Genomic DNA, 55,294 nt, shown 5'->3' on the forward strand with positions numbered 1-55,294 from the left:
CAAGGGCAAATATGTGCCCGGTAGCGAGCCGCCGATGCTGGATGCCATCGCCACAGCTTTTGATGACAATTCCTTCGCCCCGCCGCCCGGCCAGAACCTGCCGCGCGTTTATGACGGCATCTTTCGCGCTGCCCTTTCCTACGGCATGACCAAGGATATGACCGCGCTGATCATCAAGCTGCTCGCCAGCAATGTCGATTTCCAGGCGCAGCTGCGACCGACGGATACGCTCGAGGCCTTCTTCTCCGTCGCCGACAGTGCCGGCCAGGCGACTGCGGATTCCGAACTTCTCTACGTCAACGCCCGTTTCGGCGATACGCAGACGCGCTTCTATCGCTTCCAGGATCCTGAGGACGGCACGGTCGATTATTTCGACGAGAACGGCAAGAGCATCCGCCAGTTCCTGCTGCGCAACCCGGTCCCGAACGGCATCTTCAAATCCGGCTTCGGCATGCGCCGGCACCCGATCCTCGGTTTTGCCCGCATGCATACCGGCGTCGATTGGGCGGCACCCCGCGGCACAGCAATCATCGCTGCTGGTAACGGCACGGTCGAGAAGGCCGGGTGGGATTCCGGCGGCTATGGCAACCAGACGATCATTCGCCATGCGAACGGTTATGAATCCTCCTACAATCACCAAAGCGCCATCGCCAAAGGCGTCGTGCCCGGCGCCAAGATCCGCCAGGGCCAGGTGATCGGCTGGGTTGGCACGACGGGCGAATCCACCGGCCCGCATCTGCATTACGAGCTGATCGTCAACGGCACCAAGGTCGACCCCCTGCGCATTCGCCTGCCAGGCGGCAAATCCTTGCAGGGCGAGGCACTGGCAAAGTTCGAGGATGAGCGCAAGCGCATCGATACGCTGTTGAACAACCAGACACCGGATCAGGTGGCGAGCAAGTAATCGCCGCCGCAGCCGGCAGGCTGATGAACTGCCGGGGCGTCTCGACCCACAAAAAATGGCGGCCAAGGCCGCCATTTCTCATTCCTCTGAAAGCTCAGGCTATGCCGCTTCGCTGACCGTCTGCCGTGACCGGAACTGCAGCCGGTCCGACCCGTTTGTCACCTTCACCGTCGATCCATCCGGCACCTGGCCGGACAGAATCTGCTCGGCCAGGGGATCCTGCACGAATTTCTGGATCACCCGCTTCAGCGGCCTTGCGCCGTAGACCGGATCATACCCCTTGTTCGCCAGCCAGTGGCGGGCGTCCTCATCGAGATCGATGACGATCTTGCGCTCCGACAACAGGGCCACCAGCCGCTTCAGCTGGATATCGACAATCGCGCCCATTTCCTCACGCTTCAGGCGATGGAAGAGGATGATCTCGTCGATACGGTTCAGAAATTCCGGCCGGAAATGCCCGCGCACGACCTCCATCACCTGTTCGCGAACCGTGTCGCTGTCGTCACCATCCTTGAGCTGCGTCAGATATTCGGCGCCGAGGTTCGAGGTCATGATGATCATCGTGTTGCGGAAATCGACCGTCCGCCCCTGGCCGTCGGTCAGACGTCCGTCGTCCAGCACCTGCAGCAGGATGTTGAAGACGTCGGGATGCGCCTTCTCGATTTCATCGAACAGCACGACCTGATAAGGCCTGCGGCGCACCGCTTCCGTCAGCGCTCCACCTTCGTCATAACCGACATAGCCGGGAGGGGCGCCGATCAGCCGGGCAACGGAGTGTTTCTCCATATATTCCGACATATCCATGCGCACCATCGCCGTTTCGTCGTCGAACAGGAAGCGGGCGAGCGCTTTGGTGAGCTCCGTCTTGCCGACGCCGGTCGGGCCGAGGAAGATGAACGAGCCGATCGGCCGGTTCGGATCCTGCAGGCCGGCGCGGGCGCGGCGGACCGCGCGCGACACGGCCTGAACCGCATCACCCTGGCCGATCACCGATTTCCCCAGCTCGTCTTCCATCCGAAGCAGCTTGTCGCGTTCGCCCTCCAGCATCTTGTCGACGGGGATGCCGGTCCAGCGGGAAACGACATGAGCGATGTTGTCGGGGATCACCACCTCCTGAACCATCGCGCCGCGCTCACCATCCTGCTTCTCGGCTTCGACGAGCTGCTTTTCAAGGTCCGGAATGACGCCATAGGTCAGCTCGCCGGCGCGCTGAAACTCACCCTTGCGTTGGGCAATCGCGAGTTCGTTGCGGGCATCGTCGAGCTGCTTCTTGAGATCGGCGGCAAGGCCGAGCTTCTGCTTTTCCGCCTGCCAGCGGGCTGTCAGCGCATCGGCTTCCTCTTCAAGACTGGTAAGTTCGGTCTCCAGCCGCTTCAGCCGATCGGCGGAAGCGACGTCGGTTTCCTTCTTCAGCGCCTCGCGCTCGATCTTCAGCTGGATGATGCGGCGGTCGAGCTCGTCGAGCTCCTCCGGCTTGGAATCCACCTGCATGCGCAGCCGCGCCGCCGCCTCATCCATCAGATCGATCGCCTTGTCGGGCAGGAAGCGGTCGGTGATATAGCGGTTGGACAGCGTCGCGGCGGCGACAAGTGCTGCATCGGCGATGCGCACCTTGTGATGCTGCTCGTATTTTTCCTTCAGGCCGCGCAGGATCGAGATCGTGTCTTCGACCGTCGGCTCGTCGACGACGACGGGCTGGAAGCGGCGGGCAAGCGCTGGATCCTTCTCGACATGTTTGCGATATTCGTCGAGCGTGGTCGCGCCGACGCAGTGCAGCTCGCCGCGGGCTAGCGCAGGCTTCAGCAGGTTGGAGGCATCCATCGCCCCGTCCGCCTTGCCAGCGCCGACCAGCGTGTGCATCTCGTCGATGAACAGGATGATCTCACCGTTCTCCGCCTGCACTTCGTTGAGCACGGCCTTCAGCCGCTCTTCGAATTCGCCGCGATACTTCGCGCCGGCAATCAGGGCGCCCATGTCGAGCGCCATCAGCTTCTTGTCCTTCAGCGATTCCGGTACGTCGCCGTTGACGATCCGCAGCGCCAAACCTTCGACGATCGCCGTCTTACCGACGCCGGGCTCGCCGATCAGCACCGGGTTGTTCTTGGTGCGGCGGGACAGGACCTGGATGGTGCGGCGGATCTCGTCGTCGCGGCCGATGACCGGATCGAGCTTGCCCTCGCGAGCTTCGCCGGTCAGATCACGCGCGAATTTCTTCAGAGAATCGAAACCCTGCTCGGCGTTGGAAGAATCGGCCGTCCGGCCCTTGCGGATATCGTTAATGACTTGGTTCAGGCCCTGAGCCGTGACGCCGGCATTCTTCAGCGTCGCAAAGGTCGACGCCGAGGATTCGATCGCCAGCGCCTGCAGCAGGCGTTCCACCGTCACGAAGCTGTCGCCGGCCTTCTTCGCCGCCTCTTCGGCGGTCGAAAGCACCTTGGCAAGCGGCTGCGCCAGATAGATGTTGCCGTTGCCGCCTGAGATCTTTGGCATTTTGGCAAGGGCGGCGTCATTGGCAAGGCGGGCAGCCTTGGGATCGCCGCCGGCGCGCTCGATCAGCGACGCCGCCATGCCCTGATCATCGTCAAGCAGGACTTTCAGCACGTGCTCGGGCGAAAATTGCTGATGACCCTGCGCCAGCGCATAGGTCTGCGCCGATTGGATGAAACCGCGCACCCGCTCCGAATATTTCTCGATATTCATATTCCACCTCCATGGATCGTCCTGCCCTCACGAGGCGCAGACCGATGATTGAGATCGACCCCCTGAAAAGGCAGGCCGCGCTTGCCCGTCTGTCGATTTGGGCAAAGCAGTTCGAGGGGAATATGGTAGCCTGTTCCAAGAGTTTAAAGAGCCCGTAAAATGAAAAACCCCGGCACTGGGCCGGGGATTTTCAAGCAAATCCGAGCAGATGATGAACGTCCCGCCTCTTCCCGAAGGAGAGACGAAATCCCTCACTCCGATGTGGCGTCGGCCAGAACAGGCGCCTCTGCGGAAGCGCCCTCCCCTTCCGAGGCTGCATCGCCTTCTGCGCCACGACGCGGGCGACGGGGACGGTTGCCGGCGCTGCGGCGGCGAGGCTGGCGTTCGCGCGGCTGGCCGGCGGAACCTTCCTCATCCATGGCGACCTCGGCGGGAATGCCTTCGATCTCCGGCTGCGGACCGGTTCCATCGATGACCTCGGGCTGAGGTGCCGGAGCGGGAGCCGGCTGCGGCTGTGCCTGCGGCTGCCTGCTCTGCGGCGGCTGAACGATAACGACATCATCGCCGTCATTGTCGTTGTTATCAATATCGTCGCCGTCGCGATCCGCCGCGTCACGGTCATTGTATTCGCCGCGATCGTCGCGCTGGAAACGCTCCTGCATCTGCGCCTGGGCGCTGGCGATGATCCGATTGTAATGTTCGGCGTGCTGAAGATAGTTCTCGGCCATCACGCGGTCGCCGGAGCTCTGGGCGTCACGGGCAAGTTGCGCGTATTTCTCGGCAATATGCTGGGCAGTACCGCGAATTTTCACGTCGGGGCCGGAGCTGTCATAGGTCCGGGTCAGCGGATTGCCGCCCTTGCGGTTGAAATTGTTGTTATTGTTATTTCCACCGCCGCCATTGTTATTGTTGTTACCACGCCCTCGACCGCGCTTGTTTTGCTGTCCTGGCCTCATAGATCGTTCACCTGAATTCTCTGTTTGTGATGGATACATGGCACCAACCGCCATGACCGGAAAACCGGGTCAGGACCTTTGTGCCGCGAGCATACTGCGCCTCTGCGCCGACCTGCCGCTTGGTTCTCAAGTCAGTTTGACTGATTCACGCGTTGGGTCGTGTTCAACCGTTGAAACTCTCGTTTAAAAGAGCGGACCCCCGAGGCAAACCAAGTACCGAACGAATCTCGTTCATTCCTCTCTGCCCAACACGTGTCCGCAACCTATATTGCTTCCCTGGGAAATCCAAGCCTTTTCTTCGCAATAACAATAATGTCCCGTCCGATGCCGCTATTATCGCCTTTTACGCGAGCGCGAAAATGAGCGCCCTGTCGTTCTGACCATAATCTTTCACGGATTTGAGGCAGCTGAAGCCTTTCGCTTCGAAGATCGCCGTCACATCGTTTCGCTGATCGTAGCCGATTTCCAGTCCGAGAACCCCATCGGGCCTCATGAACCTTGCCGCATCCTTGGCTATGGCATGGTAGGCGTCAAGCCCATCCGGGCCGCCATCCAGAGCCGCAACCGGATCAAATTTCGTCACTTCGGGAGCGAGATCGTGAATGACATTGGAGGCAATATAGGGCGGATTTGAGACAATCGCGTGAAAGGAGCCCTGGATGTCCTCGAACCATCTCGACTGTACGGCCTGAAAGCGATCCTGCAATCCGTTTCTTTCCGCGTTTGATCTTGCCGTTCCAAGGGCATCCGCCGATATGTCGCTACCGATACCTGACGCCTCAGGACACTCGCTCAAAAGCGCAAGGCATATCGCCCCGGTCCCGGTTCCGATATCAAGAATATGGAGATGGCCGTGCACCTTTGCAAGGTCCTTGAGATAGGCAAGCACCGTATCGACCAGGATTTCCGTATCCGGGCGCGGCTCCAGCGTTTCTGCCGATAGCTGAAGCGGCAGACCGTAAAATTCCCGCTCGCCAAGAATGCGGTGCACCGGCTCATGGTCGAGCCGCCGTTCCATCGCCTTGGAAATCATCACGAGCTGGTCAGGAGAAAGTTTCTCGGCCGATCGCGTCAACAGTTCGGTCGACGACTGTTTCAAAAGGCCCGCGACCAGCAGCCGCGCATCGGTTGCCGGATCGACGATGCCTGCCTCCGTGAAGCGGCGGCGCGCTTCGGCAAGCATATCGCCGACCGTCGCGCTCATAGCTGCTCGCCGAGCTGCGCCAGCTGGCTTGCCTGATAATCGGCCATCAGCGCATCGACGACCTCCTCGATCTCACCCTCCATCATCCGGTCGAGCTTATAGAGCGTCAGATTGATGCGATGGTCCGTCACCCGCCCCTGCGGGAAATTATAGGTACGGATACGTTCCGAGCGATCGCCCGAGCCGACCTGGCTCTTGCGATCGGCGGAGCGTTCGCTGTCGGCCCGTTGCCGCTCGGCATCGTAGAGCCTGGAACGCAGCACCTGCATCGCCTTGGCGCGGTTCTGATGCTGCGATTTTTCCGAGCTGGTGACGACGATGCCGCTCGGCAGATGGGTGATGCGCACTGCCGAGTCCGTCGTATTGACGTGCTGGCCGCCGGCGCCGGAGGAGCGCATTGTGTCGATGCGGATATCTTCCGGCCGGATTTCGATGTCGATCTCCTCTGCCTCCGGCAGCACCGCCACCGTCGCGGCCGAGGTATGGATGCGCCCGCCCGCCTCGGTTTCCGGCACACGCTGCACGCGGTGTACGCCGGATTCGAATTTCAGCTTGGCAAAGACGCCGCGCCCGGTGATCGTCGCGATGATTTCCTTGTAGCCGCCGGCTTCTCCCTCGCTTGCCGAGAGCACCTCCACCTTCCAGCCCTTTTCCGAAGCGAAACGCTCATACATGCGAAAGAGATCGCCGGCGAAAAGGGCTGCTTCAGAGCCGCCGGTACCGGCGCGGATTTCCAGGATCGCGCTTTTTTCGTCCGCCGCATCCTTCGGCAGAAGGAGGATCTGCATTTCCTGCTCCAGCGCCTCGATCCGCTCCTTCACCTCGGGCAGCTCGAGTTCGGCAAGATCGCGCATCTCGCGATCCACCGATTTGTCCTCGAGCAGCGTGTCGAGGTCGGCAAGCTCGGCGACCGCCTTCTCATAGGCGCGGATCTTCGTGACGACAGGCTGCAGCTCGGAATATTCGGATGCGAGCTTGACGTAGACGTCGGCGGCCGGGCCTGCCGACATACGCGCTTCGATCTCGTCGAAACGGCGTTCCAGCTCGCGCATCTTTTCCACGGGAAGCTTCGCCACCCTTCACTCCGATTCTTCTTCGTATATGCCTAAAGGGGAATATTGTGGCTCTCGGCGAAGCGGGCAAGCACCTCGCGCATCGGCACCATGGCGGTGTTGTCGTCCAGCACTTCATCCATCGCCTTCGATAGCGCGCCGACATCGAGCCCGAGCAGCATCGCTTTCACTGGCCCGATTGAGGCCGGCGACATCGAAATCGAGCGGAAGCCTATGCCGAGCAGCGCCATTGCCGAAAGCGGCTTGCCGGCAAGTTCCCCGCAAAGCGTTACCGGCGTCTTGTTCCGGTCCGCCCCACGCACGATGTCGCGCAGGATGCGCAAGAACGGCTTGCCCAGCGGATCGAAGCGGTCCGACACACGCGCATTGCCGCGGTCGACGGCCATCGCGAACTGGAACAGGTCATTCGAACCGACCGAAACGAAATCGACCGCCTCCATCAGCTCGTCGAGCTGCCAGAGCAGCGCCGGCACCTCTAGCATCGCACCGAATTGCAGCTTGCGCGGCAGCCCGTGGCCGAAGCGCGAGAGATGCTGCACTTCCTTCTGCAGGAGCTCGCGCACCATCCTCAGCTCGGAAACCTCGGTTACCATCGGCACCATCAGCTTCAGCTCAGTGTCGGCCGACGCCTTCAACAGGGCACGCAGCTGTGTGCGCAGCAGTCCCGGCCGGTCGAGCGACAGCCGGATGGCGCGCCAGCCGAGGGCCGGGTTTTCCTCCTCGTGGCCGCGGAAATAGGGTACGACCTTGTCGCCTCCAATATCGAGCGTGCGGAAGGTGACGACGCGGCCGGCCGCCTGTTTGATCACATTGCGGTAGAACTGCTCCTGCTCGTCTGCCTTCGGCATGGTGGAGGCGATCATGAATTGCAGCTCGGTGCGGAAGAGACCGATGCCCTCTGCACCCGATTCCGACAGCTGCGGCAGATCGACCAGCAGGCCGGCATTCATCATCAGCGAGATCCGCTTGCCGTCTTTGGTGACCGGCTCGATGGCGCGCAGGGCCCGGAACTGCTCCTGCCGTCTGGCGCGGAAGCGGACCTTTTCCTCATAGGAACGGCGATGATCGGCCATCGGCCGCAGATGCACATGCCCCTCGTCGGCATCGATGATCACGGCATCGCCGTTCTCGGCGAGCGCCACGACGCCCGCCGCCTGACCGATAACAGGAATGCCCATGGCACGCGCGACGATCACCACATGGCTCGTCACCGCCCCTTCCTCCAGCACCAGCCCGCGCACATTGGCTCTGGGATAATCGAGCAGTTCCGCCGCCCCCATGGCACGCGCCAGGATGACCGCGTCGCTGGGGAAACCTTCGGCCGTCGTCCGGCCGGTATAACCGGTCAACTGTCTGAGCAGGCGATTTGCCAGATCCTCGAAATCATGCATGCGCTCGCGCAGATAGGGGTCGGTCAAGCGCATCATCCGCGCTTTGGTGTCGCTCTGCACCTTCTCGACCGCCGCTTCCGCCGTCAGGCCGTTGCGGATCGCCTCCTCGAGCTTGCGTACCCAGCCCTGGTCATGGGCGAACATGCGGTAGGTTTCGAGCACCTCGCGATGTTCGCCTTCCATCGAGACGTCGCGACGCGACAGCATGTCGTCGATCGAGATCCTGAGCGAGCCCATGGCTTCCGCCAGCCGCCGGATCTCTTTCTCCGCATCCTCGTTCAAAAGGTTGGTGACGACAATGCGCGGCTCGTGCAGCACGACGTAGCCGAGGCCGATACCGTCATTATAGGTGTCGCCGTCGACGGTCACCGAGCGCGTCAGGTCGAGTTCGAGGCCCGGCTTGGTGATCTTCTTGAGCTCGCCGGTGGCGATCATTTCGGCAAGCACCATTGCCGTCGTCTCGAGCGCTTCCACCTCTTCTTCGCGATAGTTGCGGCTCGCCTTATTCTGCACGACGAGAACGCCGAGCGACCGCCCGGTCCTCAAGATCGGCACGCCAAGGAAGGAATGGTAGATTTCTTCACCCGTCTCCGGCAGGTAGCGGAACGCCGGGTGCGACTGCGCGTCGGAAAGGTTCAGCGGCTGGGCTGAGGCGGCGATCGTGCCGACGAGGCCCTGGCCCATCTTCAGCTGCGCCAGGTGCACGGCTTCGCGGTTGAGGCCTTCGGTCGCATAGAGTTCGAGCACGCCGTCGGCGCGCAGCACATAGACGGAGCAGACTTCCGCCACCATGTTGCCGGCGATCTGGCGGACGATCCGGTCAAGACGATCCTGCGGCTCCAGCGGCTCTGCCATCAACTCGCGCAGCCGCCTGAGCAGCACGCGCGGACCGCCGGAAAGGTCTCTCATGACGTCTCAAGCTCCCGAAACAACGCACTCTGTCCCGGCCGGCCTGCCTTCGTCTCCTCAACCTGAAGGAGCAGGCCGCCCGCTGGGAATCAATTCTTATCCAGACCGTAGCAGGAATGCAAAGTCCTGACAGCGAGTTCTGCATAGGGACCGTCGATCAAGATGGAAATCTTGATCTCGGAGGTGGTGATCGCCTTGATGTTGATGCCTTTTTCGGCAAGTGCACGAAACGCGGTCGCTGCCACGCCGGCATGGCTGCGCATGCCGATACCGATCACCGAGACTTTCACCAGCCCCGATTCGTTCTGCACGACGTCGTAGCCGATCTTCTCCTTATGGTCGCCGAGCACCTTGATCGCCTTCTCGACGTCGCCCGACGGTACGGTGAAGGTCATATCGGTCTTCGATCCGTCCTCGGAAATATTCTGGACGATCATGTCGACATTGATATGGGATTCGGCAAGCGGCCCGAAGATCGCGGCGGAGACGCCCGGCCGGTCGGCAAGACGGCGAAGCGAGATCTGAGCCTCATCCTTGGCATAGGCGATGCCGGTGACTACTTCCTGTTCCACGATTTCATCCTCGTCACAAATCAGCGTTCCGGGCGGGTTCAACAGATCGCCCATGCCCGGAGCATCGGGATCTTCGAAAGACGAGCGCACGAAGGTACGCACCTTGTGCACCATGGCAAGCTCGACCGAGCGCACCTGCAGCACCTTGGCGCCGAGCGAGGCCATCTCGAGCATTTCTTCGAAAGCGATCTTCTTCAACCTGCGCGCCTGCGGCACGATGCGCGGATCGGTCGTGTAGACGCCGTCGACATCGGTATAGATATCGCAGCGATCCGCTTTGACAGCGGCCGCGATGGCGACGGCCGAAGTATCCGATCCGCCGCGCCCGAGCGTCGCGATGCGGTTGTCGGGTCCCAATCCCTGGAAACCGGCAATGACGGCAACCTGCCCCTCGCCCATGCGCTTGATGATGTCGGAACCGTCGATCTCCAGGATGCGCGCCGCACCATGGGCATTGTCGGTGCGGATCGGGATCTGCCAACCCTGCCAGGAGCGCGCGTTGATATCCATCGCCTGCAGCGCGATGGCCAGCAGCCCCGAGGTCACCTGCTCGCCGGAGGCAACGACCGCATCATATTCCCGCGCATCGTAAAACGGGGAGTTGGCGCCGATCACCTTCGGCGTGCCCTGCACCCAGCCGACCAGCTCATTGGTCTTGCCGGACATGGCCGAAACGACCACCGCCACCTCGTGGCCAGCCTCGACTTCACGTTTCACATGGCGGGCAACGTTCTTGATGCGGTCCAGGTCAGCGACGGACGTGCCGCCGAATTTCATTACGATGCGTGCCATATGCCTCTACCACGACTGGCGCCGGGCGAGCGGAAAACCGGACCCGGCATCACGAAAGCCCAGGGGTGACCGGTTGGCGAGAGAGCCGGGACCACGAATTCTGGAACCGCTCTAAAGCCCAGGCCCCCAAAGGCCCCAAGTTGCGGCGTCTCTTAGCGAGTTTGGCCGGGGGAGGCAAGCGCGCGCGATAAAAGCAGTTGCCGGGCTGCTCCACGCCTGCCAGGTCGCCTGCTTCGCGCCCCTTGACTTATGCCCGTGATCATCCGACTTCACATCTGACGAACGCAAGGAGTGGACGATGACGGAAGGCGCCAGAAGCACGATCGACCAGGGCGAAGTGGACCGCTTCTCGGCGATGGCGGCGGAATGGTGGAGCCCGACCGGCAAGTTCAAACCGCTGCACAAATTCAATCCCGTTCGGCTTGCCTATATAAGAGACAAGGCCTGCGAGAATTTCGGCCGCGATCCGAAAAGCCCCCGGCCGCTCGGGGGTCTGCGCGTCCTCGATATCGGCTGCGGCGGCGGCCTGTTGTCCGAACCGGTCGCCCGCATGGGCGCCTCCGTCGTCGGCGCCGATCCGTCCGAAAAGAATATCGGCATCGCCTCGACCCATGCGAAGGCATCCGGCGTCTCGGTCGACTACCGCGCCGTCACCGCCGAGGAACTCGCCGGGGCCGGCGAAACCTTCGATATCGTCCTGAACATGGAAGTGGTGGAACACGTCGCCGACGTCGAGTTCTTCATGACGACCTGCGCGAAGATGGTCCGCCCCGGCGGCCTGATCTTCGTTGCCACCATCAACCGCACGATGAAGGCGGCAGCGCTTGCCATCTTCGCCGCCGAGAACATCCTGCGCTGGCTGCCGCGCGGCACCCATCAATATGAAAAGCTCGTGCGTCCGGAAGAGCTGGAAAGGCCGCTTGCCGCAAGCGGCCTCGAAATCACCGACCGCGCGGGCGTCTTCTTCAATCCGCTGTCGAACCAGTGGAACCTGTCGAGAGATATGGACGTGAACTATATGCTGCTGGCGAAACGGCCGGCATGATCCGGCATTCATAAGCCGGCTACATTTCGGGCCAGCCGCGCAGACTGACTATCAGTGCACATCCTCCGGCAGAACCGGAATAGCAGCGATCTCGATGCCTTCTTCGACGAGCGCTTGCGCCTCGTCGAGAGTCGCCTGGCCGATGATGCCACGGGCATCAGCCTCGCCGTAATGGATCTTGCGGGCCTCCTCGGGAAACTTCGTGCCGACATCCTCGGAGTTGGCTTTAACGGCGGCGACCGCCTCTTTCAGTTTCTGCAGGGCCTCCTGCCGCATCGCATCCATCGCCAGCGTCTGCCTCTCGTCCTTCTTGCGCGCGGTCGACACGGAAGGCGCCATCAGCAGCTTGGAGACGGCGGCGGAATGGCAGACCGGGCAGGTTAGGAAACCGGTCGCGACCTGACGGTCGAAGTCGGCGCTTTCTGAAAACCAGCCTTCGAATTCATGGGCATTGTCGCAGGTGAGGGAATAGCGGATCAAGCGGCGACGCCTCCTGCGACTGCCCCCGCAATCCTTTCGACCGAAAATTCCCGGCCGTTCCTCAGGTTCGGGATCTTGTCATGTGCAGCCTTGACCGCGCCGGGATCGATCTCGGCCAGAATGACCGCCTCTCCAGTGGCGCCGGCCGAGGCCAGCACCGTGCCCCAGGGATCGATGATCATCGAATGACCAAAGGTCTCGCGCCCATCCTCGTGCCGGCCGGCCTGCGCCGCGGCGATCACGAAGACACCGTTCTCGATCGCGCGGGCGCGCAGCAGGATCTCCCAATGCGCTTCGCCCGTCTGCCGGGTAAAGGCGGCCGGAACCGTCATCACTTCGGCTCCGGCAATCGCCTGGGCGCGGAAGAGGGCGGGAAAGCGCACGTCGTAGCAGATGGCAAAACCCATTTCTGCAAAGGGCAGCGACAGGACGCGCGCCTCCGAGCCGGCCGTATAGGCCGCACTTTCACGCCAGCTCTCGCCATTGTCGAGGTCAACATCGAACATATGGATCTTGTCGTAGCGATTGAGGATCCTGCCGTCCGGATCAAACAGGAAACCGCGATTGGCGATCTTGCCGTCGGAAAGCGCGATCGCCGTCGAGCCGACATGCATGTGAATGCCGAACTCCCTGGCAAGCTCGGAGCCGGTCTTGACGATAATGTCATGCGCCTCGTCGGCAAGCACGGCGCGCGCCGCGGCGCGGTCGCGCTGCAGCATGCCGGTCATTTCGGGCGTCTGCACATAGGTCGCGCCCTGGGCGGCAGCCTCGCGCACCAGCCGCGCCATGGCGGCGGCATTCTTGACCGGATCGACCCCGGAGCACATCTGGATGGCGGCAGCCTTGAAACTCATCGGTTCGTCCTCAGGCCGCCAGCATCGGATCGAGCTTGCCGGCGCGGTCGAGCGCAAAGAGATCGTCGCAGCCGCCGACATGTTCGGCGCCGATGAATATCTGCGGGAAGGTGGTCCGCCCGTTCGACTTGCCGATCATCTCCTGGCGAAGGTCCGGGGAATAGGTTGCGTCGTGCTCGACGTAGTCGACGCCCTTTTCTTCAAGAAGGGACTTGGCGCGGCTGCAATAGCCGCAGAACTGCCGTGTATAGATCGTGACGGGTACCATGATATCTCCAGACGGAATGCCGGGTATTTCTGTCATATAGGCTCGGAGAGAGCCCTTGCAAAGGTCAAAACCGTGATCTCGGCCGCACCCGCCTTGCGCAGCGTCCGGCTTGCGGCGGCAACCGTCGCCCCTGTCGTATAAACGTCGTCGACAAGGACGACGCGTTTGCCGAAAATGTCGTTTTCGCGGCCCTTGGCAATCGCGAAAGCGCCCCTGACATTGTCCTCGCGCGCTTTGGCGCCGAGGCCAACCTGCTGGCTGGTGCGCTTGACGCGCACAAGCGTGGCGGCAAGCAGCGGCTTGCCGGAAAGCCTTGCCATATGGCGGGCAAGTTCGGCAGCCTGGTTGAACTTGCGGGTCAGCATGCGGGTGCGGTGCAGCGGAACGGGAATCAGCGCATCGCAGCTTTCGACCGTCCCATCGGAGGCGCGCAGCATCCAGCCGGCCATCATCGGCGCCAGATCGGTGCGATCGCGATATTTGAGCCCATGCACGAGGTCGCGGACCGCATGGTCGTGGGTCGCCGCGGACCGCAACCGGTCGAAAGGCGGCGGATTGGCGATTGCCTCAGCGCTGAGAATGCCGGCGCCGAGATCGTGCGAGAAGGGAATGCCGAGCACCTCGCAATAGGGCCGTTCGATGAAGCGGATGCCGGACCAGCATTTTGCGCACAAACCGCGATGGCCGCCGGCGGAAACACCGCAGACGGAACAAGTCGGCGGATAGAGAAAATCGACAAGTGCCGAAAACGGCCGCAAGAACTGCGTCCGCAGGAACTCCGCCGGTCTCTCGAAATCGATCGGTGCCATGCCGCCGAGAGTAGCCGGTTCTCATTCAAAGGAAAATCGCCTTGCTGCTTCAGCGAGGCGGGACTATGGACATCGCCATGGAAACGATCTTCGACAGAGACCTGATCGCCGCACATCGCCATCGCGCGCTTGTCAACAACGACCTGAAAGCCGCCTTCCTGCTGGACATCGCGGCAGAGGAAATGGCCGAGAGGCTGGCGGTCGTCGAGCGGCGTTTCGAAACCGCCGTCGAATTGCATGGTACGACCGGTGCAGCGGCCCGTGCGGCAATGGCGACGGGCAAGATCGGCACGATGATCCGCGTCGAGAGCGAAAAGGCCTATGCGGGCCGAGGCGAAACCCTGATCGAAGCGCCTTTCGAAGATGTGCCGCTCGAGCCGCAATCGACCAATCTCGTCCTTGCGCCGCTCAGCCTGCATCTGACCAACGACACGCCGGGCGTTTTCATCCAGATTCGCCGTGCCTTGAAACCGGACGGCCTGTTCCTGGCGGCTATTCCCGGCGTCGGCACGCTGCAGGAACTGCGCGACGCCCTCTTGACCGCCGAGGTTGAAATGACCGGCGGCGCCAGCCCGCGCGTCATCCCCTTCGCCGATGTGCGCGATGTCGGCAGTCTCATGCAGCGCGCCGGCTTCACCCTGCCGGTGATCGACGCTGAGACCTATACAGTACGATATGATTCCCTCTTTCCGCTGATGCGCGATCTCCGAGCCATGGGCATGAGCAATCCGCTCGCAGCCCGCGGCCGCATGCCGCTAACGCGCGCCTTCTTCCTGCGGGCGGCAGAGATCTATGCCGAGCGCTATTCCGACCCTGACGGACGGATTCGCGCGACCTTTTCGATCATCTATGTGTCCGGATGGGCGGCTCACGAGAGCCAGCAGAAGCCGCTCCGGCCGGGTTCGGCCAAGGCACGCCTTGCCGATGCGCTGAAAGTGGACGAGCACAAGCTCAGGCAATAAAGCCCTTTGTTTTTATGCATGTCGTTGTCCCGGAACCGCTGCACACTTCCGGGCGACATGGGCATAATATCGAAAAGTGTCAGCGGTTTTCGCAGCCCATCGTGCTGCAGTTCGTCAATCTAGACGGTCGCCTCTTCAATTGACGGTTATGTTGTTGCTGAGAAGGCTGAAGACATTCTGCAGGCTGCCGGTGAAAAAGCCGAGACCCGAGACGAGCGCTGTGCAGATGAGGGCGGCGATCAGGCCGTATTCGACCGCCGTTGCACCCGTGCCGTCCGCAAAAAATGCTTTCATAAGACGCATTACCCAGCCCTCTGCGTGAATCGACTGCAATGATTAATACAGGCCATCGGGCGATGGCCGGCATTTTCAACAACCGGCGCCGACGCCATATCCCTGGACGACGCAGACCGACCCGGGCGTATCCTGAAGGACGCTTCGGCGAATCGTATAACGCTTGCCGCTTTCATTGTTCGGGATCGATCCGGTGGTTATCGTATCGAAATCCACCGGAGCGCTTGCAAAGACGCTTTTCTTCGAAGAATCCGCCAGCATTGGCGTCAGGATCAGCGTCAGCGCGACCACCGCCGTGCCAAAGAGAAGGGCGATATTGAGCGCACCCGTCCTGCGCGAGGCAGACGAAGCCCGTTCCTTTTCCCGGACAGCTTTCCAGAAATCATCGTCCATGAGGTCAAGCCTTTTAAATACGCACGCCAGATGCTTGATTGAGGCCGATCTTTGGCAGAAGGTGTTAAACGATCCATTAATATCCACAGCCGAAAACAGCACGGCGCAATAATAATCAGCAAACGCTAATGCATTGCGCCTGGAAAAGTCCGGCGACTGCAGAATAATGACACATCGACAAAACAAAAATCGCCGGCGGGTCGCACGGACCAAGCTCAACGAGAGGCGCTTTAAAGCAAATCCTGCAGCATCGGGATGAGCGGCTCGTCGGCCGGCGGCATCGGGTAATCCCGAAGAGCCCCCGCACGCACCCATTTCAGCGCCTGCCCCTCGCGGCCCTGTGCAATGCCTTCATAGCGCCGGCAGATATAGAGCGGCATCAGCAGATGGAACGTCTCGTAGGAATGGCTGGCAAAAGTCAGCGGCGCGAGGCAGGCGATCTTCGTCTTGATGCCGAGCTCTTCCTCGAGCTCGCGCACCAGCGTCTCCTCCGGCGTCTCGCCGGGCTCGACCTTGCCGCCGGGAAACTCCCAAAGCCCGGCCAGCGATTTTCCCTCGGGACGCTGTGCCAATAGAATACGCCCGTCGGCATCGATCAGCGCGCAGGCGGCGACCAGCAATATCTTCCGGCCTGCCTCGCTCATCGCGTCTCCCGCTGCCAATAACAATAATGATAGGCGTCGCGAAAACCGAGGCGCTCATAGAGTGCGATCGCCGGGCGATTGGAAAGCTTTACCTGCAGCCAAGCCGATCGGGCACTGCGCATGCGGGCCCAGCGCAGCGCCGAAGTCAGGATTTCGGTGCCTAGTCCTTCGCGCCGCCGCGTTTCGCAGACCGAAAGCGACATGATACCGGCAAGGTCGTTGTCCTGAACGCAGAGCACGGTCGCAAGAGGTCCCTCTACCGCATTTTCGATCATGAAAAGGCCCGACGGCGGCTTGATCGCGGAAATGATTTCGGCAAGCGCCGGCTTCAAGCTCAGCGGCGCCCTCTCGACCGTCAGATTGGCGTCGACGAAACGGCCGACGTCATGGGTCGGCAGATGATCGAGCGTATCCGGCAGCGCAGCCTCGGTGAGATCGCAGGTCATCACCACCGTTTCGTCGAACCGCGTCCAGTTCTGCGCGCTGAGAAGCTCGATCAAGACAGGCGAAGCGAGCGGCGTCTGCCGGACGACGGCGGCGCGGCCATAGGCCTCGAACTTGCGGCTCGCCTTTTCCAGGCGGATCTCGACGTCGCGATGGTCCGAGGGATCGAGCGGCACGATGGAATTCAGCCGATTGGACGGGTGGCCGGCCGTCAACCGGACCTGCCAACTGCCGTCATATTGCACGGATGCCGCCGGCCAGGCACGAAAACCGACAGCCTCCAGCCTGCGGACCAGCGGCAAATTCTGCGAGGAAATAGATGCCTGCTCCAACGAACGATCAGCTCCGATAGTCGCCATTGATCGCAACATATTCCTTGGTGAGGTCGCAGGTCCAGACGGTTGCCGAACCAGTGCCGAGGCCGATATCGACTTTAACGGGGATATCCTGCGCCTTCATCACATTCGAGGCGGCTTCCTCGGAATAATCGGGATCACGCTCGCCGTTGACAGCGACCCTGACGTCACCGAACCAGATGGCAAGCCGGTCGCGGTCAGCCATCTCGCCGGACTTGCCGACGGCCATGACGATCCGGCCCCAATTGGCGTCTTCGCCGGCGGCCGCCGTCTTGACCAGCGGCGAATTGGCGATTGACAGGGCGATACGTTTGGCGGCGGCATCGCTCTCGGCACCCGACACGGTGATTTCGAGCATCTTGGTGGCGCCCTCGCCGTCACGCACCACCTGCAGCGACAGATCCTTCAGCACTTCGTTGAGAGCGGCGCGAAAGGCGGCAAGGCGGGGATCGTCGGCGCGTTCGATATGCTCTTGGCCATCCTCGGCCGCCGCACCCGTCGCAAACAGCATCAGCGTGTCGGAGGTGGAGGTGTCGCTGTCGACGGTCATCGAATTGAAGGTCGGGCCGACGCCATCGGATAGCAGCGCCTGCAGCGCGGCCGGCGCGATGTCGGCATCGGTCACGACGAAGGAGAGCATCGTCGCCATGTCGGGGGCAATCATGCCTGCGCCCTTGGCGATGCCGTTGATCGTCACGGCAACGCCGCCGATCTCGGCGCTGCGGGTCGAAACCTTCGGATAGGTATCCGTCGTCATGATCGCCTTGGCGGCTTCGAACCAGAAGTCGCCCGTGGCCTCGGCCTGCATCCGGTCCAGGACACCTGAGAATTTGCTGGCGTCGAGCGGTTCGCCGATGACGCCGGTCGAGGCCAGATAGACCTCGTTCTCACCGCAGCCGACGGCCGACGCGGCCGATTTCGCCGTCAGCGCTGTCGCTTCCCGGCCCTTCGTGCCGGTAAAGGCATTGGCGTTGCCGGAATTGACGACGACGGCGCGCGCAACGCCATGCGGCAAGTTGGCGCGGCAGAAATCGACCGGCGCCGACGGGCACTTGGAGCGGGTAAACACCCCCGCGACGGCGGACGGCTTGTCGAAGACCATCATCAGCACGTCGGTACGGTTCTTGTACTTGATACCGGCGGACGCCGTCGCCATGCGCACGCCGCGCAACGGCGGCATGGCGACAAAGGATTTCGGAGCAAGCGGAGAGACGGAGCCGGACATGATGAAACCTGCCAATGAGCATTTCCGGGCGGCGTTAAAGCCGGATCGCTGTCTGGAAATGCGACAACATAGTGAAGGGCCCGGAAGAACCGGGCCCGATGCGAATATTACTGCTGCGGCGCCGGTTGGGCGGGCTCACTGCCGGGTTCCGGCTGCTTGTTGGCCTGATCATAACCCTTGCGCAGCGTCTCGTCCGATATCTCGATCTTGGCGGACGTCTTGGCCTGGTTGAGGAGCGCAAGATACTTGTCGCGCATGACGAGCTGACGAACCTGATCCTGCACCTGATCGAAAGGCGGCGGCGGAGCGTCGCGCTTGTCCTCGACCTTGATGACATGATAGCCGAAGTCGGTCTTCACAGGGGTCTTGGAATAGGTGCCCTTCTCGAGCGCGAAGGCTGCGTCCTCGAATTCCTTGACCATGCGGCCGCGCGAGAAATAGCCGAGATCGCCGCCTTCCGACTTGTTCGGATCGGTGGATTTTTCCTTGGCGAGTTCGGCGAAATCCTTGCCGGCGTCTAGCTGCTTGATGATCTCCTTGGCTTCGTCCTCGGTCTTGACGAGGATATGGCGGGCGTGGACTTCCTCCTGCTTCGGCAGGGCTGCGACTTCCTTGTCGTAGCGCGCCTTGATTTCGTCAGGGGTCACGGTGTCGACGACATGCTTCTTGAAATAAGCGTTGTGCAGCTCGCGATCGGAAAGATACTGCATGCGCTTCTTGAATTCATCGGTCTGGTCGAGCTTCTCGGTGATGGCGTCGGCGGCAAGGAGCTTCACGTCGATGGCGGCGGAAAGGGCTGCGACCTTCTTCTGGTCGTCGGGAAGCTGCGCCAGCTGCGGATCGAGATTGGCGACGGCAAGATCGAGTTCCGACTGGTGGATCTCCAGATTGCCGACCTTGGCGACGACGGCGTCCTCTGCATGGGCCGGAGCCTGGAATGCAACGAAAGTTGCAAACGCCAGCAGGGCGAATTTATTGGTGCTCAACATCAAATAACCCTTCACAGTTTCATCGCCGGCGTCAGCATCGCCTATTCCAGCTCAAAATAGCCATCAACACCGGATTGTGGCCTTTCTGTATCCGCCAAATCCGTTGACATCATTCGACCCCCCTCTTATCTGTCACGCAACCTCGCGTCCAGAACAGTTTCCGGGCGTTTCAAGGCGTGCGCCTGATTTTCGGCTGGGCCGCGGACAAGAAACGTCGCGGATGAATATTGAGAAAGGACCAGTCACATGGTCAGCTTTGGCGGTATTGCCCGCAAGTTATTTGGATCGTCCAATGATCGCCGCGTGCGGTCCTTCCAGCCGAACGTCACCGCGATCAACTCCATCGAAGAGAAGACGAAGGCTCTGACGGACGAGCAGCTCGCGGCAAAGACCGCGGAGTTCCGCGCTCTTCTGGCCGAAGGCAAGACGCTCGACGACATCCTGATTCCCGCCTTTGCCGTCGTGCGCGAGGCTTCGCGCCGCGTTCTCGGCCTGCGACCTTTTGACGTACAGCTGATCGGCGGCATGATCCTGCACTCGAATGCGATCGCCGAAATGAAAACCGGTGAAGGCAAGACCCTCGTCGCCACCCTGCCGGTCTATCTGAACGCGCTTTCCGGCAAGGGCGTGCACGTCGTCACGGTCAACGACTATCTCGCCCAGCGCGACGCCGCGACCATGGGCCGGATCTATGGCTTCCTCGGCATGACCACCGGCGTCATCATCCACGGTCTCTCCGACGAGGAGCGCCGCGCAGCCTATGCCTGCGACATCACCTATGCCACCAACAACGAGCTCGGCTTCGATTATCTGCGCGATAATATGAAGTACGAAAAGAACCAGATGGTCCAGCGCGGCCACAACTTCGCGATCGTCGACGAAGTGGACTCGATCCTCGTCGACGAGGCGCGCACGCCGCTGATCATCTCCGGCCCACTCGACGACCGTTCAGAACTCTACAATACGATCGACGCCTTCATTCCGATGCTCGTCCCCAGCGATTACGAGATCGACGAGAAGCAGCGCTCGGCCAACTTCTCCGAAGAAGGCACCGAGAAGCTGGAGAACCTGCTCCGCCAGGCCGGCCTCCTGAAGGGCAACGCGCTCTACGACATCGAAAACGTTGCGATCGTCCACCACATCAACAATGCGCTGAAGGCCCATAAGCTCTTCCAGCGCGACAAGGACTATATCGTCCGCAACGACGAAGTCGTCATCATCGATGAGTTCACCGGCCGCATGATGCCGGGCCGGCGTTATTCGGAGGGCCAGCACCAGGCGCTCGAAGCCAAGGAAAAGGTGCAGATCCAGCCGGAAAACCAGACGCTGGCTTCCATCACCTTCCAGAATTATTTCCGCATGTACGACAAGCTCGCCGGCATGACCGGCACGGCGCAGACGGAAGCGGAAGAATTCGGCAATATCTATAATCTCGACGTCATCGAGGTTCCGACCAACCTGCCGATCAAGCGCATCGACGAGGACGACGAGGTCTACCGGACCTTCGATGAGAAGTTCAAGGCGATCATCGAAGAAATCCTCGACGCCCACAAGCGCGGCCAGCCGGTGCTCGTCGGTACGACCTCGATCGAGAAGTCGGAACTGCTTGCCGACCGTATGCGCAAGCAGGGCTTTGACGACTTCCAGGTGCTGAACGCCCGCTACCACGAGCAGGAGGCCTATATCGTCGCCCAGGCCGGCGTGCCGGGCGCCGTCACCATCGCCACCAACATGGCCGGCCGCGGTACCGACATTCAGCTCGGCGGCAACCTGGAAATGCGCATCGAGCGCGAACTCGGCGAGATGGAAGCCGGTCCGGAGCGTGATGCCCGGATCCAGGCGATCGTCGAAGAGATCAAGGAACTCAAGCAGAAGGCGCTGGCCGCCGGCGGCCTCTATGTCATCGCCACCGAACGCCATGAAAGCCGCCGCATCGACAACCAGCTGCGCGGCCGCTCGGGCCGTCAGGGCGACCCCGGCCGCTCGAAATTCTACCTTTCGCTTCAGGACGACCTGATGCGCATCTTCGGCTCCGACCGCATGGACAGCATGCTGACCAAGCTCGGCCTCAAGGAGGGCGAGGCGATCGTCCATCCCTGGATCAACAAGGCGCTGGAGCGCGCGCAGAAGAAGGTCGAAGCCCGCAACTTCGACATCCGCAAGAACCTCTTGAAGTATGACGACGTTCTCAACGATCAGCGCAAGGTGATCTTCGAGCAGCGTCTCGAACTGATGGAATCGACCAACATTTCGGAGACCGTCTCCGACATGCGCCGCGAGGTGATCGAGGATCTGGTCGCAAAGCATATCCCCGAACGCGCCTATGCCGAACAATGGGATGCCGTCGGTCTGAAGACGGGCGTCACCAATATCCTCAATCTCGATCTGCCGATCGACGATTGGGTCAAGGAGGAAGGCATTGGCGAGGACGATATTCGCGAGCGCCTGACGGAAGCCGCCAATGCCGCCTTTACGGAAAAGGCCGAGCGTTTCGGCGACGACATCATGCATTATGTCGAGCGCTCGATCGTCATGCAGACGCTCGATCATCTCTGGCGCGAGCACATCGTCAACCTCGATCACCTGCGCTCGGTCATCGGCTTCCGCGGTTACGCCCAGCGCGATCCGCTGCAGGAATACAAGTCTGAAGCCTTCGAACTCTTCACCGGGCTCCTCAACAATCTGCGTGAGGCCGTCACTGCCCAGCTGATGCGCGTCGAACTGGTGCAGCAGGCGCCGGCCGAACCCGAACCGCCGCTGATGCAGGCCCATCATCTCGATCCGATGACGGGCGAAGACGATTTCGCCCCGATCTACCAGGCCTCCGAAGTAATGGTCGCGCCCGAGAACCGCAATCCCGAGGACCCCGCCTCCTGGGGCAAGGTCGGCCGCAACGAGGCCTGCCCCTGCGGCTCCGGCAAGAAATACAAGCACTGCCACGGCGCCTTCGAACAGGTCTGAACCACATACGACAAATCTGAAAATGCCGCCCTCGGGCGGCATTTGCTTTTCTGCGGCAACGCCGGCCAGCTGGAGTTCCAGGTCCGCGGCCAGGGCCGTTCCGGAACCGTTTCTTAACCCTGCTCTGTCAAGACTTCGGGGACGATTTGCCTGACCTCAGAGTTTTGCGTGTTCATCATGGCGATCATAGAAACAGCGGAGAAGATGCTGCCGGCGGGCCTGCGCCCGATCGGCGGCCGAACGCTGCGCATGCTTGCGGCCGTGCTGACCGAAGGCGGCGAGAAGGCCGTCGCTCAGCGCATGGCGCTGACGGCCTTTTCTATCCGCATCCTCAGCGCCGCACTCGCCTTCGTCTCCCAGATCGTGCTCGCCCGGCTGATGGGCGAATATGAATACGGCATCTTCGTTTTCGTCTGGGTGCTGGTCGTCGTCTTCGGCGACCTCTCCTGCCTTGGCTTCCACACCGCGATCATCCGCTTTCTGCCGCAGTACAAGGCGGCGGGCGCCTTCGAGGAAATCCGTGGCCTGACCGGTGCGGCACGCATCTTCGCGCTGCTGTCCGGCATGGCAATGCTTGCCGCCGGCATGCTCGGGCTGCATCTCTTCGGTGATCTGATCGAGCCCTATTATCTCGTCCCGATCTTCCTCGGCCTGTTTGCCATGCCGATGATCGCGCTGGGCGATATTCTGGAAGGCACCTCGCGGGCGAACCACTGGCCGGTGATGGCGCTGGGCCCGGTCTATATTATCCGGCCGATCCTCATCATCGCCTGCATGCTGATTGCGATTGCGATAGGCGCGGAGCATACGGCCGTCACCGCCATGCAGGCGGCGCTCGTGGCCACCTTCGTCACCGCCCTCGGCCAATATGGCGCGACGCTTTACCGCCTTCGCCGGCATTATGACGACGGCCCGCGCAAGGTCGATTTCCTCGCCTGGCTCAGCGTCGCCTTCCCGATCTTCCTGATCGAGGGCGTCAGCTTCCTGCTGACCAATTCCGACGTCGTCGTTGTCGGCATCTTCCTCGAGCCGCATGACGTCGCCATCTATTTCGCCGCCGCCAAGACCATGGCGCTGGTGCATTTCATCAATTTTTCCGTCAAGGCCGCTTCCGGCCCGCGTTTTTCCTCGATCATCGCCGAGGGCGACCATGCCCAGCTGGCGATCGCCGCCACCGATGCCGCCCGTTGGACCTTCTGGCCGGCGCTCGGCGTCGGCCTCGCGGTGCTCGCGGCCGGCAACCTGCTGCTGTCGCTGTTCGGCGGGGCCTTCACCGCGGGTTATCTTGTCATGGCGATCCTGCTTGCCGGCATTCTCGCCAAATCGCTGGTCGGCCCGGCTGAAACGCTGCTGATGATGGCGGGTAAGCAGAACCTCTGCGTCGCCCTCTATGCCGGTGCATTGGCCGCCAATGTCGGTCTCAACCTCGCTTTGATCCCGCATTACGGCATCGAAGGCACCGCGATTGCCACCGCCTCGGCCATGGCGGTCGAGGCCGTTCTTCTGCATGTCGCCGTGCGCCGCACGCTCGGCATTGTCCTCTTCGCCTTCGCCAGCCCCTCCGCCGCAACGCCAGAAATGAGAGTTCGATAGATGGTGCGTCCGCCCCCCGTCACCGAAAGCACCGACCGCATCACCAACCGCATGATCCATGATCTCGCGTCGCTGCATTTCGAGGCACCGCAGGCCGAGGCCCGTGCCGAGATCGGCCGGCCCGGACGCGAACTTTGCCTCTATCCCGGCAAGCTCGGCTACGACCTTCAGGACGAGCTCGACTTCCTCTCCAACCGGGCGATGGAGCCGAACGTCTTTTTCTCCGGCCGCTTCCTTGCGCCCGCCATGCCGCGGCTCGAAGACAGGCAGGTGAATTTCGCCCTGATCCGCGACCACAATGTCGGCCGCAGCCGCATGCGTTTCCTGCTACCGTTTTCGGTCGACAAGCCGGGCTTTGCCGTCGGTCCCTCGATCATCCGCGGCTGGTCGAACAGCTTCGGCCCGCTCGGCACGCCGCTCGTCGACAGCGAGGATGCGGCCGAAACCCTCGACAATTTCTTCGAGGGGCTGACCATTCCTGATCTCAACCTGCCGGGCACCCTGGTCCTGCCGGATCTGAGATTGAACGGAATTTTCGTGCGCATGCTCAAGACCGTGGCGCTCGGCCGCAATCTGCCGCTCACCGTGAGCAATCCCTATCTGCGCCCGATGCTGCAGAGCGAGGAAGAGGCGCCTGCCTATCTCAGCAAGACCATCTCCTCCTCGCATATGCGCGAGATGCGTCGCCAGTGGCGTCAGCTGGAAGAACTCGGGACGGCGGTCTATGCCGTCGCCCGCCAGCCGCGCGAAATCCACGTGCGTTTCGAGGAGTTCCTGGCGATGGAAGCCGGCGGCTGGAAGGGTAAACGACGAAGCGCTCTCGTCACCGATCGCTATCATACCGCCTTCGCCCGTGAGGCGGTGTCGAACCTTGCCGCCGTCGATGCCGTACGCATCCATACGATCGACCTCAACGGCAAGGCGATCGCTGCCATCGTCGTTTTGATGATGGGCGGCGAGGCATATACCTGGAAGACCGCTTATGACGAGAATTATGCCCGCTATTCGCCGGGCAAGCTTTTGATGAGCGAACTCACCGAATGGCATCTCGACGACGCCAATATCGTCCGCTCCGATTCCTGCGCCGTCTCCGACCACCCGATCATGAGCCGCTTCTGGCAGGAGCGCGAGGAGATGGGAACGCTGGTGATCGGCCTGACGCAGAACGGCGACCGCGACATGCGCCAGGTCGCCGCCCAGCTCCACATGTACCGCAGCACCCGCAACATGGCGAAGATGCTGCGCGAAAAGATCATGTCGCTCGCCGGCCGGGGCTAACCTTCCGTCGCGGCTTTGTCTCGCAGCAGCCGGCGGATCACCTTGCCGGTCGTCGTCAGCGGCAGTGACTCGACGAATTCCACCTCGCGCGGATATTCGTGCATCGAAAGCCGCATCTTCACCCAGTCCCTGATATCGGCGGCCAGCGCCTCGCTCGGCGAGTGGCCCGGCGCCAGCACGATATAGGCTTTGACGATCTCAGTGCGCAGTGGATCGGGTTTGCCGACGGCGGCGGCAAGCTGCACGGCGGGATGACCGATCAGGCAATCCTCGATCTCGGCCGGGCCGATGCGATATCCCGACGAGGTGATGACATCGTCGTCGCGGCCTTCGAAGGTGACGTAGCCGTCCGCGTCCTGCCGGCCGATATCACCGGTGAGCAGCCAGTCCTTGACGAATTTTCGCGTCGTCGCCGCCGCGTCATTCCAATAGCCGAGGAACATGACGGGATCGGGACTGGCGATGGCGATCTGGCCTGGCTCGCCCGGCGGCAATTCGTCGCCGGCCTCATTGACGATTGCGACGCGGTGTCCCGGCACCGCCCGTCCGATGGCGCCCGCTTTGGTGACGCCGTGGGCAGCGGCAGACGAAAGCACGAAATTGCATTCCGTCTGGCCGTAGAATTCGTTGACGGTGATGCCGAGCGTGCGCCGCGCCCATTCATAGGTTTCGCGGCCGAGCGCCTCCCCGGCAGAGCCGATCGTGCGCAGCACCAGATCATATTTCGAGCGGGGATCGGAAACCGAGCGCATCAGCCTCAGCGCCGTCGGCGGGATGAAGGCATTGCGCACATCCATCTCCGCCATGATCCGATAGGCCATGTCGGCATCGAACTTCTGCGCCGGCGACGAGACGACGGGAACGCCGAGCATAAGGCTCGGCAACAGCGCGTTAAGCAGACCGCCCGCCCAGGCCCAGTCGGACGGAGTCCAGACCTTGTCGCCCACCTTTGGAAAGCCCTCATGGGCGAACTGCATGCCGGGAATATGGCCGGGCAGGACGCGGTGGCCATGCAATGCCCCTTTCGGCGGCCCTGTTGTCCCGGAGGTGAAGATCATCAGCGCCGGATCGTCGGGCGTTGTCTTCTCGCCTTCGAAGACGGGCGCATAGGATACGATGAGATCGGCAAAGGAGAGGGCGTCCGGAGCGCCATCGACGCTGATCACATGCCGCAACTCCGGCAGACGATCGCGGATTTGCCGGATCCGATCGAGGCCGAAATCATTGGTGACGATTGCCGCCGCACCCGAGATCCTCAGCCGATATTCCAGCGCCTCGATGCCGAACAGCAACGCCAGCGGCAAGGCGATCGCGCCCATCTTATAGATTGCGACATGCGCAACCACGGTCTCGAAGGACTGGGGCATCAGCAGAGCGACCCGATCGCCGCGCTTGATGCCAAGCGATGCCAGCGCATTGGCGAACATCGAAGAGCTGCCGGAGAGTTCGCCATAGGTCAGCGAAAGATGATTGCCGTCCGGACTGAAATGCTCGAGACAGACACGCTCCGGATCTCGCGCCGCCCAATCGTCGCTGACGGCGCGGCCGATATTGAAGTCTTCCGGAATCCGCCAGGAGAAATCACGATAGAGATCGTCGTAACGATCATGGGAGGGCAGTCGCATAGTCTGGCTTCCGGTGAAATGCTGCAGCAGCTAACACCTTGCGGCGCGGATGTGCAAGCCGGCGACGGAAACGGCGGCCCCATCACTTATCATTGTACGGATCGCCGCGCCGATTCCGCGTGCGTCTCCCTGCGACTTTGACGGTTTCGCACTAGATCATCAAACGCCGCACGGGGTGTCTCAATTCACGGAGTCGTTTCATGGAATACGTCAAATTCGGAAAAACCGGTCTCGAAGTGTCGAAAATCTGCCTGGGCTGCATGACCTTCGGCGATCCGGGCCGCGGCAATCATGCCTGGAGCCTGCGGGAAGAGGAAAGCCGGGCAATGATCAAGCAGGCGATCGACCTCGGCATCAATTTTCTCGATACGGCCAACACCTATTCCAACGGTTCCTCGGAAGAGATCGTCGGCCGCGCCATCAAAGACTTCGCCAAGCGCGAGGATATCGTTCTGGCGACCAAGGTGTTCAATCGCATGCGGCCGGGTCCAAACGGCGCCGGCCTGTCACGCAAGGCGATCTTCGACGAGATCGACAATAGTCTTCGCCGTCTCGGCACCGACTATGTCGACCTCTATCAGGTCCACCGTTTCGACTACACGACGCCGATCGAGGAAACGCTGGAAGCGCTGCATGATGTCGTCAAAGCGGGCAAGGCGCGTTATATCGGCGCCTCCTCGATGTATGCCTGGCAATTCGCCAAGGCGCTCTACGTCTCCCGGCTGAACGGCTGGACGGAATTCGTCAGCATGCAGAACCATCTGAACCTGCTCTACCGCGAGGAGGAGCGCGAAATGCTGCCGCTCTGCGAAGACCAGAAGATCGCCGTCATTCCCTGGAGCCCTCTTGCCCGCGGCCGTCTGACCCGCGACTGGGACGAGATGACGGCGCGCAGCGAGACCGACGAATTCGGCAAGACGCTCTACACGCAATCGATCGATGCCGACCGCAGGATCGTCGAGGCCGTGGCCGACATCGCCAGCGCCCGCGGCATTTCCCGCGCCCAGGTCGCCACCGCCTGGATCCTGCAGAAGAGCGTGGTGACCGCGCCGATCATCGGCGCGTCCAAACCGAACCACCTGGCAGATGCCGTCGCTTCGCTCACGGTCAAGCTCACTGCCGAGGAAATCGCCGTGCTGGAATCACCCTACATCCCGCACGCCGTCGCCGGCTTCAAATAGCTGCATCCTCTTCTCGGCGCCCTCATAAAGGCAGATCCTCTCCCGGCCGCGGGAGAGGAGTGGGATACGGCACCCAGCGGTCACAGCTCCGTCCTAGCGGTTACCTGAATATCGAGTAATCGGCTGTCATGACCACCGTTTCTTCACCGAGATCGTTGAGGCCAATGCGCTCATCGCCTTGCGCGACCAAATTATTTCCGCCTACCGGGATCGAGCTGCCGGCGCATCGTCACCAGAAACTGCTCGGCAAGCGCCCGGTCCTCGACCGCACGGGCCAGAATGACGGCGCCCATCATCGATGAGAGCGTGGTGGCGGCATTGGCGCGGCGCTCCTCGGCGGTATCGCCGGGAACAATATCGGCAAGCGTTTCGACCAGCACCGACAGCCCGTCGCTGAAGACGGCGCGGACGGCGCCGCGGCTGCGGCTGACCTCCTGGATCAGCGTTGCGAAGACGCAGCTGCCGCCCGGATCGTCGACCGTACGCCAATGGATATAATGGTCGAGAAGCGTTTCGAGCGGCCGGTCCGGCGAACTGGCGATATGCTCCTTCCAGCGCGTTTCGACCTTGTCGATCAGCTTGCGGCTGACCTCCAGCGCCAGCTCGTCCTTCGAAGCGAAATGACCGTAGAAGCCGCCATGCGTCAGCCCCGCCGCCTTCATAATGTCGGCGACGCCAACCCCGTCGAAACCGTTCTCGCGGAAAAGCACGCCGGCAACGCTCAGGATCTTTTCGCGGTTTTCGGCAAATTTTTCGCGGCTGACCCGCATTGCTCATCTCCAGAAAATAGTCGCTTGACAAAATATATGACGCCCATCATGAATACGCAAGAAATATGATGACCATCATGTAAATCGGCAGTCCCGCAGCGCCCTCAAATTGAATTCGAACGGAATCTTGCCCATGGTTTCCACCGTCCTTGCCTCAACCCTTGCCCGGCGCAACATTCATTACGGCTGGGTCGTCGTTGCCGCCACCTTCCTCACCATGTTGGTGACAGCGGGCGCCATGGGCGCACCCGGCGTGCTGATTAAGCCGCTGCAGGACGAATTCGGTTGGGAAACCTCGCAGATTTCCTCCGCACTGGCGATCCGGCTGATCCTTTTCGGCTTCATGGGGCCGTTTGCCGCCGCCTTCATGAATTATTTCGGCGTGCGCAAGGTCATAGTCTTTGCATTGGCGCTGATCGGCATAGGCTTCGTCGGCTCGCTGTTCATGACAACGTTGTGGCAGCTCCTGCTGCTCTGGGGCATCGTCGTCGGCTTCGGCACCGGATTGACGGCCATGGTGCTCGCCGCGACGGTGTCGACGCGCTGGTTCACCAGGCATCGCGGCCTTGTCGTCGGCATGCTTTCGGCAAGCTCGGCCACCGGCCAGCTCGTCTTTCTGCCGCTGATGGCGGAACTGACCGAGCGTTACGGCTGGCGCTCGACGGTATTCTTCGTCTGCGCCATGATCATGGTCGCCGCCCTTGCCGTTCTCGCCTTCATGCGCGACCGGCCGGCTGACGTCAATTTGCCCTCGTTGGGCGAGGAGCATGTGACGCCGGCACCGGACAGGCCGACGCTCGGCGCTGCCCTGATGACGCCGATCACCACGCTTCGCGAGATTTCAACCACCTCGACCTTCTGGATCCTCTTTGCCACCTTCTTCATCTGCGGTCTCAGCACCAACGGCCTGATCCAGACCCATTTCGTCACCCTCTGCGGCGATTTCGGCATCGTGCCGGTGGCCGCCGCCAGCGTGCTGGCCGTCATGGGCATCTTCGATTTCTTCGGCACGATCGGCTCCGGCTGGCTGTCCGACCGGTTCGACAATCGCTGGCTGCTGTTCTGGTACTACGGCCTGCGTGGCCTGTCGCTGCTCTATCTGCCTTTCAGCGATTTCAGCTTCTACGGCCTTTCGATCTTCGCCATCTTCTATGGCCTCGACTGGATCGCCACCGTGCCGCCGACCGTCAAGATCGCCGCCGACCGCTTCGGCCGTGAAAAGGCCGGCCTCGTCTTCGGCTGGGTCTTTGCCGGCCATCAGTTGGGCGCCGCCACCGCCGCCTATGGCGCCGGCCTCTCGCGCACGGAACTGTCGAGCTATCTGCCCGCCTTCTTCGTCGCCGGCGCCTTCTGCCTGCTGGCCTCGATCCTGGCGCTCACGCTGAAGAAATCAGGCCTGCCGAGCGCGGCTCCTGCCGCCGCCCATTGATCAAGCAAGATCCGGCCTCGAAGCAAGGCCGGATTTCTCCACTCGATCAGTCCGATAACTTAGCCCGACCGTCTTGCGCGCGCGGGCGCTCACATGTTAGACAGCCGCCCGGTCTGTATCCGTTGCCCCATTGGCGGAATTGGTAGACGCGCTCGACTCAAAATCGAGTTTCGAAAGAAGTGCTGGTTCGACTCCGGCATGGGGCACCAGCCTACGCTCTGTAAGCTTCGGCTCGGCGAGCCGAAGCTTACAGAGCGTAGGCTGTCGCGCCGTAGTTCCGTCAGGAACGAAGGCGGACTGGTTTCGACCAGCAGCGCCTCGATCCCGATACGGGACAATCCGCATCCAGCTGAAACTATTTATTCTTCAGCAGCCACATCTTGCCGGCCATGGTGATGCCGTAGACGTCTTTCGAGACATCGTCATCGAGGTGCCGCCGCTCAAGGAAACCCGGCTCCTTCAGCTCGCCCAGCGTCTTAGCGGTGACCGATTTGATTTTCTGAGGCCGCTCTTTCCAGCGGTCGTTCTTCGCGTAGGTCACCGTTGCGTTCTGATGCGTCCATTTATTGGCCGGCTGAGGGTAAAGGTCTCCATCCCTGGCGAGTTTCAGCGCGGCGATCTGGGACGGCGTAAGTTCAATCATACTCGAAAATCCTATGCAGGCGGTGTTTGCGCTGGAAATGCGCTTCTACCAAAGGCGTGCTCATAACACCGATGGGCGAGTTTCACCACTGCATTGAGAATATACGCGGCATGAAAGGCGAAAACCCGGCTCTTTGAACCGGGCCCCGCCCTTCTGTGATATTTTCATCAGTAACAGCGCCGCACAGTCCTGGTAACCTCGCCGTCCTCGGTCTGGCGGGTGACGCTCCTGGTTTCGCATCCATTGTCGCGATAGCGACGGCGTTCGCGTTCGCGGACACCGAAGGTCACGCCGCGCTCGCTGATGGTAATCCCGGGCCGGACCCGCTCCTGGCGATAGCCGTCGTCATCATAGGTGCGCTCTCGGACATAGATGCTGTCGGCGAGGACAGGTGTTGCAAACGAACAGGCGGCAAGCGCCGCCACAGTACAGTTCAGGATGAACTTCCGCATGTCGTTTCTCCTTCTCGTGATGAGGGGGCAACGACCTAAGCTAAAACTGGTTCCACATCGCTGGCGCGCCGGCCATGGCGATCCTTTGCCGAGAATATCTGTTCCCGACTGGCCAAGAGCGCCGACCAGGCCCTCAAAATGCAAATCAACTGTTTAATTTTGCTTAGGCTTCGTCCAAGGTGGCGACCGTTACCATCAGATGAGGGCGGACGTGCATCAGGAAGTAGGACTTATCGCGACGGTCGCCGTCAGTTTCGTTTTCGCGGCGGTCCTCGGCTATGGCGCGGACCGGCTCCGGCTGCCGCCGCTCGTCGGCTATCTGATGGCAGGTATCCTGATTGGGCCCCTGACGCCCGGCTTCGTCGCCGACACGGCCCTTGCCGGCCAGCTCGCCGAAATGGGCGTCATTCTGCTGATGTTCGGCGTCGGCTTGCATTTTTCCGCCTCCGATCTGCTCGCCGTGCGCGGCATCGCCGTGCCCGGCGCGATCGGACGGATTTGCCTCGCCACGCTGCTGGGCATCGGCCTTTGCAAGCTCTGGGGCTGGAGCTTCGGCGCCGGGATTGTCTTCGGCCTCAGCCTGTCGGTTGCGAGCACCGTCGTGCTCCTGAAGGCGCTGGAGGAGCGCAATCTTGTCAATGCGGCAAGCGGACGCGTCGCTGTCGGTTGGCTGATCGTCGAAGATCTGGCGATGGTTCTGGCCTTGGTGCTGCTGCCGGCGCTGGCAGAACTTCTCGGTGGCCATGCCGTCGATGCGACCAATCACGGTCTCGGCGAACTGCCGCTGACGCTGACGATCGGGCTGACCTTGTTGAAGGTGGCGGCTTTCGCCGCCATGGCGATCTTCCTCGGCCCTCGGATCGTGCCCTGGCTGCTGACGATGATCGCCCGCACCGGCTCGCGCGAACTCTTCACGCTGACGGTGCTGGCGATCGCGCTCGGCATCGCCTTCGGCTCGGCCGCGATCTTCGGCGTCTCCTTTGCGCTCGGCGCCTTCTTCGCCGGCGTCATCATGAGCGAATCCCAGCTCAGCCACCGAGCCGCGGCCGATTCGCTGCCGTTGCAGAACGCCTTCTCCGTGCTGTTCTTCGTCTCCGTCGGCATGCTCTTCGACCCCTCGATCCTGGTGCGCGAGCCGCTGGCCGTAATCGGCGCGCTGGCGCTCGTCATTGTCGGCAAGGCCATCATCACCTTCGCGATCGTCATGCTGCTGCGCTATCCGATCAGCATGGGCCTGACCTTGGCCGGCGGACTTGCTCAGATTGGCGAATTTTCATTCATCCTCGCCGGCCTCGGCGTCTCGCTCGGGCTTCTGCCGCATGAGGGCCAGGATCTGATCCTTGCCGCCGCGATCCTGTCGATTACTCTCAACCCCGTCGTGATCTTCGCGAGCGACGGCCTTAAGAAATATATGCATTCGACATGGCCTCTCCTTTTCGAAAGCTACGGCAGAAAGAAGCAGAAGACGCTCAGCAAGGAACTGGAAAAGATCAGGGCGCTCGGCGAGGAGCGCGAACGCCAGTACCAGCTGAAGATGCAGCAGCTGATCGAAACTTTCCCTCTATTCTCCCAGGTCGGCGAGGACGCACAGGAGGAGCTTCTACTGCTCTTCAAGGCAAAGGCCGCCCCGCCTGGAGAACGCGTCATCCGCCGCGGCGATCGCGGCGATAGCATGTATTTCATCTCCTCGGGCGCCGTCGAAGTGCGGCTCGCCAGCGGCGCGATCCGCCTCGAACCGGGCGCCTTCTTCGGCGAGATGGCGCTGCTGAGCGGCGGACGGCGCACGGCCGACGTCATCGCCGTCGACTTCTGCCAGTTCGAGGTGCTCGAGCGGCGCGACTTCAACATGTTCATGTCGCACCATCCCAATCTGCGGGCGATCGTCAGCGAAATGGCCCAGAAGCGCACGGAGATGAACGTGCTGCGTCAGCAATGGGAAAAATCGATGGATCTGTCCTGAAACCGCAGTCCGCCATCGTGCCGCGATCCGTTCAGGAATATGCCGGCCAGTAACCGTCGGAACGGAAATCCGCGGGGATGGGATCGAGCCGCGACAGCGCTTCGGCGGCGAAATCGATCTGCATCGACAGATATTGCAGCGCCGCCGGCATCGGGGCGCCGGTCACAAATTCCCGGATGCGGGAGGGATGATAACCGCTGTCGTTGAGCCGCCGGACGGCTTCCCGGCGGACGTCGTCGCGGTTCGGCCTGCCGTCCTCCTCGATACGCCAGTCCGTCAACGCGGCCTGCCCAAGGCCGCCTTCGATCACCTTGAATTTCATGTCTCGCCACCCTGCATTCCGACGCGAAAAAGCCTGCCGCAGAATGGCTGATTCGCAATCCTGCGAAATCTTGGAAGACGCGCACACACTCCGGCGTCACAAAATTTTTAGACCGAGGTGGCACGAAGGACACGGACGAGCATTTACAGCGCTGCCTGCGGCCCCTAAAGCTCTTTTGCATCGCAACAGGAAAGGAACGGAATGCTCCGCAGACTTTACGATTGGACCATGTCTCTGGCCGCGCGCAAATCGGCCGAAGTCTGGCTCGCCGTCATCGCCTTCGTCGAAAGCTCCGTCTTTCTCGTCCCTGCCGATGTGCTTTTCCTGCCGATGGCGCTCGCCAAACCGGAACGCTCCTATCGCTACGCGTTGGTTGCGACCATCGCCTCCGTGCTCGGCGGCATCGCCGGCTGGGCGCTCGGCTATTACGCCTATGATGCAATCGCCAGACCAGTTCTTGAGTTCTACAGCAAATTCGATGAATTCGAGCAATGGCGAAGCGCAATTCACGGCGAATGGGAAATCCTGTTACTATTGCTGGTGACTTCCGGCTTAGCACACCTTCCGCCGATTAAGGTCGTGACCATTCTGGCTGGCGTCATTGGCATGAATCTAGGCTTCTTTGTTATTTCCGCGATCATAGCTCGCGGTGCTCGGTTCCTGCTTTTGGCGTGGCTGCTTCGTCGATATGGCGAGCCAATCCGCCATTTCGTCGAGAAACGCCTTGGTCAGATCGTCGGCATCGGTGCAGGCGTCCTCATCACACTCGGAATCGCGTATAAACTGCTTGCCCACTGAGCCAATTTCGCGGAGTTCCGCCATGACTGCCACTTCTTCGCCGCTCGCCCGCCCCGGCTTTATCTATTCTATATTGCTCGCTATCGGCATGGCTGCGGTGGTCGGCGCCGCGATCGGTTTCCAGTATATCGGCGGCTATATTCCCTGCGCCCTCTGCCTGCTGCAGCGGCAACCTTATTATTATGCCATTCCGATCGCCATTCTCGCTGCGATCTGCGAGCTCGCCGGTCTGCCGAACTGGATTTCCCGCGCAATGATTCTCGCGGCCGGCATCCTGATGCTCGTTACAGCCGGCATGGGCGTCTATCACGCCGGCGTGGAATGGCACTTCTGGCCGGGCCCGGCCACTTGCTCGACGACGGCAAACGGGCTGACGAGCAATGCCGGCGATCTGCTCACCGAGCTCAATACGATCAAAGGCCCCTCCTGCACCGATGCGGCGCTGAGAGTGCTCGGCCTGTCTTTTGCAGGCTGGAATGTAATCGCAGGAGTTCTACTCGCGGCCTTCGCCTTTGTCGGCGTCCGCAAGGCCGCGTGATCAGGATCGATCAGGGCTGCAGCTCAGTATCCCAGTAGAGATAATCGAGCCAGCTGTCATGCAGATAGTTCGGCGGAAACAGCCGGCCGTTATTGTGCAGATCCTGCACGGTCGGCTGATAGGGCTTCTGCGACGGGAACATGCCCGCCTGCTTCGGAAGCTTGCTGCCCTTGCGCAGATTGCAGGGCGAGCAGGCCGCCACGACATTCTCCCAGGTCGTCTCGCCGCCATGGGCGCGCGGGATGACGTGATCGAAGGTCAGATCGTCATGGGCGCCGCAATACTGGCATTCGAACCGGTCGCGCAGGAAGACGTTGAACCGGGTGAATGCGGGATTACGGGACGGCTGAACGTAGGTCTTCAGGCATACGACACTCGGAAGCCGCATCGAAAAGCTCGGCGAGGAAACTGAATGTTCATATTCTGCAATGATATTCACACGGTCGAGAAATACCGCCTTGATCGCGTCCTGCCAGGACCAAAGCGACAAGGGGTAATAACTCAGCGGCCGATAGTCAGCGTTCAGGACGAGCGCCGGCAGGGCCTGTGGGGAGACTGCAATCGTCAAGGGACTCTCCTGATCGATTCGGCATCTGCACCTGTATATTAGGCCGGTTGTTACAGGATTGTGAAGTCCAATAAATTCAGAGGATAAAGGCAATTTAAAGAGTGTGACCGATCAGCCGACTGGCACCATGTCACGACGCATTTTCGTGGCGTAATAGGCCCAGAAAAGCCGGGCTGCCACCGAGCGCCACGGCGACCAGACTTCCGAAAGCTTGGCAAGCGCCTTCGCTTGCGGCCGCGCCGCAAGTCCGAGCGCCGCGCCGACGGCGTTCTGCAGCGCGACATCGCCGGCCGGAAAGACATCGGCATGGCCGCCGCAGAACATCAGATAGACCTCCGCCGTCCACGGGCCTACGCCCTTCAGCCCCGTCAGTTCGCCAAGCGCTTCGCCCGGCGGCTTCAGGCAGAGCCCGGAAAGATCGAGGCTGCCGGAGGCAACCGCTTCAGCGATCCGCGTCAGCGTATCGGCCTTGGCGCGCGATAGGCCGAATTCCCGCCATGCCTCGGGGTGAAACAGCAGGTAAGCTTCCGCCGTGAGCGGACCGTCCGCCGGCAGCATGCGCCGCCAGATCGCCTCGGCGCTGGCACGCGAGACCATTTGCGACACGATGATATGGGCAAGGCCGGCAAATCCGGGCTCGCGCAGTCGCAGCGGAAGCGGGCCAACATCCGCTGCGATCGGTGCGAGGCGCGGATCGAGGCGAAGCAGCACTTCGAGCCCCAGCCTGACGTCATTGTCGTTGCGAATGATCTGCACCTCGCGCCCCCAGTGGTTCAAAACCAAAATCCGTGGCAGAAGAAAGCATGACCACGAGCGAGCGTCAAAAACCTGTCTTTCGTTTTGCGCCGAGTCCCAACGGATCGCTGCATCTCGGCCATGCCCTGTCGGCCTTTTTGAACCGCGACATGGCCGAAGCCTCTCATGGCCGCCTGCTGCTGCGCATCGAGGATATCGACCAGGCTCGCTGCACCCCCGAATTCGAAGCCGGCATCCTGCGGGACATCGACTGGCTTGGCATCGACTGGGAAAGTCCGGTGCGGCGCCAGTCGGAGCATTTTCCGGAGTACCAGGCGGCGCTGCATGCGCTGATCGAACGTGGCCTGGTCTATCCGGCTTTCCTGACGCGCGGCGAAGTGAAGGCGCGTGTCGCCGCTTACGAGGCAACGGGCCAATCCTGGCCGCGCGATCCCGACGGCACGCCGCATTATCCGCCGATTGATCGCGAGCGGCCGGAAACCGAATGGCGGGAGATCCTTTCCTCCGGGAAAAAACATGCCTGGCGGCTCGACATGCGCAAGGCGCTCGACCTGATCGGCGAACTGCTGTTCTGGACGGAAACCGGTGACGGCAGGACAGGCGAGATCGCCGCCGAACCTGGCGTCTGGGGAGATGTCATCCTGTCGCGCTCGGATGCTCCTTCGAGCTACCATCTGTCGGTGGTCGTCGATGATGCCCTGCAGGGCGTCACCCATGTCGTGCGCGGGCTCGACCTTTTCCACGCCACATCGGTACACCGGCTGCTGCAGGTTCTGCTCGGCCTGCCGCAGCCCCTCTACCACCATCATCGTCTCATTCTCGACGCCGGTGGCCGCAAGCTTTCAAAAAGCGAAGGTGACAGCGGGCTCGCCGAATTGCGTGCCCGAGGCATGTCAGGGGCCGACATTCGCCGCCTTGTCGGGCTCTGAGCGCCGTTCGACACGCTCTCTGCCGACGATCGAAAGCGTATGCGAGAACATCCGGAAGACGCGGAACTTGATCAGCGCCGCATTGATCTCCGCGCCGATAATGAAGATGGCGCCGACCATGTAGAGAAAGATCAGCACGATCATCACCGAGGCGAGACCGGCATAGGTTGCCGTATAATTGGCGAAGGTCGCCAGATAGTAGGCAAAGATCAGCGCGCCGGCGAGCCAGAGAAGCAGCGTCAGCAAGACCCCGGGAATAACATCGAAAACCCGCCGCTTGCCGGCCGGCAGCCAGAGATGCATGACCAGCAGGCCGACGGTCAGCACGACAAGTGTGCCGTAAATGCGCCAGCTGAAGACGATGCCGAGCGTATCGGCAAACAGCGGAAACCAATTCCTGGCATAATCGAGCGCCAACGGCACCGCCACCAGCAGGATGCTGATCGCCGCGAAGATGATCACCGCGATCAGCACGTAGCCGAGGCTGGCCAGGCGGGTGAAATACCACGCCCGGGTTTCCTGCACCCGGTAGGCACGATTGAGCGAGATGCGCAGCGCTTCGACGCCGTTCGAGGCGAAATAGGCGGCCGCCAGCACCGAGATCGTCAGCAGCCCGCCGCGTTGAATGGTCAGGACCTGCAGCACCTGGTCGGCCAGCGGCTTGGCGATCGCTTCTGGCCAGGTGTCGAAGATCAGATGGATGGCGGTGGAGGAAAACTGATCGGCGCCGAGGAAGCTTGCAAGCGCGGTACCGAAGATCAGGAAAGGGAAAACCGCAAGCAGGCTCGACAGCGCCACGTGGCTTGCCATCGCAAATCCGTCGTCCTCGACCATGTGACAGATCGCGTCATAGACCACGTCGTAGATCGTGCGCAGCACCTTCCGCATTCCGTCTCCGGCTTCGAGATTGTATCCTCTGGCCGAATATGGGAAACGAGTCCCATTTTGTACAGGAATCATTCCATGGTGGAGCAGCGAACAATCGTCGTCACCGGCTGTTCCTCCGGCATCGGCGCTCATTGCGCCCGGGCGCTGAAAGCCGATGGCTGGCGCGTCTTTGCGACGGTACGCAAAACCGATGATCTGCCGGCCCTTCAAGCCGACGGCGTTGAAGCCTTCCTGATGGATTATGCCCGAACCGAGACGATCACCGAGCTGGTCGGCACGGCTCTCGAACGCAGCGGCGGTCGCGTCGACGCGCTCTTCAACAACGGCGCCTATGGCCAGCCGGGCGCCGTCGAGGATCTTTCGACGGCAGCGCTGCGCGCCCAGTTCGAAGCGAATTTCTTCGGCTGGCACGAATTGACGCGGCAGGTCATTCCGTCAATGCGCAAACATGGCCAGGGCCGGATCGTGCAATGCTCGTCCATTCTCGGGGTGGTCCCCTATCGCTATCGCGGCGCCTATACCGCCTCCAAATTCGCGCTCGAGGGCCTCAGCATCACCCTGCGCATGGAGCTCCACGGCAGCGGCATCCATGTGAGCCTGATCGAGCCGGGACCGATCGCCACACGTTTCACCGCCAATGCGCTCGCAAAGTTCAATGAGAATATCGACGTCGAGAACTCGCCGCACGCAGCCGATTATATCAGACAGTTGGCGAGGCTCGAGGGTACGGGGCCGGTCAACCGCCATAAACTTGGCCCGGAGGCGGTCTATTCGGTATTGAAACACGCATTGAACGCGAAAAACCCAAGGCCACATTATCCTGTAACGACTCCGGCTAAACAGGGCATGTTCCTGAAGCGGCTGCTCCCGGCGGGCCTCTTCTACAACCTGATGCGCTGGACGGACTGATTAGAAAGCTGAGCGGCATGTCCACGGTCACCTATATCCTTGCGATCATCGTCATGGGCATCGTCGCCCTGGTGCTGATCCGCGGCCTCTTCAACATGATGAAGGGCGGCGACGCCAACCTTTCCAACAAGCTGATGCAGCTTCGCGTCCTGCTGCAGGCAGTCGCTGTCATCCTGATCATGGTGACGCTCTGGCTGACCGGCGGCGGCCGCCCGACCTGAGGACCGACCTAACGATAGAGGGGTAAATATGGGTACTATCGCCTCCTCGAACTCCCTCATTCCTGTGCACGTCACAGGAATCCAGCCACCGCGCGTCCGCGCGGTGAATAACAAAATCCGACGGTCAAAAGAGTCTCCCGCGCCCAAGGACTTGGGCGCACTGGATTCCTGTGACGAGCACAGGAATGAGGGAGGTGAGGTAAGCGGCTTGAGGAAGCGCCCCGACGCGGTGTGCGTCGGCATGCCGGGGCGCGTTTGGCGAGAAGGCCCACCCCACCCTCCGTCATCCCAGGGCTTGACCCGAGGATCCATCCTCCTAACCGCTGACGGATGCGGTGTGGATGCTCGGGTCAAGCCCGAGCATGACGGAGAGTGGGGTGGTTCAACCCTCCCCTCGATCGGCGGTGCAGCATGGTGAAGCTCAACAAGATCTACACGAAGACCGGGGACGACGGCACGACAGGGCTGGCTTCCGGCCCGCGCCGCCGGAAGGACGATCTGCGTGTCGAGGCCTATGGCACGATCGACGAGGCCAACTCCGCGATCGGCCTGGCGCGGCTTTACACGACCGACATGGCCGAGCTCGACACCATGCTGATGTCGATCCAGAACGATCTCTTCGACCTCGGCGCCGATCTCGCGACACCCGATACCGGCGAGCCGCCGGCCTATGAGCCGCTGCGGATCGTCGAGACACAGGTCGAGCGCATCGAGCGCGATATCGATCGGCTGAACGCCCGGCTCGGTCCGCTGACATCCTTCATTCTACCGGGCGGCAGCCCGGCCGCCGCGCATCTGCATCTCGCCCGCACGATCGCCCGCCGGGCCGAACGGCTGATGGTGACGCTGGCGCGCATGGAGGGCGAAATCGTCGGCGGGACCGCGATGAAATATATCAACCGGCTTTCGGATTTCCTCTTCGTCGCTGCCCGCCATGCAAATGACCAGGGTCGTGCGGATGTGCTTTGGGTTCCGGGAAAAAACAGATAGGTTTGCCGCGATCACGATTGCCGGGGGGCCTTATGTTCATACCATTTCACGACGCCAATACGCTGAAACATATCAAGGTCCAGTGGGTGACGCTGGCTTTGATCGCGCTGAATGTCGCAGTCTGGCTCTTTATCAACCTGGAGAGCGAACAGGCCGCCCAGGCAACGACCGTTGGCCTCGGCTACATCCCGGCGATCGCCTTCGGGCAGGCACAGTTGGCTGAGGGATTGGAGATCGTGCCGGAGCCGCTGACCTATCTCACCTATGCCTTCGTCCATTCGGGCTTCTGGCATCTGGCTTCCAATATGGTCTTCCTGTGGGTCTTCGGCGACAATGTCGAGGATGCGATGGGGCATATGCGCTTCCTGCTTTTCTATCTCCTCTGCGCGGCCGTCGGCGCGCTTTGCCACGGCTTGCTGACGACGACACCGGAAGCGCCGCTGGTCGGCGCCTCGGGGGCGATCTCCGGGGTCGTTGCCGCTTATGTCATACTGCATCCGCGCGTCAGGGTCTGGGTGCTGGTGTTCTTCCGTGTGCCCTTGCCCCTGCCGGCCTTCGTGCCGCTGCTTTTGTGGATCGGCCAGCAGTTCTTCATGCTGGCGATTGCACCCGATGGAGACGTCTCCTGGGGCGCCCATGTCGGCGGCATTCTTGCCGGTGCTGTGTTAATCCTGGTGCTGCGTCGTCGCGGCGTACCGCTCTTCGATCGGGAAATCGTGACGCCGCGCGCCGTGAGGAACGAAGCCGGCGAGGGTACGGCCATTGCGGCCGGCGCGGACGGACGAATCGAGCGTCTTCCCTGGGGCCGTGGCCGAGGTTAACAGATGGATTGATGTGCACGTAAACGTCAATATATTGCGAAAGCAATGCCCGGCCTGCGTCATTGCAAGCGTTGTATTTGGAGGAAAAACGCGTATCCATGTCGCCATTCGACAATCGAAGCGACGCTCGAGCGCGCATTTTCCTTAAAGCCTCGCTGAGCCAGTTTTCTTGAAGGAAGGACCCCCATGAAGATTCTCGTGCCCGTTAAACGGGTTGTCGACTACAACGTGAAGATCCGTGTGAAGCCGGATGGTTCGGGTGTCGAGCTTGCCAATGTGAAGATGTCGATGAACCCGTTCGACGAGATCTCGGTGGAAGAGGCGCTGCGGCTGAAGGAGGCCGGCAAGGCCGAAGAAGTGGTGGTGGTGTCGATCGGCCCGGCCAAGGCCGAGGAGACGCTGCGGACCGCCCTTGCCATGGGTGCCGACCGGGCGATCCTGGTCGAGACCGACGATCAGGTCGAGCCGCTGGCGGTGGCCAAGATTCTCAAAGGTGTCGCCGATGCCGAACAGCCGGGCCTGATCATCACGGGCAAGCAGGCAATCGACGACGATTCCAACCAGACCGGCCAGATGCTGGCGGCATTGCTCGGTTCGGCCCAGGCGACCTTCGCCTCGAAGATCGAGATCGGTGACGGCAAGGCGACCGTGACCCGCGAGGTCGACGGCGGCCTGCAGACGATCGAGATCAAGCTGCCGGCGGTGGTGACCACCGATCTTCGCCTGAACGAGCCGCGTTATGCCTCGCTGCCCAACATCATGAAGGCGAAGAAGAAGCCGCTCGACAAGAAGAGCCCGGCCGATTTCGGCGTGGACACGACGCCGCGGCTGAAGGTCTTGAAGACCGAGGAGCCGAGTGGCCGCAAGGCCGGCGTCAAGGTCAAGTCGGTCGCCGAACTGGTCGACAAGCTCAAGAACGAAGCCGGCGTGCTGTAATCGGGTTGGAACAGGAGCAACTAAATCATGACCATTCTTCTTCTGGCCGACCATGACGGCAATCACCTCTCCGACCAGACCGCCAAGGCGTTGACGGCGGCAAGCCAGATCGGCGGCGATATCCATGTGCTGGTCGCCGGCAAGGCCGCCAAGGCGGCGGCCGATCAGGCCGCCAAACTTTCCGGCGTCTCGAAGGTGCTGCTGGCCGAAAGCGACGCGCTTGCCAACAATCTCGCCGAACCGCTGGCCGATCTGATCGTCTCGCTCGCCGGTTCCTACGACACGATCGTCTCGGCCGCCACCTCGGTCGGCAAGACCGTGCTGCCGCGCGTCGCTGCCCTGCTCGATGTCGCCCAGGTCTCGGAAATCATCGAGGTCGTCAGCCCCGATACCTTCAAGCGGCCGATCTATGCCGGCAATGCCATTCAGACGGTGCAGGCAAGCGATGCCAAGAAGGTCATCACCGTGCGCACCGCCTCGTTTGCTTCGGCACCGGCAAACGGCTCTGCCTCCGTCGAGGCGATCTCCGCTGCTTCCGATCCGGGTCTGTCGCGCTTCCTCGCCGATGCGCTGTCGGCCTCCGACCGTCCGGAACTGACCTCGGCGAAGATCATCATCTCCGGCGGCCGGGCCTTGGGTTCGGCCGAGAAGTTCAAGGAGGTCATCCTGCCGGTTGCCGACAAGCTGGGTGCAGCCGTCGGCGCCAGCCGTGCGGCCGTCGATGCAGGCTATGCCCCGAACGACTGGCAGGTCGGCCAGACCGGCAAGGTGGTCGCGCCCGACCTCTATATCGCCGCCGGCATCTCCGGGGCCATCCAGCATCTGGCCGGGATGAAGGATTCGAAAGTGATCGTCGCCATCAACAAGGATGAGGAGGCGCCGATCTTCCAGGTCGCCGACTACGGCCTCGTCGCCGATCTGTTCGACGCCCTGCCGGAATTGCAAAAGGCGCTCTAACGAGAGCAGATGCTTTTTTCTTTCGCACTTGCGAATGACTGGAAAATTGTCTCTTATCGAGCTACTACTTACTGCCGGGCGATCCTTCGTCCGGCAGTATTGCTAAAATAAGGCGGCAACGCGGGGGCGAATGCCGCGTGGGTTTGGAGATGAGTGCGGTGTTAAAGAATATTGGGATTATCGGTGCGGGCCAGATGGGCTGCGGCATCGCGCATGTTTCGGCCGCCGCAGGTTATAGGGTTCATATCTACGATCTCTCGCAGGACCGCATTGAATCCGGCCTTGCCACCATCAACGGCAATCTCGCCCGGCTGGTGACGAACGGCAAGATGACCGATGAAGAGCGTAAATCGACCTTGTCGCGCATCACCGGCTCCGCCGATGTCAATGACCTCGCTCCGTCCGATCTGGTCATCGAGGCGGCCACCGAGGACGAAAGTGTCAAGCGCAAGATTTATAGTCAGGTTTGTCCGGTAATGAAACCGGAAGCGCTGCTTGCCACCAATACTTCCTCTCTTTCGATTACCCGGCTTGCCGCCGCCACCGACCGCCCCGAGCGCTTCATGGGCATACATTTCATGAACCCGGTGCCTGTCATGAAGCTCGTCGAACTGGTGCGCGGCATCGCCACCGATGAGAAGACCTTCTCCGCCGCCAAGGAATTCGTCGGCACGCTGGAAAAGACCATTACCGTCGCCGAGGACTTCCCGGCCTTCATCGTCAACCGCATCCTGCTGCCGATGATCAACGAGGCGATCTACACGCTCTATGAAGGCGTCGGCACGGTCGACGCCATCGACACGGCGATGAAGCTCGGCGCCAACCATCCGATGGGGCCGCTGCAGCTTGCCGACTTCATCGGCCTCGACACCTGCCTGTCGATCATGCAGGTGCTGCATGACGGCTTGGCGGACTCGAAATATCGCCCCTGCCCGCTGCTGGTGAAATATGTCGAAGCCGGCTGGCTCGGACGCAAATCCGGCCGCGGCTTCTACGACTATCGCGGCGAAGTGCCGGTCCCGACGCGCTAAGCGGGACATCACCAAAAAGGGCGAATGGACCGGACGCCCGTGAAATGCTTTCCTTGCCGTGAACGGGGGGAAACGCCATGTCGACCGAAACACCGATGTTCTTGCTGCAATGCTGCGTCCTTATCGGAATTGCCGGCGTTTTCCTGATCAGAGGAGATGGCGACTCCTGATCGATATCCTTACGATCCGATCGCACCCTTGATCAAAGTCTTGGCGTCCTCGCTGTCCCAGGCGGCGGGTCCGTTCATGGCGGAGATCAGGCAGCCCTTGTTGTCGAGCAGCAGCGTCACCGGCAGGCCGAAGGCGAGACCTTCCTTTTTCAGGCTATTGAAGACGCCGATGGTATTGTCGCGATAAAGCTGCAGCGCATCGACGCCGGTCTCGGCGAGGAAAGTCTTCGGCTTCTCGTCATCCCCCGTATCGATATTGACCGGCACAACCTGGAACTTGTCGCTGCCCATCTGCTTTTCCAGTGCGTTCAGCGCCGGCATCTCCTCGCGGCAGGGCACGCACCACGTTGCCCAGAGATTGAGCAGCACGGTCTTGCCGGCGAAATGGTCGAGCGTCAGCGGCTTGCCGTCAGGGCCGTTGAAGGACACTCCGGTCAGCTTGCGAGGCTCGTTGGCGGCGACCATTGCGGCAACCTGGCCCTTCATCAGCGGCGTCAGATTGGCGGCGCGTTCCCTCGCCATCGGGCATTCGGCCGAAGCGGTATCGCCGATGCCATTGCCAATCCCCGTCTCCTTCACGTATACCGCTGCCGCACCGGCAACAACGCCTGCAATGGCGGCGATTGCGATCAGTTTTACGGACGGCAGACCGAAGGGTTTTTTTGTCGTCATTTCATTCTCCAGGACGGGCATCATGGCCGAGAGCAACACGGACACCAAATCCTCCAACCAGATGTGGGGTGGGCGCTTCGCCTCCGGCCCGGACGCGATCATGGAGGAGATAAATGCCTCGATCGGTTTCGACAAGAAGCTATTCGCGCAGGATATCCGCGGTTCCATCGCCCATGCGACGATGCTCGCCCATCAGGGGATCATTTCGGCCGAAGATAAGGACAAGATCGTTCACGGACTAAACACGATCCTGTCAGAAATCGAAGGCGGCAATTTCGAATTCTCACGCCGGCTCGAAGACATCCATATGAACATCGAGGCGCGCCTGGCGACGCTGATCGGACCGGCGGCCGGCCGGCTGCACACCGCCCGCTCGCGCAACGACCAGGTGGCGCTCGACTTCCGCCTCTGGGTGAAGGAGGAGTTGCAGAAGACGGAGCAGATGCTAACTGGCCTGATCGCCGCCTTCCTCGACCGCGCCGAGGAACATGCCGAAAGCGTCATGCCGGGCTTCACCCATCTGCAGACCGCCCAACCCGTCACCTTCGGCCATCATTGCATGGCCTATGTCGAAATGTTCGGCCGCGACCGCTCGCGGGTGCGCCACGCCATCGAACATCTGGACGAAAGCCCGATCGGTGCGGCTGCCCTCGCCGGCACCGGCTATCCAATCGACCGCCATATGACGGCCAAGGCGCTCGGTTTCCGCGAGCCGACCCGCAATTCCATCGACACGGTCTCCGACCGCGACTTCGCCATCGAGTTCCTGGCGATCGCCGCGATCACGGGCATGCATCTGTCGCGCCTGGCCGAAGAGATCGTCATCTGGTCGACACCGCAATTCGGTTTCATCCGCCTGTCAGACGCCTTCTCGACCGGTTCCTCGATCATGCCGCAGAAGAAGAACCCGGACGCGGCCGAACTGGTGCGCGCCAAGACCGGCCGCATCAACGGCTCGCTGATCGCACTGCTGACAATCATGAAAGGCCTGCCGCTCGCCTATTCCAAGGACATGCAGGAAGACAAGGAACAGGTCTTCGACGCGGCCGAGAGCCTGGAACTGGCGATCGCCGCCATGACCGGCATGGTGCGCGACATGACCGTCAACACCGCGCGCATGAAGGCGGCGGCCGGCTCCGGCTTCTCGACGGCGACCGACCTTGCCGACTGGCTGGTGCGTGAAGCCGGTCTGCCCTTCCGCGATGCCCATCACGTCACCGGCCGCGCCGTGGCGCTGGCCGAAAGCAAGGGCTGCGACCTCGCCGAACTGCCGCTCGCCGACCTGCAGGCGATCCATTCCGCGATCACCGACAAGGTCTATGACGTTCTGACGGTCGAAGCCTCGGTCGCCAGCCGCAAGAGCTTCGGCGGCACGGCGCCGTCCGAGGTGCGCAAGCAGATCGCCTTCTGGCGCGCCCGCAACTGAAAGAAAGGCGAGTCGGAAGCCGCTTCGCCTTCCGCGCACCGGGGGAAAGACCATCCAACAATCAGGGTGCACAAGGCGGAGAAACTTCGCTATGAAGATGTCCATCGTTCGGAATGAATGATGTCCGCCATATCTCGTACAAGAGGATATCCATGCAGAAGAGCTTGCCGCACCTCATTCGCTTGACGGCAGTCGTCGCCGTCATCGGCCTTGCCGTTGCCGGATGCGGGCGTAAGGGCGATCTCGACCCGCCGAGTGCTGCGGCAACGAAAGAAGGCGACGTTTCCAAGCCGACGAAACAGCCGGGAACCGTTGACAAGCCCTTCCTTCTCGATCCTCTTCTTTAAGGCATAAGTCCGTGAACCATTTCGAGTACCGCGACGGCATCCTTCACGCCGAGAACGTTCCCGTTCCCGAGATCGCCAAGGCGGTCGGCACGCCGTTCTACGTCTATTCCACCGCAACCCTGGAACGCCATTACCGGGTCTTCTCCGAAGCCTTCGCCGATATGGACTCGATGGTCTGTTACGCGATGAAGGCGAACTCGAACCAGGCGGTGCTGAAGACGCTGGGTCGCCTCGGCGCCGGCATCGACGTCGTCTCGGAAGGGGAGCTGCGCCGCGCACTCGCAGCCGACATTCCGGCAAGCCGCATCATGTTTTCAGGCGTCGGCAAAACCCCGTCGGAGATGGATTTCGCGCTCGAGGCCGGCATCTACTGCTTCAACGTCGAATCCGAACCCGAGCTCGAAATCCTCAACCAGCGCGCCGTCAGCGCCGGAAAGAAGGCTCCCGTCTCCTTCCGCATCAACCCGGATGTCGACGCAAAGACGCATTCGAAGATCTCGACCGGCAAGAAGGAAAACAAGTTCGGCATCTCCTGGGAGCGCGCCCGCGCGATCTACGCCCACGCCGCCAAGCTGCCCGGCATCGAGGTCACCGGCATCGACATGCATATCGGCAGCCAGATCACCGAGCTGCAGCCTTTCGACGACGCTTTCAAGCTGCTGCGCGACCTTGTCGCGACGCTCCGCGCCGATGGCCACACGATCGATCACGTCGATATCGGCGGCGGCCTCGGTGTCCCCTATAAGGACGACAACAATCCGCCGCCGCTGCCGGATGCCTATGCGGCGATCGTCAAGAACCAGCTGCGCGATCTGAATTGCAAGGTCATCACCGAGCCCGGCCGCCTGATCGTCGGCAATGCCGGAATCCTCGTGACCGAGGTGCTTTATGTGAAGGACAGCGGCGAAAAGACCTTCGTCATCGTCGACGGCGCGATGAATGATCTCATTCGCCCGACCCTCTACGAGGCCTATCACGAAATCCGCCCGGTGACGATTTCGGCAGCGAACGCGCCGCGCATCCGCGCCGACGTCGTCGGCCCCGTTTGCGAGACCGGCGACTATCTGGCGCTCGACCGCGAAATGGCGATGCCGAAGCCCGGTGATCTGCTGGCCGTCAGCACGGCCGGCGCCTACGGCGCCGTCCAGGCCGGCACCTATAACAGCCGCTTGCTGGTCCCCGAAGTCCTGGTCAAGGGCAGCGATTTCCATGCGATACGACCGCGTAGAACCTATGCCGAGCTGATCAGTCTCGACTCCGTTCCCGCCTGGCTCGACTAAAGCTTGTCGCGCAACGTGTGCGGCGGTTTTACGATCACGGCGTGCGCAAAACAAAGAACCTAAAGCGCGGGAAGCGACCTGAAAAATCGCGGCGCGCTTCAGGTAGAGCATCACTTTTTGGCGAATAAACGTGAAAAGCCGGTATTGCCGGCCGCTCGCCCTCGCCTTCGCCACAAAGAGTGTTATCCTTGTCAGCCATGAGCGTATTGCCCCGCAATCGCCGGAAGCGCCCTCTGTTCCACTTGAGATCGCGGAGACCGGACCGATGACAAGCCCCTTCAGGCAGAAGAAAGGTGCATTTGCGCTCCGCCCTGCCCTTGCCCGGCTGGTGACGACGAAACGGTTGCTGGCCCGCATCGTGCTTTTTTGCGAGCAGCTGCTGCCACCTCTGTTGCCGGTCCTGTCGGTCGCTGCCCTTTATCTCTCCGCCTCCTGGTTCGGTGTCTTCCGCAGTGTGCCGGACTGGCTGCGCATCCTGTTGTTGATCGCTTTCGCTCTCGCTTTGCTTGTCGCGCTCCTTCCCTTCCGCAATCTGCGCTGGCCGAGGATCGCCGAAGCCGATCGCATGCTGGAAGAGCGCAACGGCCTGCCGCACCAGCCGGTCACCGTCCAGGAAGACGAGCCGGCCTCCGATGCGGCCTTCGCTCGGGCGCTTTGGCGCGAGCACCAGCTGCGCATGGCCGAAAAGATCGCAGCCCTCGATGCGGGTATGCCGAGACCTGATATTGCCGGGCACGACCGTTTCGCCCTTCGCGCCATTCCGGCGCTGCTTGTTGTCACGGCCTTTGCTTATTCGCTGTCGATCAATGGCGGTTCGGTCAGTGACGCCTTGCAGGCAGCACCCGAACAGGTGACGGTCGATCCGGCGGTGCGCATCGACGCCTGGGTGACGCCGCCCTCCTATACCGGCCGCGCGCCGGTCTACCTGACCGCCGACGGCAGTGAACAGGCGCCGATCGGCATTCCGCAGTTTTCCGCTCTGACCGTGCGCGTCAGCGGCGGAAAGACGGCCGAAAAGGTCGTGTTCCGCAAAGCTAACGGTCAGGCGCAGGAGATCGCCGTGCAGGCGGACGCAAGCCGGCGCCAGACGGCTGCGACGGCCGACAACCAGCCGGATGCCGCACCGGCCGGCCAGGCCGCCATCGCGCAGACGCATGCGATGAAGCTCGAGGAGAACGGCACGCTCGAAGTGAACGGCCGCCGCTGGAGCTTCGACATCCTTCCCGACAAGGCGCCGGAAATTGCCTTTGACGGCTTGCCGAAGCCCAGTGTCAACGGCGCGCTTGAGATTGGGTTCACCGTCAAGGACGACTACGGCGTCCAAGAGGCCCATGCGGAGATCGTACCGGTCGAAACCGATCCGGAAGCAACGCCTCTCTACCCATTGCCGGAGTACAGGCTGGATATCCCCCGCCGCAACGCCCGCGACACCAAGGGTGTGACCAGCCGGAACCTGACCGAACATCCGCTCGCCGGCAAACGCGTGCGCGTGACGCTTGTCGCCAAGGACGGAGCCGGCCAGACGGGCCGCAGTCCGCCGCACGAGATGACGCTGCCGTCGCGGCCCTTCAACGAGCCGCTTGCCGCCGCCGTCGCCGAGGAACGGCAGGTTTTCGCCCTCGACACCCGCAAGATGCCGCAGGCGATCGCGCTGAACCAAGCGCTGACCATCCGTCCCGAGGAGACCATCCCCAAGCTCACCAACTACCTGCTGCTGGAATCCGCCTTGGCGCGCATGAAGCTCGCAAGGAGCGAGGAGGCGCTGAAGGATACGGCCCAATATCTCTGGGAAATCGCCCTCGGCATGGAGGACGGCGATCTTTCCCTTGCCGAGCGCAAGCTGCGCCAGGCTCAGCAGAATCTTGCCGATGCGTTGAACCGCAACGCCCCGGACGAAGAGATCAAGAAGCTGATGGACGAGCTGCGCAAGGCGATGCAGGACTATCTGAGCGAGCTTGCCGAGCGCATGCAGAATGCGCCGATGCAGCCGAACCAGAACGCCCAGAACATCCTGCGCCAGCAGGATCTGGAACGGATGATGGACCAGATCGAAAATCTCGCCCGTTCCGGCAACCGTGACGCGGCCCAGCAGATGCTGTCGGAATTGCAGCGCATGATGAACAACCTGCAGGCCGGCCGGCCGCAGCGGGGCCAGCAGAGCCAGGAGAACAGTGAGGCCCGCAAGCAGATCGACAAGCTCGGCCAAATCCTGCGCGACCAGCAGAAGCTGATGGAACAGACCTTCCGCCTTGATCAGCAGCTCAAGGACCGCCTGCAGCGCGGCGAACCCGATATGGGCGAAAACGATCCGCTGCTCGACGAGATGCTCCCCGGCGAAAACGGCGAGCCGCAGGAGCAGCAACAGGGCCAGCAAGGCCAGGAAGGCCAGCAGCCCTCTGATCAGATGACGGCCGAACAGCTGCGCGAGGCGCTGAAACAGCTGCGCGCCCAACAGGATGGGCTTGGCAAGCAGCTGGGTGAATTGCAGAAAAAGCTCGGCGAAATGGGCATGAAGCCCGGCCCCGGCTTCGGCCAGGCGCAGCGCGAGATGGAAGGCGCCGGCCGCGAACTTGGCCAGGGCCGCGGCCAACCGGCCATCGAAAACCAGGGTCGCGCGCTGGAGGCGCTTCGCCAAGGCGCCCGTGACATGATGAACCAGATGATGCAGGCGCAGCAGGGCCAGCAGGGGCAAGGCCCGAACGGCCAGGTCGGCCAGGGCGACCAGAACGGCCGCGATCCGCTCGGCCGGCCGCGCATGAGCGAGAGATATATCGAGGACGACGGCGTGAAGGTGCCTGACGAAATCGACGTTCAGCGGGCGCGGGAAATCCTCGATGCGATCCGCGAAAAGCTCGGCAACAATCCGCCGCAGGAAATGGAACGCCGATATCTCGAACGGCTGCTGGATATCCAATAGGCGCTCAAGCGCGTAACCCCGAAAATCGCAACCGGGTTTTCGGGGTTACGCGTGAAATTTCGAATAGGCGTTAGGCGACCAGCGCCCGGGCAACCGCCTTGCGGATATCGGGAAGCGCGAATGGCTTGGCGACGACGTCGATGATCTTTTCGGCAAGGTCGTCGGCTCGTTCGCGCTGCTCGGCATATCCGGTCATCAGCAGGATCTTCAGGCCGGGAAAGGCATCCTTGGCCTGATGGGCGAGTTCGATGCCGTCCATCACAGGCATGCGGATATCGGAAAGCAGCAGGTCGTAGACGCCGTCCTTGAGCTTCTCCAGTCCCTCGGCGCCGTCGGCCGCTTCATCCGTCTCGTGACCGTCGAGCCTGAGCGCCCGGGCTACGAAAGACCGCAGGGAGTCCTCGTCTTCCGTAATCAGAATTCTTGCCATATGTGCATTGCTCCGTCTTCAGCCCCGCGACGGAAATCACCAGACTTTCCTTTTCGATCGGTAAAGATGGCGAAGCGATGGACGGGATGGTTAACAACCCGTCTCGAGCGGCAGCGCAGCGCGGCGCCTCTTTCAGACGTGCGAAGGCGCTGCAGCACTCCCGATCATTAGGCGTCGCCGGTCACTACGCCGACGAAGGGCAATTCACGAAAAGCATAGGCGACATCCATGCCGTAGCCGACGACGAAATAGTCGGGGCATTCGAAGCCGACATAATCGGCCTCCAGCTTTTCCTTGCGCTTGACGCGCTTGTCGAGCAGCACGGCGATCGTGACGTTGCGTGCGCCACGTTCGAACAGCAGCTCCTTGGCAAAAAGCAGCGTCCGGCCGGATTCGAGAATATCGTCGATCAACAGGACATCGCGGCCATGCACATCGCTGTCGATATCCTTGACGATGCGCACGCCCTGCGAGACCGTACCGCTGCCATAGCTCGACAGCGTGATGAACTCGACCTCCGGGGCAAGCCCGGTGTCATGCAGGGCGCGGATCAGGTCAGCGGCGAAAATGAAGGAACCCTTGAGCACGGCGATGACGAGCAGGTCCTTGGTCGGGCCGTTGGCGATCTCCCGCGCCATCGAATGATTGCGTTCGGCGATCTGTTCGGCGGTGAAGAGCGGCTCGATATTTTTTCCACGCACGACAGGCATAAGGCTTGCTCCATAAAAAGAAGGGTAAGCCGTTAGCACATATGCGAGCGTGAAACAGCCTCGCCAGCCAGGAAATTAACCGGATTAGCGCGATCTGTGGCAGGAAAGTCGGCGATGACCCATCCGGCGCGCTAGAGCCTTTCCTGGTTAGATTGAAGCATTCTGTTCGCTCAAACGGAGTCGGATGGTCGACCGGCCGGCGCGCGTCGTAGCCCAGTTCTACGGCCAAGCCGGCCGGTCGAACAGCCGGCCCGTTTCAGCCAACCCGAAGGGCCGGGCATCTTTCCGCCAGGATCAGAGGCGATCGGCTCGGACATACCTTGGGGTATGCCCGTCGCCAATCGCCTCTGCCCCGACGAAAACCTGCTCCGGCAGAATGCTTCAATCTAACCCGGAAAGGCTCTAAGGCAGGAACGATAGCCGGACCTCTGGCACTGTTCCGCCGGCATGCTGAACGCGCGCCGAAAAGCCCCGGCTCTGGCCGCCATAAATGACGTCGACAGGCGGGTTGATGACGACGCTCGCGGTCAACCGCTCGTCGGTCACGAGATCGGCGCGGATCGGCTGCAGCGTCTGCGTCGTGCCGCTGTCGTTCTCGATGATGCCGTTGATGACGAGCACGCGCATGCCGTTCGCATCACGCGGCGTCACCGTCACATGGGTGAAATGCAGCGGCGCTCCGGAATAGGCGCTCTGGTTGGAAAAGCCGGAAAAACCACCGGCAAGTCCGAAGACGAGCACGGCGATGGCCAGCACGAGCGTCGCGAAGCTGCGCAATGAGGCGCGCTGCAGCCAGGATTCCGCAGCCCGTAGCCCAGAAGCCGCCATCGCGAGCATGAACGGGGGCTCTGCGGCGCGTGCGGTGGCCGCGCGCCTGCGGTTGTCATTATTGGTTCTGGCGTTGAACTCCTTCGGTCGAACGCTGCCGAGCGTGACGAATTCGGCGTCAGCAATATCGACAGGGCGCGGATTGCGGAACGGGCGGTTTGCGGGTTCGGGCGGCAGGAAATCATAGGCCCGGCCCGGTGTCCGGCGGCTGAAGAAGGATGCTTCCATGGTGGCTTCCTCGCAGATGTCCACATGGTTTCGCTGCCAGGGGAAATCTGGCATTGAAACGAATCCTGCTCAGTCGTAAATTTTAATGGTTAATGCTTCGCAAAGATCGCCATCAAACGGGCGTCTTTCCGGCAAAATTTACCGGCTGTTAACGGTGTTGGTTAACAAGTCGCACGGTGAAACCAAGAACAGACTGAGCTGCCCGTTGATTCACTTCGAGAATGTCGGTTTGCGCTACGGCATGGGCCCGGAAATCCTCCGGGACCTGACCTTCGACATTCCGAAGAAATCCTTTCAGTTCCTGACCGGCCCGTCCGGCGCTGGCAAGACATCGCTGCTGCGGCTGCTCTTCATGTCGCTGCAGCCGACGCGCGGTCTGATCCGCATGTTCGGGCGGGACATTTCCGAAATTCCCCGTCCCGAGTTGCCGCTGCTGCGCCGGCGCGTCGGCATCGTCTTCCAGGATTTCCGCCTGCTCGATCATCTCACCACTTATGAGAATGTCGCTTTGCCCTTACGGGTGCGCGGCAAGGAGGAAAGCTCCTACAAGACCGACGTCCTGGAACTGTTGAAATGGGTCGGCCTTGGCGAACGCATCAACGTGCTGCCGCCGGTGCTCTCCGGCGGCGAGAAGCAGCGCGCCGCCATCGCCCGGGCGCTGATGGACCGGCCGGAAGTCCTGCTGGCCGACGAGCCCACCGGCAATGTCGACCCGCCGATGGCCCGGCGCCTGCTCAATCTGTTCCTTGAGCTCAACCGGCTCGGCACGGCGGTCGTGATCGCTACCCACGATCTGGCGCTTATGGAGCAGGTGGAGGCCCGCCGCATGATCCTTTCGGAAGGGCATCTCGATATTCTATGACTGAGCCCCCATCCAGCAACCGGGAGAAGACGCCGGCCCAGGCCCAGCAGAAGCGGCCGGAAATGCGCGTGCGCCCGACTGCGCCGATCCTGCCGCCGTCCAACATTCAGGGCAACGCCCTGATGGTAGTGATATCGATCATGGCTTTTCTCGCCTGCCTGACGCTCGGCGGCGTCAGCATGGTGCGTTCGACGGCAGCAAGCTGGGAAAGCCAGATCTCCCGCGAGATCACCATCCAGATCAAGCCTGACGACAATCTCGACATGGAGAAGGCGCTGACGCAGGCGCGCGACCTGGCGCTGACGTTCGTCGGCACGAAGAGCGGCCAGATCGTCGACGAGGCAGCCACCGCCCGTCTGCTCGAACCCTGGCTCGGCCCCGGCCTCGACCTCAAGGATCTGCCCGTCCCCCGGCTCGTCGTCATCACCATCGACGAGAGCAACCCGCCCGATTTCGATGCAATGCGCGGCCTCCTGAAGGACAGCATCCCGCAGGCGAGCCTCGACGATCACCGCACCTGGGTCGACCGGCTGGTGTCCATGGCGCACACGACGGTGCTGATCGGCACCGGCGTCCTGCTGCTGGTCTTTTCGGCAATGGTGCTGACCGTCGTCTTCGCCACGCGCGGCGCGCTGTCGGGCAACCGACACATCGTCGAAGTGCTGCATTTCGTCGGCGCCGAAAGCTCCTTCGTCGCCACCGAATTCCAGAAGCATTTCCTGAAGATCAGCCTCAAGGGCTCGGCGGTCGGCAGCGCCCTTGCCGCTCTTTTCTTCGCCACCGCCGGCTTTTGGCAAAGCCGTACCCTGGCGACGCCAGAAACGGATCAGGCAACCGCGCTGTTCGGCACCTTTTCCGTCGGCGTACTCGGTTATGCCGGCATCTTCGCGACCATGATCGTTATCGCGCTGCTAACGACCGTCACCGCGCGGCTGACCGTCATGCGGACGATCTATGAAATCGATACATTGCGCTCGGACCCGACGCGCACCGACGGCATCGCAAGTTGATCGTGACCATGTCGTTTTGTCATTAAAGCGTCTGTTCCACGCCGTAATCAGCGTATAATCACGATTCATGACCATGGGCCATACGACACGCAACCCGATTCGGCAGGATCCGGAGCTTGATCGCCCGGCGGGCCTGCCGCCGCGACGCGGCCCGATACGCCGCCTGCTGCGCTGGGGCGGCTTTGGTTGCGTCCTGGCGATCGCCCTGTTGTTCGGCGGCTTCCTGCGCTTTGCCGATTCCGTGACGACGCTTAAGCCCCCGGTCGAACCGAAGGCGGACGCGATCGTCGTGCTGACAGGGGGCTACCAGCGCATCGACCAGGCCGTGGAACTGTTGCAGAAGGGTGCCGGCAAGCGGCTCCTGATCTCCGGCGTCCACCCGACGACGACGCCGGCTCAGATCCGCAAGATGACGCAGGGCTCGGCCGATCTTTTCTCCTGCTGCGTCGATATCGGTCATGATGCGATAGACACGATCGGCAATGCCGAGGAAACCTCCAACTGGATCCATGCCAAGGGATACAGAAGCGTGCTGGTCGTCACCAACAATTACCATATGCCGCGCACCCTCGCCGAGCTCTCCTATGTCGATCC

55 protein-coding genes and 1 tRNA gene (2 of these 56 cut by a window edge) are annotated in these 55,294 nt (G+C 61.8%); 27 read left to right on the forward strand and 29 right to left on the reverse strand.

Going from position 1 to position 55,294, the window contains the following annotated elements; all coding sequences use genetic code 11:
• Positions 1-904, forward strand: partial view of a M23 family metallopeptidase gene (locus N2597_RS18210; RefSeq protein ID WP_077991970.1) — the 3' end only. It extends 1,037 nt beyond the left edge of the window; the window shows 904 of its 1,941 coding nt (coding positions 1,038-1,941); its start codon lies off the left edge, out of view; its stop codon occupies positions 902-904.
• Positions 905-1,003: 99 nt separating this feature from the next.
• Here the strand turns inward: N2597_RS18210 and clpB are convergent, their stop codons facing one another.
• From clpB to N2597_RS18240, 6 genes are all read right to left on the reverse strand, one after another.
• Positions 1,004-3,604 (reverse strand): ATP-dependent chaperone ClpB, encoded by a 2,601-nt coding sequence (gene clpB / locus N2597_RS18215; RefSeq protein ID WP_077991971.1) that lies wholly within the window; start codon positions 3,602-3,604, stop codon positions 1,004-1,006.
• A gap of 251 nt (positions 3,605-3,855) precedes the next feature.
• Complete coding sequence (locus tag N2597_RS18220; protein ID WP_077991972.1) at positions 3,856-4,560, reverse strand: DUF4167 domain-containing protein; 705 nt, start codon at positions 4,558-4,560, stop codon at positions 3,856-3,858.
• A gap of 343 nt (positions 4,561-4,903) precedes the next feature.
• A complete protein-coding gene (prmC, locus tag N2597_RS18225; protein ID WP_077991975.1) occupies positions 4,904-5,764 on the reverse strand; it encodes a peptide chain release factor N(5)-glutamine methyltransferase in 861 nt (286 codons plus the stop codon).
• Positions 5,761-6,840 carry a peptide chain release factor 1 gene (prfA, locus tag N2597_RS18230; protein WP_077991980.1) on the reverse strand — a complete coding sequence of 360 codons (1,080 nt, stop codon included), beginning with the start codon at positions 6,838-6,840 and terminating at the stop codon, positions 5,761-5,763. The genes prmC and prfA overlap by 4 nt, the downstream gene beginning before the upstream one ends.
• A 29-nt stretch (positions 6,841-6,869) precedes the next feature.
• Positions 6,870-9,137 (reverse strand): phosphoenolpyruvate--protein phosphotransferase, encoded by a 2,268-nt coding sequence (gene ptsP, locus N2597_RS18235; RefSeq protein WP_106797725.1) that lies wholly within the window; start codon positions 9,135-9,137, stop codon positions 6,870-6,872.
• A gap of 89 nt (positions 9,138-9,226) precedes the next feature.
• Positions 9,227-10,501, reverse strand: a complete 1,275-nt coding sequence (locus tag N2597_RS18240; protein WP_038691540.1) for an aspartate kinase — start codon at positions 10,499-10,501, stop codon at positions 9,227-9,229.
• Between the two features lie 298 nt (positions 10,502-10,799).
• Here N2597_RS18240 and ubiG point away from each other — a divergent pair, with 298 nt between their 5' ends.
• Entirely contained in the window at positions 10,800-11,546 is a 747-nt protein-coding gene (ubiG, locus tag N2597_RS18245) for a bifunctional 2-polyprenyl-6-hydroxyphenol methylase/3-demethylubiquinol 3-O-methyltransferase UbiG (protein ID WP_077991981.1), read from the forward strand.
• Between the two features lie 51 nt (positions 11,547-11,597).
• On the opposite strand, the gene N2597_RS18250 is transcribed toward ubiG, so the two are convergent.
• Genes N2597_RS18250 through N2597_RS18265 form a run of 4 tightly spaced genes read right to left on the reverse strand, consistent with a single transcriptional unit; the run spans position 11,598 to position 13,957 of the window.
• Complete coding sequence (locus tag N2597_RS18250; RefSeq protein ID WP_012485361.1) at positions 11,598-12,026, reverse strand: DUF1178 family protein; 429 nt, start codon at positions 12,024-12,026, stop codon at positions 11,598-11,600.
• A complete protein-coding gene (locus tag N2597_RS18255) occupies positions 12,023-12,880 on the reverse strand; it encodes a carbon-nitrogen hydrolase family protein (RefSeq protein WP_077991983.1) in 858 nt (285 codons plus the stop codon). The genes N2597_RS18250 and N2597_RS18255 overlap by 4 nt, the downstream gene beginning before the upstream one ends.
• Positions 12,881-12,890: 10 nt before the next feature.
• On the reverse strand, positions 12,891-13,148 hold the full coding sequence (grxC, locus tag N2597_RS18260) for a glutaredoxin 3 (RefSeq protein WP_010002303.1): 258 nt from the start codon (positions 13,146-13,148) through the stop codon (positions 12,891-12,893).
• Between the two features lie 32 nt (positions 13,149-13,180).
• A complete protein-coding gene (locus N2597_RS18265) occupies positions 13,181-13,957 on the reverse strand; it encodes a ComF family protein (RefSeq protein WP_077991985.1) in 777 nt (258 codons plus the stop codon).
• A gap of 77 nt (positions 13,958-14,034) precedes the next feature.
• Between N2597_RS18265 and N2597_RS18270 the strand changes: the two genes are divergently transcribed.
• Positions 14,035-14,919, forward strand: coding sequence for a methyltransferase domain-containing protein (locus N2597_RS18270; protein WP_183598613.1), 885 nt, complete (start codon positions 14,035-14,037; stop codon positions 14,917-14,919).
• A 135-nt stretch (positions 14,920-15,054) separates the two neighbouring features.
• Here the strand turns inward: N2597_RS18270 and N2597_RS18275 are convergent, their stop codons facing one another.
• The 6 genes from N2597_RS18275 to N2597_RS18300 all read right to left on the reverse strand — a co-directional run bounded on the left by N2597_RS18275 (position 15,055) and on the right by N2597_RS18300 (position 19,264).
• Positions 15,055-15,222, reverse strand: coding sequence for a Flp family type IVb pilin (locus N2597_RS18275; protein WP_183598513.1), 168 nt, complete (start codon positions 15,220-15,222; stop codon positions 15,055-15,057).
• A 66-nt stretch (positions 15,223-15,288) separates the two neighbouring features.
• Positions 15,289-15,606: a hypothetical protein gene (locus N2597_RS18280; RefSeq protein ID WP_009995353.1), complete on the reverse strand. Its 318-nt coding sequence runs from the start codon at positions 15,604-15,606 to the stop codon at positions 15,289-15,291.
• Between the two features lie 230 nt (positions 15,607-15,836).
• Complete coding sequence (mutT, locus tag N2597_RS18285; protein WP_009995355.1) at positions 15,837-16,250, reverse strand: 8-oxo-dGTP diphosphatase MutT; 414 nt, start codon at positions 16,248-16,250, stop codon at positions 15,837-15,839.
• Positions 16,247-17,053: a GNAT family N-acetyltransferase gene (locus tag N2597_RS18290; RefSeq protein ID WP_038691547.1), complete on the reverse strand. Its 807-nt coding sequence runs from the start codon at positions 17,051-17,053 to the stop codon at positions 16,247-16,249. Before N2597_RS18290 ends, mutT begins: the two co-directional genes overlap by 4 nt.
• The gene (gene argJ / locus N2597_RS18295) at positions 17,034-18,275 is read right to left on the reverse strand and encodes a bifunctional glutamate N-acetyltransferase/amino-acid acetyltransferase ArgJ (protein ID WP_183598615.1); all 1,242 of its coding nucleotides are present in this window, start codon (positions 18,273-18,275) and stop codon (positions 17,034-17,036) included. The genes N2597_RS18290 and argJ overlap by 20 nt, the downstream gene beginning before the upstream one ends.
• Positions 18,276-18,382: 107 nt before the next feature.
• Complete coding sequence (locus N2597_RS18300) at positions 18,383-19,264, reverse strand: peptidylprolyl isomerase (protein WP_077991990.1); 882 nt, start codon at positions 19,262-19,264, stop codon at positions 18,383-18,385.
• A 246-nt stretch (positions 19,265-19,510) separates the two neighbouring features.
• Between N2597_RS18300 and secA the strand changes: the two genes are divergently transcribed.
• From secA to N2597_RS18315, 3 genes are all read left to right on the forward strand, one after another.
• On the forward strand, positions 19,511-22,225 hold the full coding sequence (secA, locus tag N2597_RS18305) for a preprotein translocase subunit SecA (protein WP_038691552.1): 2,715 nt from the start codon (positions 19,511-19,513) through the stop codon (positions 22,223-22,225).
• A gap of 177 nt (positions 22,226-22,402) precedes the next feature.
• Positions 22,403-23,818: a lipopolysaccharide biosynthesis protein gene (locus N2597_RS18310; protein WP_183598515.1), complete on the forward strand. Its 1,416-nt coding sequence runs from the start codon at positions 22,403-22,405 to the stop codon at positions 23,816-23,818.
• On the forward strand, positions 23,819-25,096 hold the full coding sequence (locus N2597_RS18315) for a GNAT family N-acetyltransferase (protein WP_183598517.1): 1,278 nt from the start codon (positions 23,819-23,821) through the stop codon (positions 25,094-25,096). It begins immediately after the preceding gene.
• Here N2597_RS18315 and N2597_RS18320 read toward each other — a convergent pair.
• The gene (locus N2597_RS18320; RefSeq protein ID WP_183598519.1) at positions 25,093-26,721 is read right to left on the reverse strand and encodes an AMP-binding protein; all 1,629 of its coding nucleotides are present in this window, start codon (positions 26,719-26,721) and stop codon (positions 25,093-25,095) included. The two genes, N2597_RS18315 and N2597_RS18320, sit on opposite strands and share 4 nt — an antisense overlap.
• Before the next feature lie 200 nt (positions 26,722-26,921).
• Here N2597_RS18320 and N2597_RS18325 point away from each other — a divergent pair, with 200 nt between their 5' ends.
• Positions 26,922-27,902 carry an aldo/keto reductase gene (locus N2597_RS18325; RefSeq protein ID WP_183598521.1) on the forward strand — a complete coding sequence of 327 codons (981 nt, stop codon included), beginning with the start codon at positions 26,922-26,924 and terminating at the stop codon, positions 27,900-27,902.
• Positions 27,903-28,093: 191 nt separating this feature from the next.
• Here the strand turns inward: N2597_RS18325 and N2597_RS18330 are convergent, their stop codons facing one another.
• A complete protein-coding gene (locus N2597_RS18330; protein ID WP_038691560.1) occupies positions 28,094-28,672 on the reverse strand; it encodes a TetR/AcrR family transcriptional regulator in 579 nt (192 codons plus the stop codon).
• 133 nt (positions 28,673-28,805) lie between these two features.
• On the opposite strand from N2597_RS18330, the gene N2597_RS18335 reads away from it, so the two are divergent.
• Entirely contained in the window at positions 28,806-30,101 is a 1,296-nt protein-coding gene (locus tag N2597_RS18335; protein WP_183598523.1) for an MFS transporter, read from the forward strand.
• Positions 30,102-30,225: 124 nt separating this feature from the next.
• Positions 30,226-30,310 (forward strand) — tRNA-Leu (locus N2597_RS18340).
• A gap of 146 nt (positions 30,311-30,456) precedes the next feature.
• Here the strand turns inward: N2597_RS18340 and N2597_RS18345 are convergent.
• Positions 30,457-30,744 carry a hypothetical protein gene (locus N2597_RS18345; RefSeq protein WP_003589997.1) on the reverse strand — a complete coding sequence of 96 codons (288 nt, stop codon included), beginning with the start codon at positions 30,742-30,744 and terminating at the stop codon, positions 30,457-30,459.
• Positions 30,745-30,911: 167 nt separating this feature from the next.
• The gene (locus N2597_RS18350) at positions 30,912-31,196 is read right to left on the reverse strand and encodes a hypothetical protein (RefSeq protein WP_183598525.1); all 285 of its coding nucleotides are present in this window, start codon (positions 31,194-31,196) and stop codon (positions 30,912-30,914) included.
• 211 nt (positions 31,197-31,407) lie between these two features.
• Between N2597_RS18350 and N2597_RS18355 the strand changes: the two genes are divergently transcribed.
• The gene (locus N2597_RS18355) at positions 31,408-33,156 is read left to right on the forward strand and encodes a cation:proton antiporter domain-containing protein (RefSeq protein WP_183598527.1); all 1,749 of its coding nucleotides are present in this window, start codon (positions 31,408-31,410) and stop codon (positions 33,154-33,156) included.
• A gap of 31 nt (positions 33,157-33,187) precedes the next feature.
• Here N2597_RS18355 and N2597_RS18360 read toward each other — a convergent pair whose 3' ends face one another.
• Positions 33,188-33,478 (reverse strand): hypothetical protein, encoded by a 291-nt coding sequence (locus N2597_RS18360; protein WP_038691566.1) that lies wholly within the window; start codon positions 33,476-33,478, stop codon positions 33,188-33,190.
• Positions 33,479-33,679: 201 nt separating this feature from the next.
• Here N2597_RS18360 and N2597_RS18365 point away from each other — a divergent pair, with 201 nt between their 5' ends.
• Together N2597_RS18365 and N2597_RS18370 are read left to right on the forward strand one after the other, a co-directional pair.
• Positions 33,680-34,276: a YqaA family protein gene (locus tag N2597_RS18365; protein ID WP_077992000.1), complete on the forward strand. Its 597-nt coding sequence runs from the start codon at positions 33,680-33,682 to the stop codon at positions 34,274-34,276.
• Between the two features lie 22 nt (positions 34,277-34,298).
• Positions 34,299-34,814, forward strand: a complete 516-nt coding sequence (locus N2597_RS18370) for a disulfide bond formation protein B (RefSeq protein WP_009991727.1) — start codon at positions 34,299-34,301, stop codon at positions 34,812-34,814.
• A gap of 10 nt (positions 34,815-34,824) precedes the next feature.
• Here N2597_RS18370 and N2597_RS18375 read toward each other — a convergent pair whose 3' ends face one another.
• Both N2597_RS18375 and N2597_RS18380 read right to left on the reverse strand, forming a co-directional pair.
• Positions 34,825-35,382: an HNH endonuclease gene (locus tag N2597_RS18375; RefSeq protein ID WP_077992002.1), complete on the reverse strand. Its 558-nt coding sequence runs from the start codon at positions 35,380-35,382 to the stop codon at positions 34,825-34,827.
• A gap of 111 nt (positions 35,383-35,493) precedes the next feature.
• On the reverse strand, positions 35,494-36,138 hold the full coding sequence (locus tag N2597_RS18380) for a DNA-3-methyladenine glycosylase family protein (RefSeq protein WP_183598529.1): 645 nt from the start codon (positions 36,136-36,138) through the stop codon (positions 35,494-35,496).
• A gap of 47 nt (positions 36,139-36,185) precedes the next feature.
• On the opposite strand from N2597_RS18380, the gene gluQRS reads away from it, so the two are divergent.
• Positions 36,186-37,067 carry a tRNA glutamyl-Q(34) synthetase GluQRS gene (gene gluQRS, locus N2597_RS18385; RefSeq protein WP_183598531.1) on the forward strand — a complete coding sequence of 294 codons (882 nt, stop codon included), beginning with the start codon at positions 36,186-36,188 and terminating at the stop codon, positions 37,065-37,067.
• On the opposite strand, the gene N2597_RS18390 is transcribed toward gluQRS, so the two are convergent.
• A complete protein-coding gene (locus N2597_RS18390; RefSeq protein ID WP_010061047.1) occupies positions 37,032-37,955 on the reverse strand; it encodes a YihY/virulence factor BrkB family protein in 924 nt (307 codons plus the stop codon). The two genes, gluQRS and N2597_RS18390, sit on opposite strands and share 36 nt — an antisense overlap.
• Before the next feature lie 75 nt (positions 37,956-38,030).
• Here N2597_RS18390 and N2597_RS18395 point away from each other — a divergent pair, with 75 nt between their 5' ends.
• The 7 genes from N2597_RS18395 to N2597_RS18425 all read left to right on the forward strand — a co-directional run bounded on the left by N2597_RS18395 (position 38,031) and on the right by N2597_RS18425 (position 43,820).
• Complete coding sequence (locus N2597_RS18395; protein WP_183598533.1) at positions 38,031-38,864, forward strand: SDR family oxidoreductase; 834 nt, start codon at positions 38,031-38,033, stop codon at positions 38,862-38,864.
• A 17-nt stretch (positions 38,865-38,881) separates the two neighbouring features.
• Positions 38,882-39,085: a twin transmembrane helix small protein gene (locus N2597_RS18400; RefSeq protein ID WP_038691576.1), complete on the forward strand. Its 204-nt coding sequence runs from the start codon at positions 38,882-38,884 to the stop codon at positions 39,083-39,085.
• Between the two features lie 411 nt (positions 39,086-39,496).
• On the forward strand, positions 39,497-40,075 hold the full coding sequence (locus N2597_RS18405; RefSeq protein ID WP_009993357.1) for a cob(I)yrinic acid a,c-diamide adenosyltransferase: 579 nt from the start codon (positions 39,497-39,499) through the stop codon (positions 40,073-40,075).
• A 32-nt stretch (positions 40,076-40,107) separates the two neighbouring features.
• Positions 40,108-40,896: a rhomboid family intramembrane serine protease gene (locus tag N2597_RS18410; protein ID WP_039623543.1), complete on the forward strand. Its 789-nt coding sequence runs from the start codon at positions 40,108-40,110 to the stop codon at positions 40,894-40,896.
• A 186-nt stretch (positions 40,897-41,082) separates the two neighbouring features.
• Positions 41,083-41,832, forward strand: coding sequence for an electron transfer flavoprotein subunit beta/FixA family protein (locus N2597_RS18415; protein ID WP_009990411.1), 750 nt, complete (start codon positions 41,083-41,085; stop codon positions 41,830-41,832).
• Positions 41,833-41,859: 27 nt separating this feature from the next.
• Positions 41,860-42,789, forward strand: coding sequence for an electron transfer flavoprotein subunit alpha/FixB family protein (locus N2597_RS18420; RefSeq protein WP_183598535.1), 930 nt, complete (start codon positions 41,860-41,862; stop codon positions 42,787-42,789).
• Positions 42,790-42,938: 149 nt separating this feature from the next.
• Positions 42,939-43,820, forward strand: a complete 882-nt coding sequence (locus N2597_RS18425) for a 3-hydroxybutyryl-CoA dehydrogenase (protein ID WP_038691587.1) — start codon at positions 42,939-42,941, stop codon at positions 43,818-43,820.
• A 179-nt stretch (positions 43,821-43,999) separates the two neighbouring features.
• Here the strand turns inward: N2597_RS18425 and tlpA are convergent, their stop codons facing one another.
• Positions 44,000-44,662: a thiol:disulfide interchange protein TlpA gene (gene tlpA / locus N2597_RS18430; RefSeq protein WP_183598537.1), complete on the reverse strand. Its 663-nt coding sequence runs from the start codon at positions 44,660-44,662 to the stop codon at positions 44,000-44,002.
• 22 nt (positions 44,663-44,684) lie between these two features.
• Here tlpA and argH point away from each other — a divergent pair, with 22 nt between their 5' ends.
• From argH to lysA, 3 genes are all read left to right on the forward strand, one after another.
• Entirely contained in the window at positions 44,685-46,088 is a 1,404-nt protein-coding gene (argH, locus tag N2597_RS18435; protein ID WP_077992015.1) for an argininosuccinate lyase, read from the forward strand.
• Between the two features lie 152 nt (positions 46,089-46,240).
• On the forward strand, positions 46,241-46,435 hold the full coding sequence (gene lptM / locus N2597_RS18440) for an LPS translocon maturation chaperone LptM (protein ID WP_077992436.1): 195 nt from the start codon (positions 46,241-46,243) through the stop codon (positions 46,433-46,435).
• A gap of 11 nt (positions 46,436-46,446) precedes the next feature.
• Positions 46,447-47,715, forward strand: a complete 1,269-nt coding sequence (lysA, locus tag N2597_RS18445; RefSeq protein ID WP_077992017.1) for a diaminopimelate decarboxylase — start codon at positions 46,447-46,449, stop codon at positions 47,713-47,715.
• Between the two features lie 34 nt (positions 47,716-47,749).
• Here lysA and N2597_RS18450 read toward each other — a convergent pair whose 3' ends face one another.
• The gene (locus N2597_RS18450; RefSeq protein WP_164519048.1) at positions 47,750-47,914 is read right to left on the reverse strand and encodes a hypothetical protein; all 165 of its coding nucleotides are present in this window, start codon (positions 47,912-47,914) and stop codon (positions 47,750-47,752) included.
• Between the two features lie 66 nt (positions 47,915-47,980).
• Between N2597_RS18450 and N2597_RS18455 the strand changes: the two genes are divergently transcribed.
• On the forward strand, positions 47,981-50,632 hold the full coding sequence (locus tag N2597_RS18455) for a TIGR02302 family protein (protein ID WP_096761986.1): 2,652 nt from the start codon (positions 47,981-47,983) through the stop codon (positions 50,630-50,632).
• Positions 50,633-50,702: 70 nt separating this feature from the next.
• Here N2597_RS18455 and N2597_RS18460 read toward each other — a convergent pair whose 3' ends face one another.
• The 3 genes from N2597_RS18460 to N2597_RS18470 form a co-directional block, all read right to left on the reverse strand.
• Entirely contained in the window at positions 50,703-51,062 is a 360-nt protein-coding gene (locus N2597_RS18460) for a response regulator (RefSeq protein WP_003543311.1), read from the reverse strand.
• A 167-nt stretch (positions 51,063-51,229) separates the two neighbouring features.
• Complete coding sequence (hpt, locus tag N2597_RS18465) at positions 51,230-51,772, reverse strand: hypoxanthine phosphoribosyltransferase (protein ID WP_038691597.1); 543 nt, start codon at positions 51,770-51,772, stop codon at positions 51,230-51,232.
• 402 nt (positions 51,773-52,174) lie between these two features.
• Positions 52,175-52,828: a hypothetical protein gene (locus N2597_RS18470; RefSeq protein WP_077992023.1), complete on the reverse strand. Its 654-nt coding sequence runs from the start codon at positions 52,826-52,828 to the stop codon at positions 52,175-52,177.
• A gap of 205 nt (positions 52,829-53,033) precedes the next feature.
• Here N2597_RS18470 and ftsE point away from each other — a divergent pair, with 205 nt between their 5' ends.
• From ftsE to N2597_RS18485, 3 genes are all read left to right on the forward strand, one after another.
• Positions 53,034-53,690: a cell division ATP-binding protein FtsE gene (ftsE, locus tag N2597_RS18475; protein ID WP_183598539.1), complete on the forward strand. Its 657-nt coding sequence runs from the start codon at positions 53,034-53,036 to the stop codon at positions 53,688-53,690.
• Positions 53,687-54,700 (forward strand): cell division protein FtsX, encoded by a 1,014-nt coding sequence (locus N2597_RS18480; protein WP_077992026.1) that lies wholly within the window; start codon positions 53,687-53,689, stop codon positions 54,698-54,700. Before ftsE ends, N2597_RS18480 begins: the two co-directional genes overlap by 4 nt.
• 67 nt (positions 54,701-54,767) lie before the next feature.
• On the forward strand, positions 54,768-55,294 hold the 5' portion of the coding sequence (locus N2597_RS18485) for a YdcF family protein (RefSeq protein WP_170961493.1). It continues 190 nt past the right edge of the window; 527 of the gene's 717 nt are visible here — the first part of the coding sequence; the start codon lies at positions 54,768-54,770; its stop codon lies off the right edge, out of view.

This window comes from Rhizobium sophoriradicis (genome assembly GCF_025200795.1).
GTDB lineage: Bacteria > Pseudomonadota > Alphaproteobacteria > Rhizobiales > Rhizobiaceae > Rhizobium > Rhizobium sophoriradicis.

What these genes read in the sequence shown, in the direction of transcription:
- clpB (WP_077991971.1), bottom strand. Translation starts at nt 3,604, where the DNA reads ATGAATATCGAGAAATATTCGGAGCGGGTGCGCGGTTTCATCCAATCG.
- N2597_RS18220 (WP_077991972.1), bottom strand. Translation starts at nt 4,560, where the DNA reads ATGAGGCCAGGACAGCAAAACAAGCGCGGTCGAGGGCGTGGTAACAAC.
- prmC (WP_077991975.1), bottom strand. Translation starts at nt 5,764, where the DNA reads ATGAGCGCGACGGTCGGCGATATGCTTGCCGAAGCGCGCCGCCGCTTC.
- ptsP (WP_106797725.1), bottom strand. Translation starts at nt 9,137, where the DNA reads ATGAGAGACCTTTCCGGCGGTCCGCGCGTGCTGCTCAGGCGGCTGCGC.
- N2597_RS18240 (WP_038691540.1), bottom strand. Translation starts at nt 10,501, where the DNA reads ATGGCACGCATCGTAATGAAATTCGGCGGCACGTCCGTCGCTGACCTG.
- ubiG (WP_077991981.1), top strand. Translation starts at nt 10,800, where the DNA reads ATGACGGAAGGCGCCAGAAGCACGATCGACCAGGGCGAAGTGGACCGC.
- N2597_RS18255 (WP_077991983.1), bottom strand. Translation starts at nt 12,880, where the DNA reads ATGAGTTTCAAGGCTGCCGCCATCCAGATGTGCTCCGGGGTCGATCCG.
- grxC (WP_010002303.1), bottom strand. Translation starts at nt 13,148, where the DNA reads ATGGTACCCGTCACGATCTATACACGGCAGTTCTGCGGCTATTGCAGC.
- N2597_RS18265 (WP_077991985.1), bottom strand. Translation starts at nt 13,957, where the DNA reads ATGGCACCGATCGATTTCGAGAGACCGGCGGAGTTCCTGCGGACGCAG.
- N2597_RS18270 (WP_183598613.1), top strand. Translation starts at nt 14,035, where the DNA reads ATGGAAACGATCTTCGACAGAGACCTGATCGCCGCACATCGCCATCGC.
- N2597_RS18275 (WP_183598513.1), bottom strand. Translation starts at nt 15,222, where the DNA reads ATGCGTCTTATGAAAGCATTTTTTGCGGACGGCACGGGTGCAACGGCG.
- N2597_RS18280 (WP_009995353.1), bottom strand. Translation starts at nt 15,606, where the DNA reads ATGGACGATGATTTCTGGAAAGCTGTCCGGGAAAAGGAACGGGCTTCG.
- mutT (WP_009995355.1), bottom strand. Translation starts at nt 16,250, where the DNA reads ATGAGCGAGGCAGGCCGGAAGATATTGCTGGTCGCCGCCTGCGCGCTG.
- N2597_RS18290 (WP_038691547.1), bottom strand. Translation starts at nt 17,053, where the DNA reads ATGGCGACTATCGGAGCTGATCGTTCGTTGGAGCAGGCATCTATTTCC.
- argJ (WP_183598615.1), bottom strand. Translation starts at nt 18,275, where the DNA reads ATGTCCGGCTCCGTCTCTCCGCTTGCTCCGAAATCCTTTGTCGCCATG.
- N2597_RS18300 (WP_077991990.1), bottom strand. Translation starts at nt 19,264, where the DNA reads ATGTTGAGCACCAATAAATTCGCCCTGCTGGCGTTTGCAACTTTCGTT.
- secA (WP_038691552.1), top strand. Translation starts at nt 19,511, where the DNA reads ATGGTCAGCTTTGGCGGTATTGCCCGCAAGTTATTTGGATCGTCCAAT.
- N2597_RS18310 (WP_183598515.1), top strand. Translation starts at nt 22,403, where the DNA reads ATGGCGATCATAGAAACAGCGGAGAAGATGCTGCCGGCGGGCCTGCGC.
- N2597_RS18315 (WP_183598517.1), top strand. Translation starts at nt 23,819, where the DNA reads ATGGTGCGTCCGCCCCCCGTCACCGAAAGCACCGACCGCATCACCAAC.
- N2597_RS18320 (WP_183598519.1), bottom strand. Translation starts at nt 26,721, where the DNA reads ATGCGACTGCCCTCCCATGATCGTTACGACGATCTCTATCGTGATTTC.
- N2597_RS18325 (WP_183598521.1), top strand. Translation starts at nt 26,922, where the DNA reads ATGGAATACGTCAAATTCGGAAAAACCGGTCTCGAAGTGTCGAAAATC.
- N2597_RS18330 (WP_038691560.1), bottom strand. Translation starts at nt 28,672, where the DNA reads ATGCGGGTCAGCCGCGAAAAATTTGCCGAAAACCGCGAAAAGATCCTG.
- N2597_RS18335 (WP_183598523.1), top strand. Translation starts at nt 28,806, where the DNA reads ATGGTTTCCACCGTCCTTGCCTCAACCCTTGCCCGGCGCAACATTCAT.
- N2597_RS18345 (WP_003589997.1), bottom strand. Translation starts at nt 30,744, where the DNA reads ATGATTGAACTTACGCCGTCCCAGATCGCCGCGCTGAAACTCGCCAGG.
- N2597_RS18350 (WP_183598525.1), bottom strand. Translation starts at nt 31,196, where the DNA reads ATGCGGAAGTTCATCCTGAACTGTACTGTGGCGGCGCTTGCCGCCTGT.
- N2597_RS18360 (WP_038691566.1), bottom strand. Translation starts at nt 33,478, where the DNA reads ATGAAATTCAAGGTGATCGAAGGCGGCCTTGGGCAGGCCGCGTTGACG.
- N2597_RS18365 (WP_077992000.1), top strand. Translation starts at nt 33,680, where the DNA reads ATGCTCCGCAGACTTTACGATTGGACCATGTCTCTGGCCGCGCGCAAA.
- N2597_RS18370 (WP_009991727.1), top strand. Translation starts at nt 34,299, where the DNA reads ATGACTGCCACTTCTTCGCCGCTCGCCCGCCCCGGCTTTATCTATTCT.
- gluQRS (WP_183598531.1), top strand. Translation starts at nt 36,186, where the DNA reads ATGACCACGAGCGAGCGTCAAAAACCTGTCTTTCGTTTTGCGCCGAGT.
- N2597_RS18390 (WP_010061047.1), bottom strand. Translation starts at nt 37,955, where the DNA reads ATGCGGAAGGTGCTGCGCACGATCTACGACGTGGTCTATGACGCGATC.
- N2597_RS18395 (WP_183598533.1), top strand. Translation starts at nt 38,031, where the DNA reads ATGGTGGAGCAGCGAACAATCGTCGTCACCGGCTGTTCCTCCGGCATC.
- N2597_RS18400 (WP_038691576.1), top strand. Translation starts at nt 38,882, where the DNA reads ATGTCCACGGTCACCTATATCCTTGCGATCATCGTCATGGGCATCGTC.
- N2597_RS18405 (WP_009993357.1), top strand. Translation starts at nt 39,497, where the DNA reads ATGGTGAAGCTCAACAAGATCTACACGAAGACCGGGGACGACGGCACG.
- N2597_RS18410 (WP_039623543.1), top strand. Translation starts at nt 40,108, where the DNA reads ATGTTCATACCATTTCACGACGCCAATACGCTGAAACATATCAAGGTC.
- N2597_RS18415 (WP_009990411.1), top strand. Translation starts at nt 41,083, where the DNA reads ATGAAGATTCTCGTGCCCGTTAAACGGGTTGTCGACTACAACGTGAAG.
- N2597_RS18420 (WP_183598535.1), top strand. Translation starts at nt 41,860, where the DNA reads ATGACCATTCTTCTTCTGGCCGACCATGACGGCAATCACCTCTCCGAC.
- N2597_RS18425 (WP_038691587.1), top strand. Translation starts at nt 42,939, where the DNA reads ATGAGTGCGGTGTTAAAGAATATTGGGATTATCGGTGCGGGCCAGATG.
- tlpA (WP_183598537.1), bottom strand. Translation starts at nt 44,662, where the DNA reads ATGACGACAAAAAAACCCTTCGGTCTGCCGTCCGTAAAACTGATCGCA.
- argH (WP_077992015.1), top strand. Translation starts at nt 44,685, where the DNA reads ATGGCCGAGAGCAACACGGACACCAAATCCTCCAACCAGATGTGGGGT.
- lptM (WP_077992436.1), top strand. Translation starts at nt 46,241, where the DNA reads ATGCAGAAGAGCTTGCCGCACCTCATTCGCTTGACGGCAGTCGTCGCC.
- N2597_RS18450 (WP_164519048.1), bottom strand. Translation starts at nt 47,914, where the DNA reads ATGGCTGACAAGGATAACACTCTTTGTGGCGAAGGCGAGGGCGAGCGG.
- N2597_RS18455 (WP_096761986.1), top strand. Translation starts at nt 47,981, where the DNA reads ATGACAAGCCCCTTCAGGCAGAAGAAAGGTGCATTTGCGCTCCGCCCT.
- N2597_RS18460 (WP_003543311.1), bottom strand. Translation starts at nt 51,062, where the DNA reads ATGGCAAGAATTCTGATTACGGAAGACGAGGACTCCCTGCGGTCTTTC.
- hpt (WP_038691597.1), bottom strand. Translation starts at nt 51,772, where the DNA reads ATGCCTGTCGTGCGTGGAAAAAATATCGAGCCGCTCTTCACCGCCGAA.
- N2597_RS18470 (WP_077992023.1), bottom strand. Translation starts at nt 52,828, where the DNA reads ATGGAAGCATCCTTCTTCAGCCGCCGGACACCGGGCCGGGCCTATGAT.
- N2597_RS18480 (WP_077992026.1), top strand. Translation starts at nt 53,687, where the DNA reads ATGACTGAGCCCCCATCCAGCAACCGGGAGAAGACGCCGGCCCAGGCC.